Raw genomic sequence first — 57,671 nt, 5'->3', positions numbered from 1 at the left:
TCGATGACAAGCCGTGCATCGTCGGATCCTCGACTGTGCCATTCCGGCTCGTCATCACGATATGACCGCAATACAGGCGGACTCGCCACTGCATGATCTCGCAATCGCGGGTTTTGAAGCTCATGAGCGTCTTCCAGACGCTCAGGGAAGTCGCTGTTCGTTGTTCCCGGAGCTCGGGATCCGCGGCTTGTTCCGCTCTGAATTGCTTCATCTGTCGCGGACACCGCTGTGGATGGCCTCAGCCGTCCTCTGGCTGCGGTGGTCGGTTCGCGTCAGCTCATACGTCTCCAGCGGTACACCACGACGGCGGTGGGACGGCAGCGGGCGCAGCTGCCCAGGAGCCGGCGCAACCTCACTCTGCTCGACCAGAGGGCCCACGTATTCGTAGGGCCTGACAACCGTTGCGCCGCATCGTCGTCGAGCCGTCTCGACGTTCCCAACCCGCGGGCAACGTTTTGGCGTAGCGTGTCGGTGCGCATGGTGAGGTGAGGCGGCCGAGGGTCTCCGTCGGTCACAAACCGAAGGGACAGCAGGCGTGGCCAAACTGACCGAGGAACAACGGCAGCAGCGCGCACAGGCCAAAATTTGCGCGGCGGCGCAGGACGCCGAACGCCGAGCCGGGCGGCGCGCTGCCCGGGACCGCCTGTGGGAGAAGGCCGGAACGCGACTTTCGCGAGCTGAATTCGAAGAGGGAGTGCCATGTCGCGGATGCGGTCACCCGCTGCGTGGTAGCGGCAACGAACCGGCCGCGGCCCACGACGAGCAGAGGAAAGCGTTCCTCGAGCGACACCGTGAGTGCGGCGAAGGCTCTTGGAGCGTGGCAGGGTCCGAGGTCCTGCACTGCTCGTGGTGCTGTCCACCGCCACCGATGAGCCAAGAACAGCGGACCACGATTGCACGCCTCCTGTATGGGAACAAGACATCAGAACAGTCACGCCAGTACGACGAATGGGAACTCGGTCTCACCTGCGGTCATGCGATCCGGCGACGGTGGTACCAGGACCAGGAATGGTCGGATAAGGTTCAGCCCTGCCCGATCTGCCGTGTCCCACGGGGTGTTATATCGAGCCGAAACGTGGGTCTGGCTTCAGCATGGTGCGCGACCGGACCAAAGATTCCCGGCGCCGCCCAGTCGGCGACCAAAGCGTTGAAGGAATTCAACGACAGTCGGCAACAGGAGCGGAAGCGTGTTCCGTCCGAGCTACTGGAGCTCTGGGAGCTGAGGACGCCCACAGCTGACGATCTGTTTCGGTGGCGCGTTCGTCTGGACTGCGGCTGCGTCAAGGAGCTGCTGATCCACGGCGACATGGATTCGCCGGTGGATCGGGTGTGGCCGAGCAGTGGCTTGATCGATGGCGACCTTCTACCTGGCGAAGTCGAGCACGTGTGTACGGGCATGTCTGATAGCTACCGGGAGATTGTCGAATGGGGCGAGCGCCGCATCGTGGACCAGCCCGCCGACCCAGTAGAGCCACCCGACTATTTGTCCGACGAACCCGATCTCTGGGAGAAGATCCGTCACCCTGAACCTCGAACTCTCGCGCACTGGAGCACAACTCTGGCATGCGGGCACTACAAGGAGGTCACGGTGGAGGATCTCGATTGGCGGCCGAGCAACGGATCGGTCGTAACACTCACAGACGAGCAGCGGAAATCTCGACTGGCTGAACTTGATCGGGCGGCAACCGAGGAGTCCGACGAAGACCTGCGCGCCCGTCATGAGCACGTCAGGCGGATGGTTGCCGCCGGCCTACCGAAACCCGCTCCGGAACAGCGTTGTGGTATTTGCCGATACGCCCACCGGATCGTGTCGTGCGAACCGAACGGCTGGTTGGTGCCGGGCAGGCCCATCAAGAAGCCGAAGGCGAAGGCGCCCTCGCGCGCAGCACTGAAGAAGAAGCTGAAGGAAGCCGAGGCGGCTGCCAGCAACTTGCGTAGACAGCTGGCCGAAATGGACAACGAAGCGTAATGCGCACCAAACGTCCCCCGCATAGTGTAGGTACTCATTACAGCAGCACGGACAATGTCGTCGATTGGCCGATCTGGCGACCTCATGGCGACAGGTGTGCAGCGCTTCGGCTATTACGATCCGTCGTCCAACAACGGACTTCGTGCCATGCTGACAGAGTCGGAGGTCGGTCGTGAGTGGATCTACAGTCTGCGTGATTACTCGCCATCCGAGCGAGTGCGCGTCCTCGCGATCGAAGGGCGTGAGGGGAGTTCCGTTGGATAGTCGGGTTCTGTCTGCGCTGGTGTGGGCTTCAGGAATAGGTCGCGTGCCTTGATAGCCGCGCGTCCTTTGGAGGGCAGGGCTCGGTTGTGACCTCGTAGTGATCGGGTCGAAGCCCGTGAGTCCGGATCCGCGGCTATCGAGATGCAGGGCCGTTGCCGGAGGAGATGACTACCAACACCAACGCGAGGTCGATCTGACGTGATGTGTCGGTCGGTGTCCGACGGACGTAGTCGCGCCGGCTACCGCTGCCTGCCGGCTTGGACATGACGTAGCACGTGTGCTGGGTGATCTCCGCCTCGGCCTTGGCGGGGATATTTGTGGGCACGCCCGACTTGACGAACAACACCAGCGGGGCTTTGATATCGCGCCAGGTGACGTAGCGGGAGCAGTCGATCGATCGCTTCGCTGAAATTCTTGGCCCGTTCCAGATCTTGCACTCACCGATGAAGGCGTTGTCACCTTCCCATGTCAACAAAAAATCGGTCTTTCCGTTCTCGTTGAAGACCTCTCCGTGCACGTTGCCTTCGTAATTGGCCGTTGAGCACGAACAGAATGAGGTCACGTATTTCTTCCTCGCCTAAGCGGGCAGCTGTCGGCTTCCGTTCCATTGCCCGGGTCATCGGTTCAATGGTGTGCACGACGTCTTGGTAGACGTCGTCAGCGAGGAACTGCTCCGCCACCTGCACCGGCGGTGATGAGGAGATCCGCGGCCTCACCGGTCTGCGCTGAACCGGCAGCGGAACCTGCCGAGGGCGGGAATTCGGGCCGGACCCAGGACAGACCACGACCAGACCGATAGTTGCCGCAGTCCGCGTCAGGCGTGACGTAGCTGACGTCCTCTGTGGGATGGGTTGCAGTTGGTGGGCGCGCCAGCCGACGTTCGCGCGCATCATTCGGTCGACAATGGGGGAAGGCATGGTGAAGGCCGTGCAGTTAGTGGGTGTTTGGACGACCAGGCGAACAAGCTCGACGAGGGAAGAGGCGGCGTCCGATGGGTAGCTATTGCCGCGGCTGCGCGAAACCGTTGGGAGACGAAGTCCGTGCAGACGCACAGTACTGTTCGGCTGCATGCCGGAGTCGCCACTGGCGATGGCTTCGCAAGAGCCGGTCGAAGATCACGGCGCTTCGAAGCGCCGAGTCGCAACGCACCTGTGCGGTGTGCGGGAAGAAATGGGTCGCGGGGGCGGACCATCGTGCCGACGCGAAGTACTGCTCCCATCGGTGCCGCACCCGAGCTTGGCGCTGCCGTAGCCGTTCGAAGTAACTGTCACGGGTGACGGCTTCCTGCAACGCCTCAGGCATGGCGCGGAAATGTCCATTGATCTGGGAAAATGCAATGGAAAGCGGCCTTGTCTTCGGTGTTCGAACGGCGGAGAATCGCGGCCATGGGTCCGCAGATCCGTTCGTTAGCCGACACAGACGGACGCTCGAGACAGACGAAAGCCCCTGCGTTCAGCCGTCGACCTTCGGATCTCCGGCGGTGCCCATGGTGAACCGTTCGAGGAGCTTCTGATGACAACGAAAATCGGTAACGTTACGAAAACTCGGTACAACCAACTCGTTCGACGTGGTCGTGATCTGGTCGCGCAACAAACACGCTGCCAGTTCGAGCTCGGTGACAATGCGCTGGAGATCGAGCCCATGCACGTTCGCCATGGGGGGCCGGTCGATCCCGCGGAAGGTGTGTATACCGTTGCGTGGGGGATCCAGAGTTACGCCGAGGATATCGGCATTCCGACATCCACACTCGAAAATTATCGATGGGTTGCTTCCCGCTGGCCGGAGGACCACCGAGTGGAGGGCGTCTCATTCTATATTTACAAGATTTTCGCGGGCCGTGGCGGGGAGGACGGATTGGACGAGCGTTATGAACTGCTGACACATCCGCCGAAGAATAAGCGCACCAACGAATACCGGTGGGATACCGACAGTGCGGCGCGGGAAGCGGGGTGGCGACCGAAAACACCCACCTCGGATCAGGAGCGAATCGATCGGATCCACGACCTTGCCAAAGACGACTCGGTGGCTAGCCGGGTGATCACCGACTTCCTCCGTCGCCCAACAGTCGCATTCGATGCCATGGCAGACAAAACAGCTCGCCACGCCGTGAACGAGGCGCAATTCGACCACGCACGGTTGAATGTGGGTCGCGGAAATAAACAGCAGAAGCTGGCAAAACGGGTGGAGCATTCTATCGAGTACATCGACCTGATCACGGCGTGCACCCAGTTCGTCACCAACGCTGGACGCATCGTTCCGGATCTGCGTGGACACGACTTCACCGCAGAGGAAAGGGAACGCGTGCACACAAACCTCGCGAAGGTTCGTGCTACCGCGGACTGGATTGAGACGGCGGTCGATACCGGCAATGTCGGCGTCGATGAAGCATTGGAACGGTTGCTCCGGGGCGAATGACCATGGCAACCATCTCGATACCGCGGCACATCAAAGGTGAGCGGGTATGGAACGCGCTGATGCAGGCACGACCCGGCGGGTTGTCGACTTCGGAGCTGGCCACGGTTTGCGACTTGAGCCAAAGCCAGGTCCGAGCCGGATTGACCGAGATCCGGGAAGAGCGGGCGCAAGCTGAACGGACTCCTTTGACGTGGTCTCGAAGAACTGGCCATCAGCTATCCGAGCATCCGGAGGTTTGGCGCGAGTTCGAACTGTCGGTCGTGCACAGCATCCTCACACGCGTTATTCGCCTGCTGAAAGCGACCGTTGTTCCACATTCCGAACTCGTCCCTGACGACACCAAGATCGCGAAAGTGATCGCGCAGCTCAACGCGGCTGTCGCTTCCCTGGAAATGATCACCGACATGAGCACGACGGAGCCGAAACCGACCCGGAGGCGTCGCAAGGCGGAGGTTCGAAGCTGAAACCCTGTGGCGCGGAGTGCAAGTCGCAGTAACAACGCAGCATCGACTGCGGTAGCGAACCTTCGCGAGGCCGCGCCAGCAGTGCGACCTGCGGCATGCATCGTCGAACGGACCGGCGGGGGGCGCTATGGCTGAGTGATTGGTCGAAATCATCAGCCCGGCAGGGTGATGCCGTTCATGATGGGTAGATGGGTAACAACCCCGTACGGCTGACCCGGAAGCAGGTCGACGTCCTCGAATGGATCCTCAACGGATGCCAGGACGGCGTCTTCACCGGTTATGAGTATCGAGCAACTGCGCGAGCCTTGGAACGTCGTGGTCTCATCAGCATCAGTGGGAAAGGCAGCACCTGGGCAGCAACTATCACCGATGCCGGCCGAAAGTGGCACGAAGCGTCGCCGACTGAGGAACCTGCCGGCGAGTCGGACGCCGACCGATTGATCGCTCAGGTGCAGAAGGCAGGCGGCCGACTTGTTCTGGAGCCGGATCACGCGATCGAGGAATTCTATCGGCGCCTTGTCGCATTGAGTTTGAAATCTCCAGCGCGGCCCAAAGGTAAGAAGCTGGACATGATCTCCATCGGGAAGTGGGGCTCCGAGCCGAAAGCCATTGTGTTCACCGAACACTTCGATGATCTGGTCGACGCGCGTCCAGTTCCTATTCCCGAACACGTTCCGAAGTACCACCCAGCGGTGAAGGCGTATGTGGCAGACAAGGATTGGCACTTTGTCAGCAGCGATCAGGTTTCGCGTGCTGCACGGATCTTGCAGGCTATCGCTACCGAGGCCACCGTCCGCGGCATTGACGTCACCACAGTTGCGGCCGTGAAGGGCGCGGACGCATATGAGAAACGCGACCTGAAAGGCTGTCACCTTGCGGTACGGACACCCGCCGGACTCTACGGGCTACAGATCAAGGAGATCCCTGCCCGAGGCGCGCCGAAGATCGATCCGGGGCAGTGGCGGCAACGCCAGAAGTTGCCCGCATGGCTCAGAAACCGCGGCTGGGAGTTCATCAGCACCGGAAAGCTCGAACTCGTCGTTCATAGTCGAGGATCAAGCTACAACGGTGACCACTACCGTGACGCGAAGGCTGTGACGGTGGAGGACAAGCTTCCCGAGGTCTTCCGTTCTTTCGAGATCCACAAGCTTCGCGCCGACTGGGAGGAACAGAAGCGCGACCGCGAGAAGATCGAACGCCGACGTCGATGGGAAGCAGCGATGGCGGTCGCGAAAGAGCAATACTTCGAGAACGCTCGGTGGGAGCATTTCAAAAAATGCTCGCGCGAATGGCAGGCCGTCGGCCGGCACCGCAGCTTCGTTGCGGCGGCCAAAGACGCGGCTGAACATTACAGCGGGGACGACCGCGACGCCATCCTGCGACATCTCGACGAGGTCGAACGAAGCCTCGACGCGATGAACCCGATTCTGCAGCTGTCACGCGTTGTGCCCGACGTCCCGGAGCCGAAGCCTGAGGACCTCAAACCGTATCTCCAAGGCTGGAGCCCGCACGGCCCGGACGGCCGACTCTGGTAGCGCAACAATGGGATACACCTCGCTCTGGATTCTGGATGGCATCGGCATCGGCCATTGGGTCGCGCCACTCGCGGTCAGAACTTCTTCCGGATGCCCGCCGAAACGTCGGCTCGTGCTGCTCGGGAAGCGGTTAGCCGTCGTGATGGACGCCGGTTGCGGCCTCCTACCGCCTCGTGTGCTCGCGAAATTGACCCTTGATCGACAACGGGCAGGGATCGCTCGTTGATCGGGGACGGCTCTGCGGACCTTATGAGTACCGCTTGCTGACCTCGAAGACATGCTTCTTCGTATTCTCCTCGAACTTGCTGACGATGCCCTCCCCCTTTAGGCGAGCCAGGACAGGCGCTACACCATCGCCCACGGGAATCCTGGGACGCTCCCGTCCGGGCGTCGTTAGCTGGCTGTATGGCCTCCCGAGTGCATTGAGCGCAGCATTCAGCGATTCGAGGTCGATCGCGTTGCCCTGGGCGCCGAGCAGCTCAAGGATCGGTCGAGCGCTTTCCGAGCCTCCCTTGGTCGCCAACGTGACGATTGCGTCGGCGGTCGGCGTGCGACCTTGAGCGGCGGCCCAACGGGCGAGCGCGGTTGCAGCTCTCGGGCCGAGTTTAGGAGTGAACGCCTCGAGCTCAGTGAGTAGGACATCCTTGACGGCGTCGGGCACCGCTTCCGAAGCGATCCAGAACAGTTCGTTCGTGCTCAGCGGCAACGCGGTCATATAGGTCGGGAAGTCTTTGGAGACCGAAATCAACTTCTGTTTTATCGCCCATTCGTCGTCCCCCAAAATCGTGTAAGCGTCAGAATTGTCGAGGACCAATCGCTTTTGTACCAGGGCGGGCAAGACGGTGTGTGCCTCTTTCTGGAGGCTTGTTGCAGCGATTGATCCCGGCTCTAGTCCCAGTCCGTCAACGACTTCGAGCGTGGCGTCGTCATCGAGCGCGCCGGCGTTCAGAAGGTTGAGTGCCAGCGGTTCGAGTGGCGTCGTATCGTCCGCGGTGACCGTGATAGCTCCAGCCTTTTTGAGCCAGTTCGCCAAGTCTGAGTCGACATCGTGTTGAGCGATGTAGGCCGCGACATTTCGTGCAGTAAGAGCGAGGCGATGCGCGCGCGCGATGGCTGGCCAGAAGGACTCGTCGATCTGGTCGAGATCGCTCAGTATGCAATTGGCACTCGCTCCACGTGCTACCTCTTCCAGCGCGCCAGCGTGTGCTTCGCCGACGTCCGAGAGCACTGCTGCAAACTGATCGCGGTCAGTAACCGTGGGTATGCCCGCGGCTTGGTCGAGCGCACCGAGGTAGTCGCGCAGGTGAGCGAGTACATGTGCATAGACGTCCGACTCCCGGGCCATTTTGATGCTGTCCAGCGAGAGCTCGGCTCGGTCACCGAGGATCGCGAGCAGGTTCGCCAGTGTGACCGGATAGCTGCTCCCCTTCGAGAACTCTGTGCGTAGCGGCTCGGCAACCACGCTGAGGTCGTCGACCCGAATACCCATCTGCAGGATGGTCTCGGCAATGGCAACTGCTCGCTCAGCGCTCTGCGGCGCTGTGATTATCGGAAGCTGGGGGAGGGCCGTGGCGATCGCGCTGCACTGCCCTGCGCTCGTCGTGTAGGTCAGCTCTGGGCGCACGCCAGCCAACGCGGCGTCGAGTAATGCGTGACTGCGCACCTCCGGACTCTGCCCGATAAGATAGTCGAAGATGCCTGACCACATGCCGCTGAGGCGCTGAACCAGCGCGGGAGCGGCCTTGCCAGATGTCAGGTACGCATCGATGAAATTGCGGTCGTCAGCGGCATTGGCGGCGAGCCGCCGGATCGGTTCGTCGAGTTTGCTTGGGTCCTCCGCGAGGAGGTAGTCGAAAATTTCGATGTTGTAGATGCTTTGCCCGCCGAGCAGGCGCGACGCTTCGGCGTCGAGCACCGCCTTGATGTCTTCGGTGTCCACATCTTCGCCGGCGCCGAAGTGATACTCGATGTCCATGTCGTTCGGTTGCACTGCCTTGATGATGAAGTTCATCGCAGAAGCGCTAATCGCCTGCCCCGGGAACTGGGTGATGTAGAGAGTGAAATTTTCGTCGATCAGGCCCGTCCGCAGCAACTCCAGCACGAGATCAGCGCCGTCAAACAGTTCCTTCGCCACATCGGCGATCGAGCGATCCGCCTCGCGGTAGAAGAAGAGCCGGTCAGTCTCCCTGAGCGCGTCGGTCATCGAAGCATGCTGGAGGACCCGCTGATCCGCGACCGCTTTGGTGATCTGCCTGTCGGCCTCTGCCTTCGCCTCGTCAGTCCAGTCCTCCGGTAACAGCGGATACCCCATGAGGGTCTGTACTTTGTCGAACGACAACGTTTCCGGTTGTTGGTAGTTCCTGTAGTAGATCGTCAGGCCCCCTCTATTTTGGAGGTACGTGTGCCAGAAACCACCGGTCGCAATGTCGCTCCACTGGTAGGTAGTCTGGCCGGCAACGATTTGGGCGTTGCTGGTGTCTACGTCTTGTGCATATCGGGCCAGCAGGACATCCTGGAGTCTTTTACCGAGATCCGCACTGCGTGAGCCGATGGCATCGATCCGGCTCAAACGGCCTCTTGCGTCGCGTTCGGTGCTTCGGGCGGTAGCCGTTAGCTGCGTGACCCAGTCACGGTATGCACGGTAGAGCGTGTCCAGAAGGCTTGTGCCGTCGCGGATTTTCTCGTAATCGGCGAGATAGAGGTTCTTGTAAACGATCGAAGCGAACAGTCGATCGGCAGTCAGCTCTTTCAGACCGCCATCGGTCAAGATCCGGCGGCGGAATACCTCGTACTCGTTGCAGATGTTTTTGATCAGGCGCATGTCGGTGAGATGAGCACCCACAATATCCACGACCATGGTGCCTGGGCGCTGCTCCGGCACGATCATTTCCAGCTCTTGCCGGATCAGATCACGCGACGTGCGATGGGAGATGAACGGCACCATTGGGACGACCAGGTCAAAGAACTTGGTGCGGTTGGTGGACATCAGTCGTCGCGTTTCGCCCTGGCCGGTGCCATTGGATTCTTCGGTCTCGTCATCTCGGGCGGCTTCGATGTCGAGCTGTTCGAAGATGCTGTCCCGGATCGCATAGACAAACCGGATGGGCGTCGTGCCGGTCTGCTCCGCGTTGTTGAGCAGCAGGTTGAGCTCGCGAAGAGTCTCGAAGATGTGCGGATCTTTGAACCGGTCGAGGTCCTCGAAGATCACCACCGCTGTATGGGACGTCTGGAAGAAGTAGACGATCTCATCGAGGTACTCGTCGAAATACGAGGAGGACTTATCGGAGAGCGTTACCTTGGTCGGTCCGGCTGCCAATTCGGTGACTCGGATGCGTTGCTGCAGTAGGCGCTGGGCCCACATCGCGACCGACGCAGTGAGCACGAAGACGGCAAGCAGGCTCAGCCACTGGAGTAACCCCGCGAGGTGGCTCCACCAATGACCGTTGACCCAGGCCCAGGCTTTGGGTGGCAAGGCATCCTGCACCTTGTTCGGCACCTTTGCAAGTAGCGCGAATCCGGCCGCGGCCAGACCGGCCCCGGCGGCGACTCCGAGGGCTCGGCCCACCTGGAACGTGTCCAGGCGGCTGTAGCGCGAGGCCGGCATGTCCGACGGCTTTCGCCGATACAGCAGCTGCTTGACGATCTCCTTCTGGATCAGATTGGTCTTGTCCAGCGCCTTGTCGCCGTCCTTGCGGATCCGGCCGTCACCGATGCCTAGACTCGGAAGCGACAGGTTGATGACCTTGAGGTTGTCCTTTTCAAGCGCCCGTTGCGTCTCCACGAGCACACTGCTCTTGCCGCTGCCGTAGTGACCGGTGAGTGCAACATTGCGCGGCGCATCTAGACCAGACTTGGTAAGTTCAGCCTTCAGGATCTCGACATAGTCCTTGTGCTGGTCGGGAACGTAGGACGGACTCAGGGATCGAAGTCTTGGAGCGTCCGTCTGATGCTGCTTTCTCGCTTCGTGACGCTCCTCGGTTCCCATGGCGCTGACCATACTGCGCAACACCGACAGGCATGGAGCCCGTTACCGAAAACTGTTGCGCGAATGCCGGTTTTGACGGGACGATGCAGCCAATCGGCCTAATTCTCTGCTTGTCGGCGAGAATTCGTGAATCGGCTTCGTATCGGACGATTGTTCAGCTCCGTACGGCTCTCGTCCTGTGAGTGAGACGCAGTTGTGTTGCCGGGCAGATGGACTCCCCGTTCCAAGATGCCTGCCGCAGGGGGAGTCGATCAGTGCGCCTAACTCGCCTTGTTGTACGCCTCGACAATGTCCGCTTGAATTCGTCCGCGGCTGGACACGGTGTAGCCGTTGTCCCTGGCCCATTTGCGAATCGCTCCAGTCTTCTCCCTGTTGGCCACTGTGCGGCCAGTGGCCCTGCTCTTGCTCCGGGCGCCGCGGCCCATCCTGCGACCAGAGGCGGTCCATTGCTCGAAGACCACGCGCAACTTGCGTGCATTCTTAGCAGACAAGTCGATCTCGTACTCGACGCCGTCGAGGCTGAATCGCACTGTCTCCTCGGCCTTGGACTTGCCGTCGTAGTCGTCGATCAGTTCGACGATGACCTTCCTTGCCATCGGATTCCCTCCAAGATTGTCGAAGCGTTCGAGCGGCAAGCTTAAGCCGACGATGGGTGCGACCCACCGCTCGAGGTGAGTTTCGCCTGGCACACTGGAGTCCTACGGTAGTTGTAATCAGCACAGCAACTTCGAAGGTCGGGGGAGGCGCGGCTGGGGCTGGCGGTGCCAGTGCGGGTGCAGCGCAAGCTCTTTCCGCGTTCAGGCAACTTGTGCGCCTATCGGGGCTGCGGGGCGGCTACTTACTGCAGCTGCTACACGTGATGATCCGTTGGTGTCACTCGAGCTAACCCCGAACAGTAAGACCGGCGCGCGTTCGATCTTGACGACTCCGATGCGATGGACGGGCTCGCCTCGTGCCTACATCAGCGCGGTGACTCGGCGGGCGCGGAACGCCTTCTGCGCCGAGCGGCCAGGGTCGGCAACGGAGGTGCCATGTTGTCGCTCGACCGACTGCTGGATCACGATGGACGCTCAGGCGAGGCGCCTGCGTGGTAGATGCAAGCGAGTCCGAATCATCCCCAGGTGCAGAGGGCTTTCAGAACAAGGTGGTTTACCGCCCTGAACCCACAGCTTGCCGCGCGAGATCGAAACCGCCATCCATAGAGCCGGGCGGGTGCATTTACTCGGACTCGCAGATTAGGTCGATCGATTTGCACTGCGCAGGCTCGTCCAACCCCCTCACCGAACCGGACCGCACTGTATCGGGTTAGCTAGTGGCAAAAGCGACGTTAGCGGCGAACTCGTTGTCGAGCACGCCTTTGCGGAAGGCTCTCCACTCTGTCTCGTTGAACAGGAAGGTGGCGGTACCGTCAACCGCATCTACCCGCCATGTCCCTTCCGCTGCGGTGACGTTGACGCATCCGTTGGTATTGGTGAGCTCGTTCGATGCAACTTCGTCTTGCCATGCTGACCACTGCGCTGGTGTAAACAGGATGGCTGGGCTGTCGGTGAGTTTGGTGTCCGTGACTTCGATCAGCGCCGTGTGGGAGCCGGTCGAGTCGCTGAGGAAGTCGACTGCCACGCATCCGTTGCCGTGGTCGCTGTAGGTACTGGTCCTGCGGCCTGCACGTCGTGGGCCGGTAAACATCATCTCTCCCGGTGGTGCGTTACGCGTTGATGCGCTCTCTGATTGCTTCCGCTGTTGCCGTAGCGGAGAGTGCAACGTCGCGCAGTTGTTCGACAGTTTTAGCGTACCCGTCGACGACCCGCGACTCTTGCAGGTAGACGGCACCATGGCGCATCTCGACGTACGCGATCGAGCTCGCTTCGGCGAAGTCCAGCAGGACGAAACGCCCAGCGATGGCGTCATGGCGCCCGATGCTGATCGGCAGCAGACAGAGTGAGACATTCGGCAGATCCCCGAGCTCGAGCAAGTGTTGGTACTGCTCGGTCATCACCTCGGGCGGCCCCATGGGGCGGTCGAGTGCGGCTTCCTCGATGAAGACTTCGAGTTCGAGCGGGTCCTCGTTTTCGGTAACTCTTCGCTGTCGCTCCTGACGTAACGCGACGACGCGGTCGTTGTGATCGGCGCGCACCCGCATGTCGCCCTCGGTCGCTGCCAGGCTGTAGCCCGAGGTTTGCACCAGAGCTGGGAGTACTTGGGGTGCGTAGATGTGGGCGTGCGTTGCCAGCCCTTCCAATCCGACGAAGGTCTTCAGCCAATCGGGTACGACGTCCGACCAGGGCGCCCACCACGCCGCGCGGTCGTCAGCCGAGGCTGCAAGGGCGCACAACCTGTCGATATCCACCTGGCTCGACCCGTAGAACCGCACCAACGTCTCGACCTCGTCGGGTCGCTGTTGATTGCGTCCGGACTCCATGTTGTGGATCTTGGCGTTCGAGCAGCCGAGAGCTTTCGCCGCGTCGGCGATCGTTTTGTGGGCCTGGGCCCGCCTGGCCGAGAGTTCGGCGCCGACCAAGTACGCCACAGCCGCGGAGTCGCCCCGAATCGCCATGTGCCCTCCTAGTTTTTGGTCGTCGCCAGCCTGCTCAGCCTGCCCGATCGCGGATTCGGGGACGACGACCAGGTGATTCTGAACATGGTACGACACGTGAAAATTGCGGTATTGATTCACGTGAATTTTCATGTGACTATTCGATGTGTCAGGGATCACCACGCCGCGCAGGAAACGGCAGCCGCCGGGCCCGCTCACAACGCGTAGGTCACTGACTCCGGCCACGAGTGCCATGCCTGTGACCGGCGGGATGTCAGGCGGTCACAGCACGCAACCGGCGTGCCGGCCTGATGAAGCAAGCGAGACATGGAGGTGGGACCGATGTTTGCTGAGCGAATAAGTTCCCCAACGTCACACCAGCCGCTGATAACGCCCCGTTGCCGCGATATGCGCCTTCGCGTCGCACAAGCAGCGGTCGAAACGACCGTCGATGCCGTGCCGGGAGGTCGTTGATGACCAAACTGTTGCCCCTGGCATACGGGTATTTGCGGATGGATCTCGTTGATGACGGTGATCGCGCCGAGCAGCAGATCACCCAGGCGGCTCAGCATTTGGGTTTCCAGATGGCTGCCGTCTTCCGAGAGCATTCACCCGAAACGATCGTGCCGACCGCCTATCTGGACTTGGTGTGCGAGTGTTGCCGCGCGGACGCGCACACGGTGATCGCCGCCCCGGGCCACCTGTCCGGTATGACCGTCCCGCAGACCGTGCTGCTCGACATGCTGGCGACACGAGCCCGCGCGCATGTCCGCGAGGTGACGCTATGACACGCATACAGCTCACAAGACGGCGGCGTCGACCCAGCCGACAAACCCATCGAGGAATTGTCCACCTGCGCAGCGGATTTCACGCCGGGAATCTCTACGCATTCCGTTTCGGATCGGGAGGCCGAACCTGATGACGGCTGTACCGACATATGGATACATGCAGCTGGCATTGCTTCTGCGCCCGTCGAGCGAAGTCGAGGAGCGAATCGGCCGGGTAGCAGCGGAATCCGGCGGTCGTCTCCGGCGGGTGTTCGCGGAACCGATTCCCCCGGCTGATGCGTTGTGGTCGTTGATCATCGACGCAGACCGCTCAATGAGCGGACAGCTGATACCCGCGGTCTCCGCCACCGCCGAGCGGCGGGGAATGGATGTGGGCCGTCTGCTCGAGTCCGGGCGGCGCCGCACGCGCGCAGTGGCATGGCAGGCACTGCTGTCCGAACTACGCCCCCAGGGCGGCACCGTCATCATCCCGGGACCCGAGCATCTGGACGGGCTCGCCACGTCCAGAACTACTGCGTTGAAACAACTTTCACGGATACACGCGCAGACGCGCCTGCTGTATCTGCCCGAACCGGTGGCCAGGATTTCGCAGACCGATGCCGCTCCAGTCCTGGTCGGGCAATTCCCGGTGAAAGCGTTCGCGGCGGCGCTGGAAGTTACATCCCTGAAGGCGTGGTGGCATTTGTCGCAGGCCGGATTGAGCTACCTCCGCACCGACGTCGAGGCCGTACTGTGCGCACTCATCGAAGCTCGGATGCCGACCGAACCGGTCGAGGTACTGGACGAGATCAGAGTACGGCTCCATCGAACAACGCATGCCCTCCTTATCGAGGTGCACGAATCCGAGAACCACTCCCACGAGCCTATCCCTGATCTGGTCCGTCAACGATGCACACGTGTTTCACGTTGCACCGCGCCCACCGGCGGCACGATCACCCACGCCGAAATCCCACTCTCGGACACGACGCCGAGCCCGGCTCGCTGAGGCGGCGGCGGGACGGTACCAGACCCGCTGCGCGACCGGCTCCAACGCTGGACACCCCCCGACGGTCTCTCGCAGAGGCCCGACACCAGCGGATTCCGGCGACACGGCGTATTGGCCGATCCGTCGTCGAGTCCCGTGTGACGCACGCGAGCCTGGCGCGAGAGCGCCGACGCACCGCGCGGAAACGACAGCCACGCGTCCTGTCGAAATTCCACGACTTTGAAAGAAACAAAAAGTGACCGTTGTAGCCGTTCTAGAAGTTGGATGTCAAACTAAGTGCGAAAGCGAGGATAGATGCCGAGTCTACCGCTCAGAATTCGGGCTCGATGCGCACATTGCTCCCGAACAGGTGCCATTAATCTCTCGGCGATATCCGTGTCAGCAGTGTTGATTTACCCTGCGCTGGGCCGTGCAGTGGTCGCACTTGTCGACACGGTTCCAGCATTCTCGATCGGCGCGGACATCGTTTGTGGACGCTGCTGGGCGATGCGCCTGTCTCGCCAGACGATGCCGAACGCGCGACGCGTCTGTTGTTCAAAGTAGTTGCGATACCGGTGCTTTGGAACGCCACGGTCGTGCTCCCTACCCCCGGCAACCCGCATCGAGTCTGGCTGCACCCGCCACGCGGTCGGGCCCGGCCCGCGCTGGCCGCGATCGGCGAGGCTATCACCGCAGCCGCCTCCCGGGACGCCAGCTTGAACCCATAGGACGGTGCCTCTTCATGGCGCGCCGAGATATGAAAGGAGCCTGGTCGGTGAAGAAAGGAATTATGGAGTGCTACGGCAGGAATCGTGGATATGGGTTCATCGCCGGTGGTTCACGAGAGGGGAATATCTTTGTGCATTTCTCCGGTCTGTACGACAAAGGCGCCGACCCTCCTGCTGCCGGTGACACCGTCACCTACGACGTCGTCCCCAGTCGCAACGGCCGGAAAGCGGTCAACGTTCGCATCGTGCATCAACCAACTCCAGCATCCCATCAAGACCACAACACGGGCGGTTACCGCAATGACTGAACCATTGGACCCGCACATTTCCCCGGCCGGAGATGCCCACCCGCCGACCATCGTCTGCTCCCTCCCCTCGGCAACACCAGGGCCTGAGATTCTTCAGCAGCTCGATACGTCGTCTACACCCTGCGGCATCCCTACGCAGCGAGTCGCAGCAACCTCCCAGAGGCCCGCACCGATGACTGGCACGGTACTACCGACCAGCTGTCGGTTGATAGCCGCGATGGAGGGGGATGTGCCCTTCGAGCACCCTGCAGTCGTGATCCTGCGAGCAGCGTTTCTGTTGGCGACGGTGGATTACTGGATCGATCCCGACACTGCCGCTACGAGCACCTGCGAAACCGGGACAGTGCTGTTGTGGGAGATGGGCATTGACGATGTCAGCGCACTCGTGCGAGCACGGCTGATCGATGACATCAACCACGCCGTCTCATCCCGGGAGATCGGCGCCGCTGTCGATGCTGTTGCCCGCGCATGGTTCGAATACCGCCGTTGTGCCCGCTACCGCGGAGACTCCCGATTCGACGATGTGCTGTACCACCGAGCAGTTGTCACGCTAACAAGAGCTCGCGCTCGCTATACCCGCCTCCGTCGCAGTATCAAGAGACGGGAAACGACGCCGAATCACGCTGCCCAGCATAGAATTTTCCCGTAGTCCGTCTGATCTTGTGGATCCCGACCCAACGTTTGAATTCGAGGGCGACCGGGGGCACTACAGAGCTGCGGCGTTTATTCAGGCCACCGGCTCTGATCGATCACCGACTCCGAGCGTGGATGTACTAGATCGCTTCATCGTGCGCGTCCTTCTTGGCCCTGTTCTCACTCCATTGCGCTCTCATGAGGAGCGAGACGCCAGCGGAAGCAGATTGTTCTCGAAGCTTGTTGAATGGAGGCAGCTCCAGTCCATCAGGTCTCACGTGCACGGGACCAGCGACATCTGTAAGTGGTTCGCTGGCGTACGCCACGGGGTCGAGACAGTGAGGGTCATCGGTATGGTCTGCGTCGGCTGGTTCGGAACGGCGATAGTAACGCGCACCGGGAATAGCTGGCCTTCCATGCGCGCGGCCCACATTCGCGGAAACTCTGGTGCTTTGGACACTTCTGCAATCAGCCTTGCTCGCGTCTGCTCAGACACGATGCCGCGTGAAAGGTAGTGCAGCGCGTAGCTGCATACTGTCGCCACGAGGTGCCAAGTGTCTTCCGCGAACACCGTCCGCGCTATCGGATCGCAGAAGAGCCACCGGAGCAGGTTGCCGGCTTCATCGAGTCGCGGAAGCATTTGTGTCGCAGCCTCGTTGAGCACGTGGACGTCGAATAGTCCGGGCGCCAGCAATATCGCAGGGTACTGGATGGCAGTCACGGCATCCCGCATATGGGCAGGCGGCGGGCTTGCGTCGGGCGCGGGTCGTGCTGGATCCTCGTTGCGTAGGATCAGCTCACGGAGATGGTCGTACACCTCGGTGGGCAGCCCGAGTGGCGCGGCGAGGGCCCCCAGCGTTCGCACGTACACGGGCCGCTGCGCGCGCAGCATTTTGCCGATGTGGTCTTTGGACATTGACGTGTGTTCTGCCAGTTCCGATTGTGTGATCTGGCGTCCCAATGTCGCGAAGCCTTGATAGACCCTGTGTTCCTCGAGCTCCGCGGCGACGACCCGATCCAACGCGGCCTCGCCGAGCCGGCCGCTCGCAACGTCGAGCCGGTCGTCCTGCATTACCGGGCGACGGGGTGCGGAGGGCTCGAGTCCTGGGTTCTCCGGTGACAACTGCAGGCCGCTGCTGGTGAGATATGGCGTTATGCCCTCCCGTGTCGGTGGCTGGCCTCTGCCTCGCCATGGCCCATCCTCCGCCCACGGTGCCTGGTTCTGATCTCCCGTTCCAACCCGACGCACGTCATGGCCTGCCCGGAGCGGTTCGCTGCAAGCCTTCCTGTCCCCGCCTGGACCGATCGCCTCTGCCATTGCTCTGGACATGTGCCAGGCTCTCCTCTTGTTCCTGAATCGGCTCCAACGGCGGTGAATGACGGTGGTGAGCTGGAGCACACCCCGGGGTTCCCCTCCGTGACAACGGTGGGAGCCCTTCTTCGTACCTGTCTGATCTCGCTGTGAATCTCGTTGGCCCGCAGTAGTTCCAGGGCACCCACGGTGCGAGTCTCACAGCAACGCCTTGCGGGCGGGCCGGACCTTGCCGGCCGCTACCAGTACCTGGTAGGCGGCTGCTTTGCAGAAGCAGTCGTCGCAGCTGCAGGATCGGTGCAGGCGGAAGGCGGACCGTGCCTGTGCCGTCGTGAGTCTGTGCTTCGGGGCGGCATGGCTCAGAATGTGCGGCAAAACGGAGTGGTATGCAGTCGCTTTCGGCTTGATAGGTGCTCGGTACGATGTTTCGATTTCCGTGGTCGATGACCAAGCGAGGCCGAGGAACACCGGGCTGATCGTCGCGAGAATCGCGGCGACCACCGACACCACCTGCCATCCCGACATCGCGATCACCACCGTTCCACTGACCAGGTGCAGGCTCTGTGCCGTGGAGCTGAAGAACTGGATGCCGTCCCGGTGGCATCGGCCGTGCCGAAGACGGGGACGAAACCGGTGGTGCAGGGCCACACTTGCGCCGGGGACAAGGTGACGACTGCACACTCGCGGCGCACCGCCTCCAAGCCGTCGCGCTCCCGAAGATCACCGATTTGGAGGTGGAGACGGCATGGAACGATCACCGCATCGGCGCCCCGGCTGCGTACCTGGCCCAGCAGGCACTCGACGGGATCGGTGCTGTCGGTGTCGCCTCCCGGTTGGAGACGCAGCATGTCGGCTACCCGCCACTGGTACTGGTCCGCGGTCGCTTGGATGGCGTGAAGGTCGGCCGAGGTGACCGCGCTCGCGATCGCCTGGTTCCTGCATGCATGCAGATCCGGCCGAATCAGCCCGATCACGACTGGGTGCGGCCGTCGGGCTCTGAGGGCCCGCAGCGGCTGCGGGTGCGGCGGGGCGCACGACCGGATCAGGTCGGCCGTTTGTGCATCGGAGTAACCGTGTTCGATTGGCGTGGCAGGTGCGTCGGTTGCATCGATGTTGCGCGAGCCTCCGGGCGCGGGGGTGTAAGGCTCGACATGTGTGATCATGTCAGCATCGCCTCTTTGAGGGCGGTGGCGAGTAGGTCCTGGCGAGCGGGGAATCGCAGCGCGATATGGCCGTCCGGTCGGATCAGGCACAGCGTGTCGTCGGTGGGGTGGCCGTATTGGTCGTGTACTCGGGGGTCGTGCGCGACGAGGGCGCCGGCGGCGTCAGGCCGTAGTTCGGGTGCGGTGATCACTGTGGTTCGCAGCAGATGGCGATAGGGGGCGGTGGCCTCGGCGACATCGGTGGCGACCGTTGAGTTGCGGCGTCGATGGAGCACCAGGAGGGTGTAGTCGGGATGAGACAGCAGCTCGTGCACGCCGGTCGTCGGCGTCACGGGAATGTCCGGGGCGCGGTCGCCAGCGGTGAGACCGTCGAGTCGCGGCAGCCCCGGCGGCGGGGTGATCACGTCGCGGTAGTGGTGGGTCAACCCTGCGATTCGTTGAGCAGCTCGGTGGTGGAAGCCGGGCTGCTGCCGGATGACTTCGAGGCGTTCGGCGATCGAATTGCCGTGCGCCATCATGATTTGATGCAGCATGCTGCTGGCTTCTCCCACCTGCTCGGCGATCGGGAGCCGCTCGGCTTGGTAGGTGTCGAGCAGCGTTTCCGGTGCGCGTCCGCTGGCGACTGCCGCCAGTTTCCAGCCGAGGTTCTGTGCATCTTGAATGCAGTTGTTCATTCCCAGTCCGGCGGCGGGTGAGCCGATGTGTACAGCGTCGCCGGCGAGGATGAGACGTCCGCGCCGGTACTCCCGTGCTTGGCGTCGCCAGATGGGATATTCGGTGTTCCATGTCGGAATGCCGAGATGTGCGCCGGGGAGCCAGTCGTCGACGACGGGCTGAAACCCGACTTGCGCGGCAACAGGGTCGGGTGCCGGGTTGGCTACCGGGGTGGCGCGCATGTCGCTGATCAACGCGCGGTAGCCGGTGGGGAGCTTCGTGGTGAGCAGCATGTGGTCCGCGTCGACGAAGTAGTGGATCTCGTCGTCGCTGACCGGGTAGCGATCGATCTGCACGTCCATCATCCGGAACTGCAAGCCGACGTACTCATCGCCCTCGAACTCGATTCCCATGAGAGATCGGACGGTGCTGCGCAGCCCGTCGCATCCGACCAACCAGTCCGGATGCATCTCCATCCGGCAACGACCGCCGCCGACACGGTCGAAGACAGCGGTGATCCGGCCATCCCCGTTGGTCGTGACAGATTCCAGCTTGGTGTTCCACTCGATTGTGCCGCCCAGCGCTAGGAATTCTTCCCGCAGCGCCGCCTCGGTGTCCTGCTGCTCGATGATGAGGATCATCGGGTACGGGGTATCCAGCGCCGTGAAGTCCAGGCGCTCGACATCGGGCACGCCGCGAAAGTGGAAAGTCATCCCTCGGTGGCGGACGCCGCGCTCGAGGAAACGCTCGACGCATCGCGCCCGCCCGAAGCCTTCCAACGTCCTCGCATGAAGGGTGAACGCTCGGGAGGTATCGGAGGATCGGGGCCGCTTCTCGAAAAGCTTGCACTCGACCCCTCGAGACAACAATTCGATCCCGACTGTCAGACCGGTGGGACCGGCGCCCACAATGGCGATCGGATCACGCGAAACAGGTTTGGACATGAGAAACCCTTCGTGCAGTGCCAGAAATCCGGCAGCATGGCGAATAGGCAGGGACCGGACACCGCGCGGTGGCGATCCGAACATCTACATACAGCGGTGCTCGCACGGCTTTCTCCGGCGGAGAAAGCCTTGGAACTGGACAAGACGACTGTCACATATTCGCGCTGCATCCGAATCGGTGCATACCCATACGCTGACCTGAACAGTACTTACCCACGAGCCTTTCCGAGCGGGATAAAATAGGTCCTCACCTGGCAGTTGTTCTACCGCCGTGCTTGTTTCCTTCCATGTAAAAAAGGCGCTCAGGCATTCTGTCGGCCGCTAGTCCGTGTGAATTGGTTCGCGCGTGGGTACACACGTGTGGGTAGACATGAAAGTCATCCGCATAACTACGACAAGGGGTCACCTGCATATGGCAGTGCGCCCTGTGCAAATCGAACGAGGCCCGGCTGTTACCGGAGTCTGCGTTGTTGTGCCCGGAGATGATCCGGCACGAATTCGGCGATGTGGTGCCGGTTCGGAATGTCGAGTTTGTCCAGTACTGAGGATATTTGTCGGTCGACGGTCTTGACAGACGTTTGGCGGTGCCTGGCTATCTTGGCATTCGAATTTCCTGCCGCTGCAAGAACTGCGACCTCTTGCTCGGTGGCGCTGAGCTTCTCCCAGGGCGTTGCCACGTATTTGAGCGGGCTGTTCTGTGTGGTTCGTCCGCCGTGGCGGGCGACCTCGCGGGGGGACGGGTCGACGGTGAGGACAGGTTCGCCGAGCGCAAGCCGGTGCACGTCGTTGGTGTGGGGGTTGAGTTCCGCACCGCGGGCCATCTCGGCCGCGAACTTCTCGGCGCCGAGTACTTCGCGAGCTGATGTCTCGGCCTGGAGGCACATCTTGGCGAAGCATCCCATGCTTGTGATGTCGACGCCGAGGTAGCGGCGCAGCGTTTCGGTGCCGCCCAAGATGTGCGCGATCTCGTTGGCTAGCTTCCAATCTCGATCGGGATCCTCGCCGACGATCATGCGTTCCAGCGCCCAGGTGCGCAGCACGGCGCTCCACATCGCACCCCACTGGTCACCGAACGACAGCTGATAGGACAGCGTGTCGCGCAACACGGCGGCTGCCTCGTGGGGGTCGCCGTGTTTGGTCAACGTGACGGCCCAGGCCAGCTTCACCCACGAGGCCGCCCAGGTCGCTCCTGACGCTTCCGCGTGGTCGACGGCGCAGCGGGCGATCTGGTGAGCCTCGGCGGCCGATCCGAGCAGCGCGGCGGCCATGGCGCCGAACATCCCTGCGAACACCTCGACCGGGTCGCCGATGTCGTGGAACTTCGCACGCGCCCGTCGTGTGACGGGGATCGCTCGTTCGTCTTCATCGGAGAGAAAGAGCCTGGTGCCTTCTACGAGTTCGATGACGGGCGGCAGGCCGCGATCCTGTTCGGGGTGGTTCAACCAGTCGGTGCCGTCCGGGTCCGAGAGATGGTGCGGGATCACCTCATTGAGCAGGCGCGCAGCCTCGGGCCCCTGGCCTGACCGTATAGCCAGCCATGCCAGCGCGGCTTTCAGCTCGATCTGTAGGTCGGTAGGTTGCGGGGTCAGTGCTCGACTGGCTTCCAGACACCCTTCGGCCAGGCCACGGATGTCGCGGATCGACCCTCGCACGAAAGGAATGCGCAGGGTGATCAGGCCACGGCATATCTCCAGACCCGCGGCGGCCTCACCCTGCACGGTGATACTGGTCTCGATCGCCGCAACGATATTCCCCCACGCCGACCGTGCCCAACGGACCAGTTCGCGTTCGCGCGGGCTGAACCAGTTATCTGCGGCCGAGGCCACCTGGTCTCGGTAGTAGGCGAGGTGTCGTCGAGCCAACCGCGTCGGCTCGCCAGGACCGTCGTCGCGCAGCCGGTCCCACGCGTACACCCGCAACGTTTCGGGCATCGAGTACCGCTGTCCGCTCGCGGTGATATGGATTGTGACGAGCGACTTGTCGGCGAGGCTTTCCAGCAATCCCGCGATCTCCCGTGTGGACAGCCTCACCTGTTCCTCGTCACCGCTGTCCTCGGTCTGGTGCTCGTCGTCGCTGCACACGGCGATGATCGCGTCGAGGCCGGCGCCCGCATCCGCGGCGTCATCGGTGTCGTCGGGGTTGATGTCACCTGCTGGCGCGAACGCTGACAGCCGCGTGAACAGCAGTTTTTCCTTCTCGCTGCACAGCTGGTAGCTCCAGGCGATGACGTTGGTGATTCCGAGGTGCCGGGCATCGGCGCCAGCGCGGGCTCCGGTCGTCCACTCCAGCCGCTTGTCGTCCGCGCGTCCGGTGAGCTCATTGCAGAGATCGGTCAAAGCCTGATACCGCAGCCGGCCGACCGCCAGTCGGATGTACAAGGGGTGGTATTGGATGTGTTTGCAGATCTCGGCCGCAGTCGCGGTATTTTTCGCGCTCCACTCCACAGCCCGGCCGATCAGTTCGGTGCGTTGGCGAAACATCATCAGAGCCTCGGAGGCCGACAACTGCCGAACCACGTGCAGATATTCGTCGCGCCAGGCCACCGGGCTGCGACTGGTGGCCATGATGACCAGGTTCGGCAGCCGGTCGAGTAGCCGCTCGATCAGAGTGCGGAGAGCATCGAGGAGGTGCTCGCCGTTGTCGAGCACGAGCAGCACGCGGCCATTGTGCACGGCTCCGTCGACTCCGCGCAGCGATGCTTCCAGCGCGTCGAAGGTCGAGCGATTGGAGAAATCGGCCGAGATCACCGCAGAGGCAGTGGCCCGTTCCACCTGGACGTACTCTGCGTCCACTGGGAGTCGTGCGAGCGGTACCCAGTGCACCCGAAGCCCCTGAGCCTTGACTCGACGAGCCGCCTCGTCGGCGAGTCGCGTCTTCCCGATTCCCCCTGGCCCCGCCAAGGTGATCAGCCGATGCGGTCCTGAGGTCAGCAAAGTGCTGACGAGCTCGAGTTCATCTTCGCGGCCGACGAAGCCGTGCGTCGGTGCCGGTACCGAACCGAGTGCTTTCCCCCCAGGTTTGATCATGTCGGCAACTATATCGCGAAAAGGGGCGCACGGTCTTTACGCCAGGCTCCACCCGCCGTGGGTAGGTAGGTTTTTGGGTATATACCCATTGCGCCGCAAGCTCTAATGGGTATAGCGAAAAGTCGTCCACTCCCGACGCTCCATTCCGCCTCTCGTGGTTTTGATGCGGACGGCTCGAAAATGCTTGACACGCTGCAACTTCAGCGTCTCCTCCCGGTTCGACCGCCCCTTGTCGACGCGCCTCTATGGCGTATCCGCGGCATTGATTTCCGCCGTGGGTAGGTGGGTTTTTGGGTATGTGCAACCGGTTCCGGTGACGCCGTCGAATCTGGCACTCTTTTGATTGAATTCCAGGTAATTCCACTTTTGCGCAGACGACGCTACGAATGCCAGGCCCCCAGTTGTGCGTTTTGGGGCTCCGATAAATGGAGTGACGTTACATTGACATGCCCTATTGTCCATGGTTCGCCCGTCGATACCAGCGATGACCGCCGCGTCCCGATCCACGACGAACAGTTTCGCCGAGATCCGCACGCGGTCTACCGAGCACTGCGGCAGCAGTACGGCACGCTTGCGCCGGTGGAGCTGGCGCCGGGTGTCCCGGCGACCCTAGTTCTCGGCTACCACACGGCCGTGCGGATCCTCCACGATCCCGAGCACTTTCCGGCCGACCCAAGATACTGGCAGCAGGCCATTCCCGGGGACTGTTCCCTGCGGCCGATGATGGAGTGGCATCCAGCCGCGCGATACACCACCGGGCCCGAGCACACTCGTTATCGCCAACCATCCGTCGCGGCGATCGAACGTGTCGATCTGCATGCCATGCACGCACGAATCGAGCGCCTCGCCGGCCCACTGATCGCGACTTTCCGGCCAGTTGGCAATGCCGACTTGGTGTCTCAGTACGCCTACCCCCTGGTTTTCTCCGTGCTGACTGAACTCATTGCGGGCGCAGACGAGAGCCACTCGGGGAAAATCGACCATCAGGTCGCCGCGGGCACGGCAGCGCGGTTCGACAGTGACGCCACTGCGCAGATCGGTGTGAACACGCTCACCGAAGCGCTGGCCGAGCTTGTCTCACTCAAGCGTGACCAACTCGGCGACGACATCACCTCGTGGCTGATACAGCATCCGGCCCGGCTCGACGACCACGAGGTGATCGCCCAGCTGATGAGTTTCTACGGCGCTGGCCTGGAAGCGGTGCCGGATCTCATATGCAACGCCCTGCGGCTGATGTGTACCGACGACCGATTCGGTGGCAGCTTGCTCGGTGGCAGCCTGCAAACCCGCGACGCTCTCGACGAGGTCCTGTTCAAGGACCCGCCGATGGCCAACTTCTCCATCACCTACCCCCGGCAGCCGGTCTTCGTCGACTCCACATGGTTGCCCGCACACCAGCCGGTCGTCATCAGCATCGCCGCCTGCAACAACGACCCCGCCATCAGCACCGACGATGTCGACCTCTCGGGTAATCGTTCGCACCTGGCTTTCGGCACCGGCCCACACGCCTGCCCGGCCAGAAATGCGGCATACCTGATCGCGCAGGACGCAATCGACTACCTGCTCGATCTCATACCAGATATCCAGTTGGCGGTGCCCACTGAGGAGCTGCAGTACCGGCCGGGCCCGTTCCACCGATCCCTTGCCGCGCTACCAGTCGTGTTTCCACCCGACAACCGATACGCCCCGCCGCCACCGCAGAGAGCTGAATTCCCGACTTTCCCATGGACGAGAGGGTGATCATGCGGACCGGACGACCCAGCGAAACCGCCGCAGCCATGGCGCACATCAGAGCCAAGTACTCGAAACTGCACCCAGAGATCCTGACCGACCCACTCGCCGAGCGGATACTCTGCGCCCCTGTCCTCGACGAAACCGTGCTCGACCGCGGGCTTGCCACCGACGTAGCCGAGCGCCGTGGCCTGTACGTGCTCGCACGCTCCCGATTCGCCGACGACCGCATCACCGCCGCCATCGCCAAGGGAGTCGATCAGGTAGTGATCCTCGGCGCCGGCCTCGACACTACTGCCTACCGCGAAACACACGACGACGCACGATTCTTCGAGGTCGACCACCCCGATACTCAGCACTGGAAACGACAGCTACTCACCGAAGCCTCAATCCCCATCCCGGACAACTTCACCTTCGTACCGATCGACTTCGAACAGGCCACGCTGGCAGGCGAATTGGCCAAAGCAGGCTTGGACCGGACCCGCCCCGCTGTTTACATCGCGCTCGGCGTGACGCCGTACCTCTCCAGACCAGCGCTCGACGATGTGCTCGGCTACATCACCGACCACAGCGGCGGCGAAGCGGTTCTCGACTACTTCTACCCACCCGACGAGGCAACGGCCGACCAGCTGCAGACGCGTGCGGAAAGCACTGCGCGACTGGGGGAGCCGTGGCTGTCCTGTTTCATAGCCGACGAATTCCACGACATTCTCCGGTCTTACGGCTGTCACGTCGAAGATCACTCCGCATCAGACCTCGTCGCAACCTATGGTGCACGCAGAAAGGGTCGCTCAACAGCTGCGGGACCACACGTGGTCCATCTTCGGAAACGGACGGATCTGCTGCAAAACTAGACGGATTTACTGCAGCCGACCGCCCCCGCCCGGCGGCGGCTGCGCCACTTATCGAACGGAACTCAAGCCATGCTGTGCCGGAACTTGTGGAACCTCCAGGCATCACAGATGATCGTGGTCAGTTCCGGCCGCTGAGGTTTCCACCCCAACTCGCGGTGGGCTCGTTCGCTCGAGGCGATACAGATAGCCGGGTCTCCTGGGCGAGGTCCGGCGTAGGTGACGGGGAAGTCGACGCCGGTGACCTCTTTGACGGTGCGGAGGACTTCTGCGTTGGTATAGCCGTTGCCGTTTCCGAGGTTGTAGATGTCGTGGCGGCCGGGCTGTACGGTTTCCAGTGCCAGCAGGTGAGCGGAGGACAGGTCGCTGACGTGGATGTAATCACGGACCGCCGGACCGATTGGCTGTCACCGAAGAAGGGATCGCGACGTTCGAGTGTCGTGGCCTGAGTCCCGTTGCTCGTCACCTGCTCGCGGGTGCCGACCTCGAGCGCGCAGAGCACATACTCGGCGTAGAGCTGTTCAACGGCGCGGTCAGGATCGGCGAGGAAGTCCTTTTCCGCCATCGCCTCTAGTGTTCTGCGCCTGAAATCCGTTGTGTAATTGTAGGATTCGTCGGTGGCAAGGACGGGGCGGCCGAGGTCGGGGCCGGATTTGGTTGTGACCGAGGCTCAGCGTCGGGAGTTGGTGCGGGGTGCGCGGGCGGCGACCTCGACGCAGGCGTATGCGTTGCGGTGCCGGATCGTGCTGGCCTGCGCCGAGCCGGGTGCGTTCAACACCCATGTGGCGGCCCAGGTGGGTGTGTCGGCGATGACGGTGCGTAAGTGGCGGGGCCGTTTCATCGAGTACGGGTTGGCGGGGCTGGCCGATGAGCCGAGACCCGGCCGGCCGCCGTCGATCCTGCTGGACCAGGTGCAGCACGTGGTGGAGATGACCCTGGAACAGGTCCCGTCCGATGCCACGCACTGGTCACGGTCGTCGATGGCCGAGCGGACCGGGTTATCGAAATCGACGATCGGGCGGATCTGGCGGCGGTTCGAGCTGAAACCGCACCTGAGTGATGGTTTCAAGATCTCGACCGATCGGTTGTTCGTGGAGAAGGTCGTGGATGTTGTTGGCCTGTACCACAATCCGCCAGAACGAGCTGTCGTTCTCTGCGTCGATGAGAAGAGTCAGATGCAGACTCTGGACCGATCGCAGCCGGTGTTGCCGATGATGCCGGGCATGCCCGAACGCCGCACCCACGACTACGCCCGCCACGGCACTACCAGCCTGTTCGCCGCGTTCAACATCGCCGATGGCACCGTGATCGGTGAACTGCACCGGCGGCACCGGGCGACCGAGTTCCGCAAGTTCTTGACCAGCATCGACAAGGCCGTGCCCGCCGAGCTGGATGTGCACGTGGTGTGCGACAACTACGCCACCCACAAGACCCCGCTGGTCCAGCAATGGCTGGCCGGGCATCCACGATTCCACGTGCACTTCACCCCGACCGGATCTTCGTGGCTCAACCAGGTCGAGCGCTGGTTCGCCTTCCTCACCCAGCAACTCCTGCGGCGCAGCGTCCACAAAAGCGTTGCGGCACTGGAGAAAGACGTCCGCAACTGGGTCGACCAATGGAACACCAATCCACGCCCATTCGTCTGGCGCAAGACAGCCGAGGAGATCCTCGACTCCCTCGCACGATATCTGCAACGGATTTTAGGCGCAGAACACTAGCGCTGCGACGGCCTTGGCCTGCCGATCGTGTAGGTAGACCCGAAGCTCCCCGCCCCTTTGGATTTCTCGCCGCATTGCTACATCATGCTCGCAGGTCCCACACCCGCCTGCGCCGCGTCGGAGATGTTAGGGACATCGGCGACCGTCTCCGCGAGACCAGATTCGCGTTTCCTCACGACATCGCGCGGGTCCTGGTCGTCATCGACCTCCGGGTCGGCACCTTGGGGAAGATTCTCCCTGCGCCCGAACCCGCCGCGCACGACCGGACCGCCGATGCCGTCGCCGGGGTGTGGGCGGTCATATAGTCGATGGCTTTTGCACGGGCTGATCAGCGGGACCGACGGACACGTGCTGCCGGAACTACTTCCGTTCGCTGACGCACTAGTCGTTGGCGCAGTCCCCCTTCTGATCAACGAGGGAGCGAGGCGCCATCCGCGGGAACGAAACACTACCGGGATCAGACAGTTGCAATCGCCCGCCCGACCGCTGCGCTGTCGTTGCGCTGCGTCTACCCATCACCCGAGGGCTTTCAGCCCCGCCGCCCACGGCATCGGTCCGGTGTCTGCGTCATCAGTTATCCGGACGAAGCGCACCCCCCATTCTGTGAGCCGGTTGCGTGCCTCGCGTACGGCTGGGAAGTGCATCTGCTCTTGCTTGGCATGTGGGATCGCGACCACGGGGAGCCCGGCGCCGACCGCCTCGACCAGCAGCGCGAGTGGCAATGTGTCGCCGATTCCGGCCGCCCATTTGGCCAGCGAGTTCGAGGTCAATGGAGCGGCGATGATGGCATCCGGTGCGGGGAGCAAGTCGTCGGTTCCTGGTTGCTTGAATTCCGAGCGGACGGGGTGTCCGGTCTGTGTCGCCACTGCCTCGGTGTCGATAAAGCGGGCGCCGTTGGGAGAGGCGACGACGCACACGTCCCAGCCGTCTGCCTGTGCTAGCTTGACCAGCTCGCCGATCGTGGCTGCCGGTGGTGCACCGGTCACGATCGCGTACAACACCTGTGTTCGCTCAGTCATGAGCTCATCATGGCAGTCGGGACCATGTCTGTCCGAGCTAGATGACGGCGACCCTGGCTCGCTGGGCAAGCTTGCCCAGGTCGCCAGCGACGACGCCACGTGTGGCATTGCGCAGTAGGTCGCCGATCACCTGTTGCACGGTGTCCATGTTCCGGACTTGCTCTGGTGCAATGGTTTCGGCTCGCAGTAGTGCGTCGAGCGAAGTGGTGTAGTCGCGGCGTGAGGCGGCTGCGCGTCCGACTTCGACGAAGTACTGCGCGGCTCTGCCCGGAGTCGGCAGCGTCTCAGGACGCAGGTTTCGCGCGTGGGTGAGTACGGCTTCGGGCTCATGTCTTTCCATGGCCACCGACATCTTCCACAGCGCAACATTCGACGAGTCGAACGTCGTGTTTCCGATGATCGATGAACGATCGGTGGCGATACGGCCCTCAAGCCGAGCAGCGTACTCGCCGGCATGGTCCAAGTGATCGTGTGGATCGTGGCCGACTGCCGCAGTCGCCAATGCTGCCTGCAGGTGCAGCATCCCCACTGTTTGGAGATCACCCGCGGTCGTTGCCCGCGAGCCGACCGCCGTCGCGGTGCGCTCCGCCGAATCCAGGGCGGCGGTCAGAGAGCCGGGGCGAGCCAATTGGACTTGACTGCGGACGAATGCCGCTGCGGCAGCGCCCGATTGACTGTCGATCGTCTGCGCGGCGTGATCTGCTGCCTGTGCGGCCGTCCATGCCAGCGCGAGGTGTCCGCGTGCGCGCATGACCACGGACGTGTCGAAAGCTACTTGTGTCAGTGCGTCCCAGGCGATGCGTTGTTCCGCGGGGTCGTTTTCGTGTGTGTGTCGGTACAGATCGGTGATCAGTGGTGCGAGTATCACTGCGAGGGTCGAGTATTCGCCGACCATGTTGAGTCGAGTGACGGTCCGGCTTGCGGCGATGAGGGTGGAGAGGGGCCGCAGCGGCCCAGTGTGATCGACATTTCCGGCCGCCCAGAATGCCGTCTCGATGTCAGCAGCGAGGGCGGAGAAGTCCTCACCGTCGGCCGAGATTGTGTCGATGCCCGACCATCGTCGGCCTTGTGCCCCGCCGAGGGAACGTTCGGACTGACTGCGGCTGACGTCGTGAGTCGAAAGGGCAGCGTTGGCTCGGGAGGCGGTCGTTGGGGGGCGGCGCGTAGGAACTGAGTGTCGGCGTCTCCATGCGGCTTCCCCTTCTGTGACGATCTGCTCGAATCGTGCGCGGTCCTCCGGGGTTGAGCGTTGCGCGTATGTCGTATCCAGGATTTCTTGCGTCTGGGGGCGCGGTTTGACCGTGCTCAGGCCCGAACGCCAGTTGTTGATTGTGGTGGTTTCGACGCCCAGCAGAGCAGCGAACTGCCGAATCGATTTACGCATCGCCTCCTGAAGGGCAGCGGCCTCGAATCCGGTCCATTCCTGCCCTCGCACCATCTCCGCGTCCCTTTTTTTCAGCGTCTGATCGGGGAAATGCCTACGGTACGCCTACGGTACCTCACCGCTGCGCGGTCCTCCCGGCGCCGCTCCGGGGCCACGATTGGAACCGGAGTCGTTGCTGGGGCCAGTTCGTTGTGATTCAGCCTGGCCGGGAGGCCCTAACTGTTGATCGTGACTCAAAACTGTTTACTGGCAAGATAATTGGAGGTTGCATGGCTGTCGATGTGGCATCGCCGCGGCCGGAGTTCGTGGCGTGGCGGGGGAATCCGTCGAGCGAGTTGCAGCAGCGGACCGGGCGGTTGGAGTCCGGTGCGGTCGTGGTGCGCTGGTTCGATCCGGGTGTGGTGCCGGGGTTGTTGCAGACCCGCGACTACGCTCGCGCGGTCTTGGACATCTGTGTCGGTGACCAGGGCGATGTTCAGGCGGCGTTGGAGCAGCGGCTGGCGCGGCAGCGACGCTGGCGCGTGTCCGAGGGGCGTATGCATTTCGTGCTCGGTGAGCAGGCGCTGTACACGATCGTCGGTGCCGCGGAGACCACGCGCACGCAACTGGAGATGCTGCTGCGCCCGTTGCCGTCGAATTCGACTCTGGGCATCCTGCCCCGCAACACCCACTTCCACACCGCGTCAACAAATTTCATCATCTACGACCACGACCAGGCGGTTGTGGAGACGGTGACCGGCAGCCTGCGAATCACCGATCCTGCCGATATCGGTGATTACCTGGCGGTGTTCGACACCCTCACCGAACGCGCGGTCCAGGGCGCAGACGCCCACGCGCTCATCCGGCACGCCATCACCACCCACGAATAATCGCCTCGGCCCGATGCCGGTCGAAGTCCGTGCCTGCCTACTTCCGATCGAGGAATCTCATCATGTCCACCGTTCTCACCGACCCGAGCGCTCTGCCGGAGCAGCCTTCTCCCAGTGGTTTTCGAACGACGCGGGAAGACGAGAGATGCCTGTATGAGGGGTTGTTCGGTAGTTGCTTCTACGAGCCGCGTACTCGCGCCCTGACGATCCGTACCCACAGGGTGCGGGCGATCATGGCCCCGGAAGAAATGGCTGAGCCTGCGGTGGGGCGGCTGCACGGGTATCTGCCGATCGTCACTCTGGTCCACCGGTCCGGCCCCGGTGTGTGGGTGCTGCTCACGCGCCCGCCGGCCTCCGGAGACGACCTGCTCGCGTTGGCCAGGCGTGCCAAGACCAGGTCGATCGTCACGGTCGGGCCGGGAGCCGAGCTCGCGTTGCCGACCGCTGGAGTATCGCGGCGCCGGTGGCGCGGGCCCGTGCCGACCGCCGCCACCACGGTCGGTGATTTCCCTGCCTACGCCGAGGTGATCGGAGCGCTCACCCATGACGTGTAACACGACCCGGCCACGCACGCGCGGTGGAGCTGGCGCCCCCGGTGTCGAGCCGACCCTGGTGCAGCGCCGCACCTCTTCGATAGATCGTCAGTAGTGAATGAATGGGGAGCAGAGATGGCAGGTTGGAACCAGCTGTTCATCGCGCAGCGCGAGCTGCGACGAGGGCCTGGGTCGCCGATCTTGGTTTCGATCGGCCTGCCGTACAAGGTTGATTCATCCACCTGGCGCGCTCCGGTGCGGATCGAGGGCATACAAGACGACGATCCGTTCGATGAGGCCGCGTCGGGCAGTGATTCAGTCGAAGCTCTGATCAACAGCTTGAAATTGATTGCGGCAGTGACGGATTCATGGAACGTCGACAACTCGATCACGTGGAACGACAAGACCGACCTGGGATTCTCGCCGTCGTAACCGAACACCGTGACAACCACGCCCTCGCCCGCGCCGATCGCCCGTCGAAGAGTTCATCGGACGTCGCTGAACCCGCTCGCTTGCAAGTTGATTGGAGAGTCATGACTGTCAGTGCCACGTTGCCCAAGCGATCGCGTCGTACCGGTAATGTCCGATTCGCGCGCCTGATCGTCTCGTTGGGAGCCGTTGATGGATAACGTGCTGGATCGTTTGTGCAACGAGTCCGCGAGTTGATGCCGCATGGACGGCATCGACCCGGACAGTGTTCGCCACACCATTGTCGACGGAATCGAAGTGACATGGTATGTGCTCGACCATGCCGCACGGGTCGAGTCGATCCGCGAAGTGGACGGCCGGGTCCTGATGTCCTATCGAGGCCCCGGATACCCGGATGTGGCGCAAGCAGAAGAGCTTTGGCCGCGGTTCTCCGGGGTGTGGGCGGCGGTGCGAGACGAACAGCAGCAAGTGATTGCGGAAAGCCGCGACCGTTCCCGCGCTGACCGTTCGATCTGACCGACAGCCACTCAGGACTGCGAGTCCTCCAATCCAACGATCACCGGAGGTAAATGCCATATGAAACATGCCGCGCGCGTTAACGGCTGTCGGTTCGCTCCGATTGCGGTGTGGTTGGTGGCCCGTGACGTAGCGGGTCGGTGGCCGGGTTGCGCATTCGCTGTGGGGCTGCGGTGTCGGTCGGGAATTCGGCGCTGGTCTGTGGTCGTGAAATGGTCCGATGGGCCGACCGAGGAAATGGTGGGCAGGTATCTGGGCCGCTACGTGGCCGAACGACGTCGCTGCGGAGTCGCGGAGAGGTCGCGACCTGGTGGGTGGATGCCAGCGCTGTTCGCAGTCTCCGAAATCGACACACGACGAACGATCACAGCGGCCGGGTTCGATCCGATCGCGGCGGCCATTGAACGTGATTGCGGGGTGGAGGTGCCGCGCATCGACGGTGGCGTCGATTGGGAGCGAGCCGCCGAGGTGTGGATCATGGGCCCGATTCGGCTCAGCGGCGCCATGTTCGAGCGGCTGATAGACACGCACATGGCGACGATGCAGGGCCCCGTGCCTGTCGCGCTCGCGCTGCACATGGTGTCCGAAGCCGTCGACTTGACCCGAATCGCGCAGCCCGCATCGAAGGAGAACCCGCGACGTGTCAGCATGCAATGGCCGCGGCCTCGGCCATGCCGTAGACGGCGAGTAAATCGGTGCGGTCGCCGAACTCGGTGACTTGCAGGCCGATCGCGACGGGGGTCGAGGCGCAGGGTATATGCAGACGGATCGGTGTGGCGGCGCGGCGTCCGTAGGACACCTGGAGGTGGTTGCTCTCCCATACTCGCTGGAAGTCGTTGGAGGCTCGTAGCTTTCGTAACAGCTGTTGTGCTTGCGGGGTGTCGCGGTATCGGCCCAGCATCGCACGGATGACGGCGACCCAGCCGTGGGCCTCGTGGTCCCAATGGTCGATGACGCGGCGGGCGGTGGGGGTGAAGAACCAGAGCGCGAGATTGTGGTCGCAGTCATCCAAGCCGGGCACAGCTTGTCCGAAGGTTCGATTGTTTTGCAGCACAGTGGACAACGGGGTGAGGTAGGCGCTAGCGATGTATCGGGTATCGAGGTGGTCGAGGTGGGCCTGGACGGCGGGGCTGTCGACATGGCAGCGCAGGTCCGCGGTGGGCGGCAGTGTCGCGGAAGGCTCCCACAGATCGAAAGTGTGGCGCTTCTGCCACGGATTCAGCTGATAGGCCCGTGCCAGTCGTTCTACCACCTCGCGGGCCGGGTGGGCGTGGTCTCGCTCGATGCGGTTGACGTAGGAGGTGCTGATGCTGGCGCGTTTGGCGGCATCTTCGCGGGAGAGCCCGAGGTGCAGGCGCGCGCGTTGGAGCCAGTCGTAGAAGTCCGGCATGCGCGGCCCGGGAGCGGAGCCACCGTGGTGTTTCATGAGCCCCTCCGTAACTGGCGTCGATCACAATCCGCGCTGTCGGAACGCGGTTCGGTGACGGCGATGGAATTTCGGGTGAAATAAGGGCGGGCTCTCCCACGGCACTGTGAAGTCAGATCGATCCTCGTGAGCTACCTGCGATCAATCCCGCCCGGCTCGCTGTCATTGTCTTTTCACCTTCGCCCGGTGGTGAGTCGGGTGTCAACGGGGAACGGGTGCCCAATTAGGGCATCTATGGGGCGAGTAAATGCCCTGCGAGGGCACTTTCTCGTGTATTCGGTCCGCGCTGAACAACTCATGACCGGTTCGGGTGAGAACGGAAAGAGGTCAGTCGATGGCCCACAAGCGGTAGGGTCATTGGGTGCACCAGGGTCGGTAATTGCCCAGTGTGAACGATTAATCTCTGGCTTGTGCCCAGATTGGGCAATTTCTGGTTATTGACTCGGTAGGTATTCGGGCTGAATCCTCGTTTTCACGAGGCAGAGTTTCGTGTCGTGGTGGTATCGGCGGACTGATCATTTCTGCTGACCGGTGAAACTCGGCCATTCATCACTGCGTGCGCGCAGTGGATTCGCATACAGGCAAGTCATTCCCCGACGGCTTTGAAGGCCGCCGCTCTTTGATTCGAGGTTTCCGATGGCCGACACCACAGCCGACAATTACCGACGACGCACAGCGCCCCCTACAGGGGCTGGGCAGAACCCGCTGCCTGGAGCGAGGCGCGGGAACGAATCTGGTCGGACGGCCGGCCTCCGAGGCCGGCCTGTTGCCTCGGGGTCTGGGCGGGTTACAGAGGTCGTCATCGTCGGCGCCGGGTTCGGTGGGCTGACCATGGCCGCGGAACTGCTGTCGGTGGGCATCGATGATTTCCTCGTGCTGGAGAGCGGCGCCGATGTGGGAGGGGTCTGGCGTGAGAACACCTATCCGGGCTGTGCCTGCGACGTGCCCTCGCACCTGTACTCCTTCGCGTTCGCGCCCTACCGAGACACCGACATCCGGTTCCCAGGTCAAGCCGAAATCCTTCAGTACATGCGCCAGGTCGTCGAGCGCCACGGCCTGCGCGCGCATCTGCGCCACGGCACGCCGGTCACCGGCGCGGACTTCGACGCCGCGACCGGCATATGGACCCTGACCACCACCGCCGGCCAGACGCTCAGGGCGAGGACGGTGGTGTGGGCGGTCGGGCAGCTGCACCGCCCCGCGTACCCGGTATTTCCCGGCGCGCACACCTTCAGCGGCCGTGCCTTCCACTCCGCGCGGTGGAATCACGACGCCGATCTGACCGGCCACATCGCGGTCATCGGCAACGGATCCTCAGCGGTGCAGATAGTTCCGGAGCTGGCGCGCACTGCCGCCTCGGTGACGGTGTACCAGCGCACCCCGGCGTGGATTCTGCCCAAACCCCGGCAGCGATTCGGTCCAGTCTCGCGGTGGCTGCTCGGCCATGTCCCGGGCGCCCACCAGATCTATCGGGCGGGTGTTTCTCGCGGGGCCGACGCGGTCCTGGCGCCGATCATGCGCGGCGGCTGGTCGGCTCGGCCCGCGACGTGGATCGCTCGGGCGCATCTGAGGCGACAGGTCCCCGACCCGGTCCTGCGCGACGCGCTCACACCGCGATACCGGATCGGGGAGAAGAGAATCCTGCTGTCGAGCAGCTACTATCCCGCGCTGATGCGCCCCACCGTCGAGGTGGTGACCGACCCGATCGAGCGGATCACCGCCGACGGCATTTGCACGGCAGACGGCACTCACCGGCGCGCCGACGTGATCGTCTATGCCACCGGTTTCCGCGCGTCGGACTTGCTGGGAGGCGTGCACATACGGGGTCGCGGCGGCATGGACCTGCACGACCGATGGATCGCCGGACGCCCCGAGGCGTTTCTCGGGTTGGCGGTGCCGGGCTTCCCCAACATGTTCCTCATCGCCGGACCTCACAGCTTCACCCCGGCCAACTCCAATCCGTCTCTGAAGGCGGATCAAGCACGCTACATCGCCGCCTGTATCGCCCTCGCCGACCGGTGGGGCACACCGATCGAAGTTGCCACGACGGCGATGTCGGCCTATCGAGCCTGGCTCGACGCCCAGCTGGCCCGCACCGTGTGGCCCACCGGCGTGCCCTCTTGGTTCAAACGCGCTGATGGTGAGGTCACCAACGCATGGCCGGCCACCGCGCGGGCCTTTCACCGGATGACCAGCACGGACCCCGCGCGAGCCTTCCGGCCGATGCCCGATCAGGACAGCGCCGGTCCGGTGTAGGGCAACCGGTAGGCCAGACAAAGCCGCATGTCGCGGGAGCCGGCAACAGCGCCGAGCTGCACGCTCATCGAATAGGGCTCACCGGTGCCCGCGTCGCGCAGATGAATGTGCTCGTCGGGACTGCGGCCGTAGGCGACGGCCAGGCTGCTGGTCCAGGCGGCGGTGAACGTGGCAGTGGTGCGCAGGCGCCGCAGGAGGGCGAGGGCCTGCGGAGCGTCACGATGGCGACCGAGCGCACCGCGCAGCGTGGCGGTGAAGAACGCGGATGCCCGGTCTGCGAAGACGAAGATCGATGCTGAGGTGGCCGTGGAGGTGTCGCGGCGGAAATGCCACAGCGCCAGGTTGCCATCGAAGTCGTCCACGCCGGGGAATGCCTCGCTGAACGATTCATTGGCGGCGACCACATTCCACAAAGGATCGATGAACGCGCAGGCCAGGCCCTCGCGCCCCAAGCGCGACAGACGAGCCTGCTGTTCAGGTACGGCAAGCAGCTCACGCAACGCACCGACCGGCCGCAACGGTACAGCGGGCTGGGCAAGTTCGCGCGTGAAGCGTTGCTGCGCGGGCCCCAGGTCGTAACCGGCGGTGATCCGGTCCAGCGTCACCGCCGACGGGGCGGCGGCCGAGTTGCGCTCGATCGATTTGAGAGTGTCCACGCTGAGGTGGAGGCGGGCAGCCGCCGCAGGGCGGGAAAGCCCATGATGCGCTCTCAGCTGCCGCGCCCAACGCCCGAGGTCCGGCATTTCCACAGCGAGCTGACTGCCGCCGCGAACGCGCCGCCCCCGGCGCTGCGAGCCTGCCGTCGCGTCCGTAATCCCAGCCACGTCCTCCCCTTCGCTCAAGAATCGGCAGAATCCACTCACGGTGGTTGAACCTTTTATCTCCCCCGAGATAATTCTTTCTACCAAAGGTCGCCAGCAACCGCAAAGGCAATACATTGTGTCGCGGGAAGATAGCTGACCCGTTCGCTCCCGGGTGCCGTGTGGCGTGCGCCATGCGCGCCGACCGAAGGGCATCGAAAAATTCTTCGATGCACACAACTGCTACCCGTTTCACGATATCGGCGCTGGTCGCTGTGGTGATCCTATGAGGGGGGCGTTTGTGGTAACAATATTTTTCCCTGTCGAGAGTCTGGCGTGGGAGCCATTCTCGGGGTTGTGATGGGTAGGCACCTTCACTTCCATGGAAAGGGAAAATTATGGATCCATACGATGTAGTTACGTGGCTCAATGCCGGTGCCGCTCTCGTGTCGAATGTGTTGGCAATCGCCTCGCAGGCATTGAACCTGGCCCTGTTTTTCCTCTGACCTCGGGATATCGCGGCGAGCCTCCCGGACGCGCGTCGAAGCCGCCGGGAGGCCCGCGTTAATTCTGCGTTGTTCGAACGCATTACCTGATTCGGTATTTCCTTCCTTCAGAAGGGGGTTATTCGCATGCCCAGAAACAGACGCAATTCCTTCGAGCCAGCCCTGGCCTCGAAGCACGAGGTACGACCCGGCGGCTTCGGGCGCCGAGGCGTGCGCCGTCCGAAATTCGCGCGGGGCGGTCACGTCGTCCTCGTGGTTGGTGCGGCGCAGGCATTGGTGATCCTCGCCGGGGCCACCGACGCCAACGCCGCAACCATCGGGCCGATAGTCAATCAGCCCGGCGTGACGACCCCGGCGCAACCGGGCACCACCACCCCCGCGCCACCACCGCCACCGCCCACAGCTGCCGCCTACCCCGAGCAACCGCCGTCGGTGCGCAACGGACCCGCGCCCCGGCCCGCGCCCTCTCCGGACCCCGTGCCTCCGGTCCAAGTGGAAGATCTGCACCTGCCCGAACCCGTTGCCGCGGTCGCGCCGATCGCCCCGCCTCCCGACGAGATCCGCGTAGGCCAATTCTCCGTGCCCTCGCCACCATGGGTGCCCGATGAGGTCCGCGACGCGATCAACAACACGGCCGCCGGGGCCGAGGCGCAAGTCGCTACCGCGCTGGACTCGATCGGGATCCCGCCAGGACGTTCGGACCGGGTCAGCGGGGCCACCCTCGCCGGTGCCGGAATCGGCGGTGCGATCGGTGCCACGATCACCGCCGCCCCGGCCGCAGCAGCCGGAGCGGTGGTCGGCGGCCTCATCGGCGGAACGATCGGCGGGATCGCCGGAGCCGCTGTCGGCACCGTCGTCACGGTCCCCGTGATCGGCACCATCACCTCCGGCGTGGCCGGTACCGCGATCGGCGCGGCAGCCGGGGCGGCAGCGGGTGCGCTGATCGCCGGAGCCCCCGCCGCCGTCGCCGGCGCACTGGTCGGCGGTGCCGTCGGGATGGGATTCGGGGCCGCAGTCGGAGTTGACCAACGATGACCCGGACCTGCGGACGCACACGCACGGCCGCCGCAACGCTGCTGGTCTTCCTCGCCGCGATCGCGGTCGCGATGCCGGTGCCGGCCCTAGCCTCACCGGAACCGGATCCTGGGTGCCCGGCGTTGTGGGTGCTCGGGGTACAGGGCACCGGGCAGTCATCCCCGGAGGCGTCCCGTACCGACGACACGGGCATGCTCGGCGCTCTGATCGGTCCCGTGACCGCTGCGGCCCCAGGGCTGGTCGGGCACACATATGTGCCGTACGCGGCGGGATTCGGCGGCGCACCGGGAGCCGGGGGAGGCGCAGAGCCCTACGCCCGCTCGGTCGCGGACGTGATCGCAGACCTCGCCACCGAGGCGCAGCGCATCGTGAACCAGTGCCCGCAGACCGAGCTGGCATTGGTTGGCTATTCACAAGGCGCGCAAGCGGTCTCGCAGCTTGCTCGAGCGATCGGTGCCGGGAACGGCACGGTCCCGGCCGACAAGGTCGCGGCGGTCGCGCTCTACGCGAACCCGGAACGCCGTGCGGGCGGGCCGGTGTTGCCGGGACGGCCCGGTCAGGTCACGCCGGATCCAGCCCCGGGGACCAGCGGCGCGGCGGTGTCCACGGTGCAGCTCGGCGCGCCACCGGCGTCCGGGAGCGGCATAGCCGACGACGACGCCGAGTATGGGGCGTTGTCTGGGCGGGTCCTCGATATCTGTGCCGAGGGCGACCTGGCGTGCTCGGCACCCGAGCATGCGGCCTTGCTGCGGATCGGTGCCCTGATCGCCGCGCAAGCCGACCTGTCCAACCCGATCGGCGCTGTCGCCAGCCTGCATCAATTGCTGTCGCGGGCGTTGGGTTCCGCGTGGACCACGATCGTGCTCGATGACGTCGCCGTCAGTCCCGCCACGGTCGATTACATGCCTCGAAAGATGTTGGCGCAGAGGATGATAGAAGCGTCCGATCCGCGCGTTGCTGCGCCGTCGCCCGAGCGGGCGGCTGAGGCGGGGCAGCGCTGGACCGAGATCACCGCGACCGTTGCCGCCTATCCCGCTGAACTGGTGAAGCTGGCGGGACAGCTGGCCGGTGCGTGGGGGCAGCTGGTGGCCGACAACGGCGATCTGGCGAATCCGGCAGTGTGGGCGCGTTTGGCCGGCACGGTCGCCGCTCACGATGGCTACGCCGTCGCCGGTCAGCTCGGCTCCGGGATCGCGTGGCTGGTCGCGGTGGCCCACGACCTCGCCGGAGGCCATCAGTGACCGAGGCCACGAGTACCGATATCGATTTCTACACCCCGCCTGCCGTGGTGGAGCAGCAGCCAGGGGTCATCCTGCGCTTGCGTCCTGCCCCGCAGCTGACCGGTGCGGGCGAAGCGTGGCAGATCTTGTACGTCTCGCGTGATTCCTATGACCGGCCGATCCCGGTGTCTGGCACGGTGATCGCTCCCGAGAGTGCCGGTGATCTCGGTGGTGCGGTGTTGGTGTATCAGCCCAGCTTCCACGGCTTGGGAGGAGTGTGCGCGCCGTCTCAGCTGCTGGCCGCGGGCGCTGAACCTGACAGCGCTCAAATCCGGGCCGCGCTGGCACGCGGATTCATTGTCGCCGTGGCCGACGGAGAAGGGCTCGGGGTGCTCGGGCACGGCCCGCACACGTTCCTGGCCGGCCGCGCGGCGGGGCAGGTGATTCTCGACTTGGCTCGTGCTGCAACCCGTATCCCCGCGCTGGACGCCTCGGGGGCTCCGATCGTGTGGTGGGGCTACGGCGACGCGGGCCGCGCCGCTGTGTGGGCGGGCAGCCTGCAACCGAGCTGTGCGCCGGAGCTGGATGTGCGCGGGATCGCCGCCGGGGCGGTGGTCACCGATCCGGGACAGATCCTGCGGGTGGTCAATCAGGGCGCGTGGGCGGGTCTCGGGCTCGCGGCGCTGGTCGGGTTGTCGCACGCGCATCGGCATCTGCCCTTGCGTCACATCTTCACCGAGGACTCGCGCCGGGGCCTGGTGGTCGAGGCGGAGGCGTCGAACCGGGTGCGGTTCTGTGACACGTGGCGGCACCCGGTCGGGGTGTGGTGCGAGCGGCCCGACGTCTGGAACGACCCGGTCTGGCAGCACGTGTTCGCCCATGAACTCCTCAGCGCGAGCATGGTCCCGGCCGCACCGCTGCACCTGTATCACGGGGCGAGGGACGCGATCGTGCCGGTCGAGTTCGGCCGCCGCCTCGCTCGCGACTTCCGTTCCCGCGGCGGAAGGGTCGGGTGGCGCGAGTACGACGCCGATCACTTCCGAACCGCCCGCGCCGCGATCGGCGACGTGCTCGACCACCTCACCGAAGACCTCTCCCGCCCTCACCACCAACCAGCCTGAGATGCCCCGCCCCCATCGGGTGCCACCTCCGGCGGGCAGGGCAGGTGCCCGCCATAACTCCCGACAACCCCTGTGCCACAAATCAATCCACTCACAAATTGAGGTTCTGATGTCCGATTTCTACACTGCACCCGTTCTCGATCGGAACCATGTTCCCGGAGAACTTGTCCGGATGCGGCCGGCGTTCGTTGCGCAGTTGCCCGGCGCGGTGGCGGCCTGGCAGATCGTGTACGTCTCGCGTGATTCCCAGGGCGCGCTGATCCCCGCCTCGGGAATCGTGATCATTCCCGATACCGACACCGGCCCCGAGGCGATGCTGGTGTACTACCCGGCTTTCAAGGGTCTGGGTGGCCCGTGCGCGCCGTCTCGCTCGCTGGTCGTCGGGGCCGACCCGGACACCGCCGATATCGCGGTGCTCGCCGAGGCGCTGAGGCGGGGATGGGTGGTCGCGGTGCCCGACGGCGAATGTCTCGGCCTCACCGGCATGGGACCACACACCTTCCTAGCCGCTCGTGCCGGCGGGCAGATCGTGCTCGACCTGGCTCGCGCCGCGCGCCTGGTCCCCGACCTCGCCGGCGACGACGCCGGCGACAGTGAGAAGGCCCGGTTTCCGTTGCTGGCGTGGGGATACGCCGATGGGGGCCGCGCGGTCGCAGCAGCGGGCGAATTGCACGCCGAGTACGCCCCGGAGCTGGACTTGCGGGGATTGTGCGCGGGAGCGGTAGTTTCCGATCTCGCCGCGGTGGCCCACACGGTCGCCACGGGCGCGTACTCGGCGCTCGGAGTAGCCGGGGTGATCGGTCTGGCGCGCGCCTACCCACACCTGCCGTTGCTGGATGTGCTCACTGAGGAGGGACGGGAGCTGGTCGCCCACGCAGACTCTTTGACCGTCGAGCATTTGCTGGATTGGTATCGCCAGCCGTTGGCGCACTGGTGCCGCCGACCGGACCCGTGGAACGACGCGGTGTGGCGGTGGGTGCTGGCCGAAGAAACCCTCGCCCACACCGCCCCCACGGTGCCGATGCGGCTGTACCACGGCGTCGAGGACCAAATCGTTCCCGTGACCGCCGGACGGCGCACGATGATCGCCTACCTTCAACGCGGCGCGGACGTGAGCTGGCGCGAGTACAACTGCGGCCACCTCGCGACCGCGACCGAGGCCCACGCCGACGCCTTCGCCCACCTCGGCGAGACACTCTCTGCCCCGACCGGCGACGGCCACGAACCCATGCCCTGCGCAGATACTGCGCGCGCTTGACCCCTCCGGGGGGACACCTGCCCGCGCCCGGCGACCCCCTGCAACCGGACGCGGGCAGGCCCCGAAGCCGAACCGACGAAGGGGGTGAAATGCGTTGCTTCGCAACGACAGTAGCTCTGGCGAGGAGTGGGGTAAGTCGATCCCGCCGGACGACGAACTCGAGCTCGAACTCGACGGCCCGGCGTCAGCTGCTGCTTCTGTGGAGTCGGCTGTATCGGGCCAGCCCGACTGGTTCAGCCCACCGTCACCGGAGGCCAGCCTCGAACACCCGGCGATCGGTCGGCGCGGGCGCAGACTTCCGCCCCGGGGGTGGGCAGCGTTGGCCGCCCTCGCCGCGGTGATCGCCGGCGTGCTCGCCGCCACTCACGCCAGTCACGAGGACCGCCCCCACGTCAGCGGTGTGTCTGCGACCGCAGCAGGCCCACCGGCCTCCACCGCCACTGCGGCGAGCGGCCCCTGCGCGGGGTTGTCGGGAGCCGTGGTGACCACTCGTGCCGGGAAAACCGACACCATCGCGGGCCTCATCGCCACCTTCGAAGCCGACTACTACATCGAGCGGTCCGCCGCCAAGGCGATACAACTCGTCACCTCGGAGACCGGAATCACCGAGCAGGGACTGGCCGACGGCATCGCCTCGATCCCGATGGGCACCACCCACTGTGTCGCCATCACACCGCTCACCACGAACACGGCGACCGCGCACCTGGTCGAGCTGCACCCCGACGGCCGCCGTGTCGACTACCTCCAGGTGGTCAACACCATTCCCGGCCCCGGCGGCGGCCTGCTGATCAGCCACGTCCAGGAGCAAGGATGACTTCCACGCAGACCACTGGCCCGGCGATGAGCCTGCCCGCCGCAGCGCCGAACTCCGACGTTGTTTGTGTGTGGTGGTAATGAGTTCGCGCGCACCACATTCCGGTCATGACGAGGGTCGCGGATTGTTGATCGCTGTGGCGGGAGTGGCACCGGGATCAGGCGTCACAACCACCACGGTCGCGCTCGCACGTACCTGGCCCGGACCCGATCCTGCGGTAATCGTCGAAGCCGGCCCCGCGGGCGGGCGCCTCGCGAATGCGATCGGAGCCGACCCGTACCGGGGGCTGGCGAGCATGGCCCGCGCTGCAGCTGCCGGCACCCCGACGAGGGCACTGGAGTGGACCGAGCACGTTCAACTGCTGCCCGGTGGCGTGGCTTTTCTCGCCTCGCCACCCGGACCTGATCGGGGCCCCCGTTCCGCGTGGACCGCCGCGCTACTCACCGGCGACTACCACGGTCCGCCCACCAGAGATCTACCGAGCTGGAATCGTGCTGGTGCGATCGTGATTGCGGACTGTGGGGCCCCGGAGCCGGGCTCGGCCATCGCCTCGATCCTGGACCATGCCGACGCTCGCCTGCTCGTCGTGCACGCCGGCCGAGACAACCCGGCCCACGCCCGGCGTCGGATCCTCGAACTCACCGCCACTGGTGGTCGCCGCGCGGTCCTGCTCATCGACCCCGACTCCGGCGGGGACTACGTGACCGAGCTCGGGCTCCCGATCATGGCTTATCTGCCCGCCGATCCTGGGATTGGCGCCGCGCTGCTTCGCCGCTCCCTGCCCTGGACTCGCCGCAACCAACTCCTGCCCGTCACCCGCCTCATCGCCACCGCGATCGATACCCAGCTCCGCCCAACTCCGCCAACATCCATCGAGACCCGGAACGGCCGCCCCCCAGCACGACATCACCTCTTCGGCCGCCGCCCCGGGACCCGCCCCACGGTCTACCGGATCGACCTCCCCAACCACCCCGGCACCGGCCGCGCAGGCATCGGTCACCAGAACCGACACGACACCAATAGCGCCACAACCGCTGCGGCGCAGCCCCCTTCCCCATCAGCTCCCTCGCCCGCACACGATGTCCCGCCTGAGCTGCGGTCACCCTCGACCGATCATGGAGCCGACTCCTCCGCGACCGCCCCCACTGCTGCGCGCCACGCTCGGTTGGCGCCACTGCCGCGCGGCGAGCAGAGCGACACCACCTCGCGCCACGAGCCCGCTGTGGCGCCAGATCCCATGCTCGCCTCGCCTGCAACCGCTGGCGGGCATCTTCTCGTGGTGCAGCTGTTCGGGCCGACACAACTGTGGCTGGACGCGGCGGACGCCCCGCGCAATGAGATCACCGGCCGGCTGCAGCCCCAGAGCCTCGAATTGCTGGCGGTGCTGGGGCTGCATCCCGGCGGAATGACGCGCGACGAACTGCTCGAGGCGCTGTGGTCCGGGCATCTGCCCGCCAAACCGAACAACGCGCTCACCAACGCGATCAGCCGCCTGCGCATCGCCCTCGGCTCGGCCACCGGCACCGACGGCCACACCGCCGTGCAGGCCACCCAGGGCCGCGCCCGCTATCGCCTCGATCCCGCGCACGTGCGGGTGGACTATTGGGACTTCACTGGGGCCGTCGCCGCGCGGCGCCGCGCCGCCACCACCGAGGAGCGGGCGGCGGCATGCCAGCGGATCATCGACATCGCCACCGCGCCACTGGCCCTGGATCTGAGCCAGCCCTGGATCGAGCCGATGCGCGAAGCCGCGCGCCGCGACGCACTCAATGCTCTGGGATGGCTGGCCTCGCACACCGTGACCACCGACCCCCGCACCACCCTGAACATGCTCGAAACAGCCGCAGAAACCGATCCCTACAACGAAGCCCTCTGGCAAGACATCCTGCGCCTGCACGCCAAACTCGGCGAATACGACGCCCTCACCCGCACCTACACACTCCTCAGTAGAAAACTCACTGAAATCGACGCCACCCCCAGCCGCGAAACACAACAACTCCTCCACCACCTCCAGCACACAACGAGATGAACCATCCCGCCACCCAGTCGATACCTCGACAACCGCCCCCCGCCGGCGAGCAATCATACGACACCGCCCGCTCCGGCCGTTCGAGAACGCGGAATCGGAAGAGTTGAATACCACGCGAGAAGGCGCGACGAGGAGATCGTGTCAAATGGCGTAATTGACTGCGGCGCAAAATCGTGGCCTACAATATGAATGGGTCGATTTTTTCGGATTTCGAAGCGCGTTCTGCGGGCGTGTCGATGCGTGTGAAATCAAAAATCAATGCAAATTTCGAGTGCTTCGAGAATGGCATCGCGGCCTCGTTGATGCATTCGTACTTCTGCGTTGCTTGCGTCCCATTGCCTGCGAAGTTGGTCCGGGGGCTATGCGGGGGGCTATACGGGGGGTTGTTCGGTGGGTTGCTCAAGTCAGCCCACCTTGCTGCGGTAAACGTGCTGGTAGATGCGCACTCTGACGCGTCGGGGCGGCCCAGGATCATATACCCCAGAAACGTAGGTACATGATCCTCGGCGCTCCGGCGGCCGACATATCGCCCCGCATCCTCAACGCTTTATCCCTGGCGTATACCTCCTTTCGTTTTCTTTCTTGTCCGCTGCCAACTGCTTTTTAAATTGGCAGTTTCCTTCCTTTGTTGATGGGCATCGGCCGGCCGCGTGTGACGCGTTTCGTTCCCGAATTGCGCCGCCAATTCCGCCTGATTTCGGAAAAATTCTCGGAAATTGCGTGGCTTTGGGGTTGTGCGCGCACAGCGAGTCGAGTTAGCGTCGTTTCGTTCCCGGGAAATTCCGGGGATTCCGAGAATCCGAATGACGGTCTCGCCACCGCTATGTCAATAATCGCGGCGGCTGCGCGCATTCGAATAGGGTCCGAAATAGGAGACGAAATGACTTCCCCTACCGCTACCGCACCCGCGACGAGCACCCGTTTGGGTAATGGTGAATTGCGCCGCATGGTGGCGCGGGTGCTGGCAGATCACCCCGGCATCGAATACAGCCCCCGCGAGATCGCGAAACTGATCTCCCGCTCGTCCGGGGCGGTCGGTAACGCGCTGAAAACCCTCACCGCTGCCGGGCAGGCCGAACAAACCAGCGCAAAACCGCTGCGCTACCGCGCCACCGCCGACAGCGCAGCCGCTGCCGCCGGAGCCACCGCTCCCACTCCGGCCGCGCCCGCACCGAAACCGGCCACCCGCCCCCGTAAGGGCAAGCCCAGCGCCCCCGCGTCCGCCCCGGTATCGGGCAGGACCGTGCCTCGCCCGAACGGTCAGGACTACCACCTGCGCAAGCTCGCGGGCCGCACCGATGTGGATGTGCTGCGCACCATGCGCACCGCCGAGGTTCCGGTGCTGTTGTACGGGCCGCCCGGAACGGGCAAGACCTCGCTGATCGAGGCCGCCTACGGTGACCTGCTCACCGTGCAGGGCGACTCGGACACCACGGTCGCCGATTTCGTGGGCGAGTACACCCAAAATCCGGATGGCACTTTCGTTTTCGTGCACGGGCCCTTGGTCCGGGCGATGCGCGAGGGTCGGGTGCTGTTCGTCGACGACGCGACCCTCATCCCGCCGACCGTGCTCGCCTCCCTGTACCCGGCGATGGACGGCCGCAAGGAGATCGTGATCAAAGCCCACGGCGGCGAGGTCGTCAAAGCCGAGCCGGGGTTCTTCGTGGTGGCAGGGCACAACCCCGGCGTGCACGGGGCGATCTTGTCCGATGCGCTCTCGTCGCGGTTCGCGTTCCAGGTGCAGGTCGGCAGCGACTACGACCTCGCCGAACAACTCGGAGTCGAACCGAAAGCGGTCAAAGTCGCGCGCAACCTGGCCACCCGCAAGAGCGCGGGCGAGATCGGGTGGGCTCCGCAACTGCGAGAACTGCTGGCGTTCAAAAAGATTGCCGCCGCCACCGACCTCGCGACCGCTGCGGCGAACCTGGTCGGCACCGCGCCTGAGGACGACCGCGAGATCGTCGCCACCGTGGTGCGCTCGGTGTTCGGCACCGCCTACCAGCCGCTCGCGCTCGGCCCCCGCATCTGACCCTCACCACCGCCATTCCCGCCCGCCGAAAGGTACTGCCTGCCATGACTTCCCATGTGATCTCCGACCCGACCGCCACTCCCGCCACACCGCCGAGTACGGCGGGCTGGGAATCGCTGTCGGCCGCGATGACGGCCGAGGCCGCTCCGATCGCCGACCGCGACGACCTGATCGTGACCATCGCCCCCGGTGCCGCCCACGGGCACCCGGCGGTGTTCTTCCCCGCCCGCGCTGCGATCGAACTCGACGGTGACCTGCTGAAGGTCGACCCGCTCACCGTGCGCCCGGACCGCCTCGCCGACCGCGCCCGGTATGCGGCGGTGTGGGGCGCGTTCACTCACGAATGCGCCCACGCCCAGCACACCCGCTGGACTCCGCCGCCGGTGGCGAATCCGGCGGTGGTCGAGGCCGCGCTGCTGCTGGAAGAGTCTCGGATCGAGGCTGCCCAGGTGCGCCGCCGCCCTGATGACCGGCACTGGCTGCGCGCCTCGGCCACCGAGATCATCATCGGCGACACCGGCGGGCCGACCGCCGCCGCGTCCCTGCCCGCCACCGACTACGCCGCCGCCCACACCGCCGCCCTGCTGCTGGCCCGAGTCGACGGCGGGATCCTCGAACCCAGCGAGTGCGGTCCGGCCGCCGCCGCTGCCGAAAAGATCCTCGGTACCGCGAAACTCGACGCGCTGCGCGCGATCTGGCGCGAGGCACACGTCACCGCCGACGACGACGCCGCACGCATGCTCGAACTCGGGCAACGCTGGCTCGACATCGTCGGCCCCGACCCGCATGCCGACCCCGATCCGGAGTCGGTGCTGTCGGCCGCGATCGCCGAAACGGTCGCCAACATCGGCAAGGCCGTGGAGGCGGAACCGATTCCGGTCGACCCAGCCGACGCCGCGCGGGCTGCCGCGCGCGCCGAGGCCGCCGTGGAGGCTGCTGCTGAGAAGGTGGCGCGGCGCGTGTTCGGCCGGACACCCTCGCGGCGGCGCACCCGGGCACCGCAGCAGGATGAACGGTCGGCGGCGCGGGTGCTGGCTCGCGCGTTGAACAGCGCCAGCCAGCGCGAGCGTGCGGTGGTGAAAACGACCTCGGCGGTGCCGCCGGGCCGGTTGCGGATGCGGGGGGCGATGGCACGGGAGGCCCAGCGCGCGGCGGGGGCGATACCGACCGCCGAGCCGTTCACCCGCACCACGCGGCGCGCCACCCCGATCCCGCCCTTGCGGGTCGGCATCGCTTGCGACGTATCCGGGTCGATGACGGCCTACGCCGCACCGACCGCCTCGGCCGCCTGGATCATCGCCCAGGCCGCCGAACTCGCGACCATGCCCGCCGCGACCGCCACGGTCACCTTCGGCTCGAGGGTCTCGCCGATCACCTACCCGGGCACCGCACCCGCGAAGGTCACCGAGTTCACGTGCCCCGACGCCGAAGAGGCACTCGACGACGCGATCGACGCTCTCGACGGCGCGCTCGCGCTGTCTCGCCCGGAGAACACGAGGTTGCTGGTGATCATCTCCGACGGCTACTACGGCGGCGCCCGCCGCTCCCGTGCCCAACAGCGGATCGATCGGCTGCGCGCCACCGGGTGCGCGGTGTTGTGGCTGGCCCCCGACATCGAGTACCGCCGCCCGCTGGCCAACACCACGGTGCACGTGATCGGTGACCCGACCGCCACTGCCGCCGCGATCGCCAAGGCCGCCGTCACCGCTGTACGCAACGCCTGACCCCCTCCCTCCCGGGCGCGGTACAGCGCCGCGCCCGGGGGACACCGAGACACCCTCGATCACAAGGAGTTTCGCACCATGACCCGCGACAGGTTCGACCCCGACGACACCCTCGCCGAGTTCCGGGCCATCCGCCACACCGTCGCCGAGGCGATCGCCGCCTACAACCGCGACGAGCACCGCATCGAACGCGCCAGCGAGGCCGCCGACCATCACGACCGGCTCGAAGAGCTCTACCGCGACACCAGCGACCTCATGGCCGCCCTCGACGCCCACCTCACCACCGGCGGTCCGCTGCCCGTCGTCTGGGCCCGCACCACCCCCGCACCGCACACAGCAACGGAAACCAGCACCGCCACACACGAATCGAGGCACCCCGCCATGACCGAGCACCGCAATCACGACCTGCACGACTACGACCTCGACCCCGCTCACCTCGACGAGGTCGCGGTGAGCGAGCTGCGCGATGCCCGCGACCGGGCCGCCTCCGTCGGGGATCTGGTGTGCGCCCTGCGGGCGGACAACGCCCTCGAAGATCGCGACGCGCTGGGCCCGACCGGCCGCCGCCGCACCTGCCGCGCATGCCGCGACTGGGCCGACCACCTCCACGACCAGCTCACCGGCGAGATCATGCGTGTGGACCGCTGGGCCGCCGATGTCACCGGCGAGGATGTCGTCACGGCCGCGACGATCGCCGCTCAGGTGTTCGCGCTGGCCTCGGTGGCAGCGCCCGGCCAGTGGCAGGAGCTTCCCGAGGGCGAGTACCGGATCACGGTCGAGGTGAACACCACCGTCTACGACGTGATCGTGCCTGGCGACGAACCCGGATGGGACGGACAGCCCCGCTCGCCTTACATCGACTCCTTTCGGCCCGGACCGGCCGGGTGCCTGATCCTGCCGGTCATCCACGCCACCGCCCGCGCCACCGCCGCTCTGATCGAGGCCCGCCGCTATCTCACCGCCCGCTCGCATCGCTGACCCGCACGCCGTCCACCCTCGCCGCCCTGCCCAAAGGGGCGGCGGGGGACCGGCACCCACCACGCCAGACGAAACATCCCAGCACGGAAGGAACTCACCACCATGACCACGCACCCGCCCACCGATCCCCTCGCCGATCTCCACGCCCGCCTGGACGCCGCGCACGCGATGCCCGGCGGCCCGGCCCGCGAACGGGCCATCACCGAGGCCGCCCTCGCCGCGGTCGTCACCGAGATCGGCCGCCGCGCTCCGAGCGTGCACTATGTCGAGTTCGACTGGGCCCCCTACGGCGGGCTCGACGCGCACGCCTTCCTCGACAGCCGAGGCAATGAGATCGAGGTCCCTGGCCTCGCCGGCGACCTCGCCCAGTGGACCACGGATCTGCGCTCCCCGGACATGGCCGCCATGATTCCGATCTCCCCGCGCGGCCCGTTCCTGCTCGACCTCGAAGCCCCGCAACCCGTTCCGGCACCTGCCGGACATAGCTCCCCAGTACCGGCCGACTCGATAGCCGTTGCCGAATCCGAATCCACGGGCACGGTGCGCGGTGCCCACTGCCCGGTCCAGTTGGGGGACGAGGTCATCGACGTCGACGCACCCGATCTGCGGGCGGTGGTGACCACCTTGCGTTGTCGGCACGGCATCCTCCACGAGTGCGAGGTTGAATGCGCGCGGAGAGGACGCGTCTGGGTCCTGCCGTGGGAGTTGCTGCCAGCCGACGGCGCGAGTGAGCGATGGCATGAGCAGATGCGCACGCTCTACGCACTCCAGCGCGCCCACACCAGCGATCTCGTGCGACAAGACAGCCACGCGCTGGCCGACCGAGCCGAGGTCCTGTCACGCACCCTCGCCGCCATGGCCGTCACATTGCGGCTGCGGCAGCTCCCGGACTCTGACAGTGTGCGCGCCGAATTCGCTGCCCGCGACATCGACGAGGCACTGCAACGACTCAGCGAGCTGCACACCGAACTGGCGCGCCTCGACGAGTTCCGACTCGACTGACCATCCTCGGCAACACCGCCGCCAGTGCCGCCACCGCCTTACCGGCGGTGGCGGCTTCGCTCTGCTATCGCGGGAGAAATGGCGAGAAAGTCGAGACGAGTCGAATTCGACTCCAACAATGAAATTCCGGCCCGGAACCACGAGAAGAAATTCTGATCGCGTTATTTTCCTATGCACCGCTTGACATTGTCACCGGTATCGAGCGTTCATAGACGGGGAACACCACCGCATCGGCCCGGAATCGGGTGATACGGCGGGGTTTCTGTCCCGGCCGGGACATGATCCGCACACCCGCTAATTCCCTCGAATTCCCCAATTTTCAGGGAGGAACTGTCATGTCCGCACGAAAGAAGAACACCACGAAACGGGCGGCGAAAAACACCGCCCAAACCACGCCCGCACCGGCCACGAAACCGCCAGCCGATGCGCCGGTACTGCGCACCGACAGCGAGAAAGCGTTGTGGACCGCGCTGTGCGAATCCCCCGGAAACACCGCCACCGGACTGGCGGGCATCGCCGGAATCGCGGGCTCCACCGCCCGGCGCATCCTGTCCGGCTGGGCCGCCGCCGGTGCCGCGCGCCGCGACCGCGACCCCGACAACCCCCGCGCCGCCGAACACTGGTCGCCCACCGCCCCGGCCGAACCGGTCACCCCGGCCGAGACGACGAGCCCACCCGACACGGCGCAACCGGACGCGGCGACCGAGCCGAGAAGCGACACCGCCCCCACAGCAACCGAATCCGCCGACGACACCCCCACCGCTCCCGACCCCGCCACCGGCACGCAGGCACCGCCGGAACCCGCCGCAACAGCCCACACAGGGACCGTAACCGCCGCAGCCGCCGCCGATACCCCCATCGGTGACCCCGATGTGGCAGCGGCGCAGGAGGAGTCACCGCAGCGGCTGGCTCCGGGCGCGTTGCGCGGGGAAGTCGAGGACCACCTGCGCGATTCTCCCGGCACGGAATTCACGCCGCACGAGATCGGGAAAGTGTTGAGGCGCAGCAGCGGCGCGGTACACAACGCGCTGGTCAAACTCACCACGCTGGGCACCGCCCGCCAGACCTGCACCCGGCCCAAGAAGTTCGCGCTGGCTCCCGGCCAGTGACCTCGGTGGCGGTGCGCCGCACCCGCCACACGGCACCGGCGCACCGCCACCCACCAGACCGAACCGATTCCGTTCGCCTCACATTTCGAGAAAGGTTCTCACCGATCATGAACGCCCACACCCACACCGCCGCCAGCCAGGCCGCTCTCGCGGTCGCCTTGCACGAGGTGTTCGACACCTCCACCCACACCCCCGACAGTTTCGAACTGTGGGGAGCCATCGCTGAGGAAGCCGTACGCCACCTCACCGCAGCGGCGCCCACCTCGCTGCCGCAATCGCTGGCGGTGTTCACCGTGTACCGCAAACTGCGCACCGACGCCTGCTTCTACCCCGGCACCGGCCGGATCGAGGTCACCAGCGGGCCCCTGACGGGGACGTCGTATCCCGACTTCGACCACGCGGCCACAGCCGTGGCCAGCCACCATGCCGTCGCCGGGACCGTGTCCGGACCGGCGGTCGACCTGCCGACGTGGAGGCTCAACAGCGCCGCCCACCTGCCGGGCCCGTTCGCCCACGCCCTGCACACTGCCACCAGCTGACCGCAGCGAACCCAACCCGATGGCCGGTGGGGCCGAGAAGGACACCTTCTCGGCCCCACTGGCCATTTCGGTGCGCGCCACAATGCCCGGGATCGGCCGCGTCGCAACCGCATCCGATCCGGGCCGAACGCTGTTGCATTCGAACATGTGCGACAACAGGTTGGAACCAGACACGCGATAATCCACGAATCAGCCCGCGCCCGGGTCGGTCACCGGTCGGCACCGGAGCGGCCCCACCGTGCGGCGCCTCCGTCGGCAGTCCCGCCGGTGCAGCCCCACCACCGGCCGAATGACCCGCCTATTTGACCGATAGGAGGAAGGCATTCGTTTGATGCGATATTCGACGGACGACTTGCGTGGTGTGTGACTGGAGTTGCGTGTCGGTGAGGTCCGCTCTGTCCTCGATCAACCCTGTGCCTGCATTGTGACCGCGGTGTCGACCCCCGAGGGAGGCGCTTCCCCTGGCGTGCCGCACCCATCGATACTCGCCCCAGGCATCATCTAGCTAGCACAGCATTCGGTTACCGGTGCTGTTCGTATTGTCTGGCGGTGGAAAGATGGGGAGATTGGTTGCCGGTGACCTGGCAGAGGCTGGTCGCGCCCGAGGAGAGTTCATGGACGAGTACTACCGGAGCGAGATCCGTCAGAGTGAGATCAGCGGCTTGGAGGAGAAGGTCTCAAAGGGAAGTTACGGCAAGTATCTGAAGCGGGTCACCCTGCGTAAAGTGCGCGGATTCACCGATCGCACTGTGACTTTCGACTTTCCCGTCACCGCCGTCGTCGGTCCGAACGGCGGCGGCAAGAGCACTGTGCTCGGTGCTGCTGCTTTGGCATACAAGAGTGTTTCGCCTGGGCGCTTCTTCGCCAAAGGGGGCAAGCACGACGCGAGCATGCAGAACTGGTCGATCGAATACGAGGTGATCGATAAGGGGCTGAGCCCCCGAGGAACTGTTGCCCGTACGGCGCGTTTCAAGGAGTACCGGTGGAGTCGTGACTCCGTGCTCGACCGTGAGGTGAAGGTCTTCGGGGTGGATCGCACGCTCCCGGCGACAGAGCGTGCCCAGCTCAAGAAGGCTGCGAGGGCGGCATTTTCGGCACTCAAGCAGGAGCAGCTGCACCCGGAGGTAGCTGCGTACGTCGCGCGGATACTCGGCAAGCCGGTTCACGGCTTCGAACAGCTCTACGTTGACCAGGCTGGTAACGTCACGTTGTTCTCGGGTCGCACGCAAAATGACGTCGAGTACACCGAGTTCCATTTCGGGGCAGGCGAGGCCAGCGTCATCCGGATCGTCGCCGAGGTCGAGGCGGCCCAGGACGGTTCGATGATTCTGATCGAGGAGATCGAGAACGGCCTGCATCCGGTCGCGACACGACGCATGGTCGAGTACCTCATCGGTGTGGCCAAACGTAAAGGTTGCCAGGTCGTCTTCACGACCCATTCCAACGACGCGCTCGCCCCATTGCCACCGAAGGGTATCTGGGCGGCCTACGACGGCGAGGTTCTCCAGGGAAAACTCGACGTCCGAGCGCTGCGCACGATCACCGGTCAGATCGATGCCAAACTCGCGATCTTCGTAGAAGACAAGTTCGCCGAAACGATGGTCATCACGGCCTTGCGGGCTCATGGCGGGGTCGAGCTGGAGGCGGTGAAAGTGCACAGTATGGGCGGGGCCGATCCTGCAATCCAAGTCCACCAACAGCACAACCTCGACCCGACCAGGCAGTTCACATCGGTTTGCGTTCTCGACGGCGACCAAGCAGAGCGGGCGAGCAAGAGTGACCTCATTTTTTGTCTGCCAGGTGATGGCTTGCCAGAGGCACATGTACTCGATCGGGTCATGCAACGGCTGGAGGTGGTTTCACCCAAGCTTGCACTTCGATTGCAGCTGACCACGCATGACCAGGAGCGCGTCAAAAAGGTGGTACAAGAACGAGCCCTGACCAACTGGGACCGGCACGTCATATGGGAACAGATCGGCGATGAGCTCGATTTCCAGGCCGGCAGCATCGTTGCGGGCGCTTTTCTAGCCACATGGGCTGAGGAATTTCCGGACGAGGTCGCTCATCTGGTGGATGATCTCGGCGACCTCCTGCCGAAACGTGGATAGCGGGTCTGCGCGACCACGCCGCTTACTCCTGATCTGGGCATGACCTCGGTATCAGCGATTGTCGAATGTGAGTCCGGATAAAGCCTCTGCTCATTTGGTCGTGTCGATTTGGTTGATCAGCCAATCCAGCGCTTGCCCGAGGCCGGTGGTGTAGCCGTTCTGGTGCACGCCCGAGGTGGCGAATCGGGTCGCGTCGCCGCTTTGGCGAACGAGGTCGGCGAGGGCGGTGCTGGTGTCGGGGGTTGTGGTGGCGGTGAAGGTGTGCGCGAGCCCGGCCAGATGAGTGCCGGCGTTCCCGGTCAACGCGCTCGCCGCGGCGGCGGCGAGGTCGGCGGCGACCGGGACGAGCCCCGAAAGTGCGAGTGCGGCCCCGGCCGGGTTGCCGGTGACGAGTTTTTGTGCTGCGTTCCAGGCGATTTCCTGGGCTTGGCCTATGTCGGTGGCGAGGCGTGCGATGTCGAGGCCGGCCAGGATGTTCACGATCTGCGCCGCGACGTTGGTCCACCCGGAGGTGTCGAGCGGGGCGGCGAGGGCCAGGGCGCGGGCAACCAGGTGCAGGTCGATCCGGTCGGCCATCTGGACCAGCGGTGCGAACTGATTGTTCAGGTCTCCCGAGATCTGGTGCAGGCCGGGAAGGTTGCCGTTGGCGATCAACGCGGGCAGCTGAGCGAGGTCGTTGCCGATCGCGGGTAGGTCTGCGGCGAATCCGGACAGTCCGGAGAGGACGGTGACAACCTGCTCGATGATTTCGGACGGATCGAGCCCGGCGAAGGAACCCGCCGCGTCCAGGCCCGAGTCCGGGGCCGCTGGCGAGCTGGTCGCCGGGGCCGTTGTGGGAGTCGTGGTCTGGTCCGGGTTTTGGGTGGTGGCGGTGTCGTTGCTGGTGGGTGGAAGGTCGGTGCCGGTGAAGGCGTGGCCGAGGGCGGCGAGGGCGGGTGAGGCTTGCGGTGTGGTGGAGCAGTAGATGTCGCCGGTGGTGCAGAGGGTGCGGACTCGGTTGGTGAGTGTGCCGAAGTCGTGCTGGCGGGGGCCGGCGATGCCCTCGCCGGGTGATGGCGTCCCGAGCTGCGGGGTGTCGGAGTCGCGGCGTGGGTCGGAGATCAACGCGACCGCCCTGATCCGGGACGCGGCGATCGGGCCGCGGTTGTTGCCGATCTCGGTGGCGAGGTCCCCGGCGATGTCGGCGCCTTGAGAGTATCCGGCCAGCACTGCCCGCGTGGACGAGCACAACCCGCGCAGAAGCGTCGACAGGTTTTGTCTGCCTGCGGTTTCGGAGGTGCCGTACGGGACCGCCGAGGCCGGGTAGGAGAGCGTGCGCACCTCGATGTCGGAGCCGTAGTGCTGGCGAAGGCCCGCTCCGATCGGGGCGAGCATCCCCCCGAGCTCATCTGGGGCTTCCCCGGTGCCTGGGACGAGCACGGCTGTCCATCGGGGACAACTCGCTGGGCCCGATACCGGAGTAGCGGTGGCCGCCCCGCAGACCAGTACGGACACAGCGGTCACGACCGCCGCGACAACGGCGCAGATCAGAGTGGGGGCGGCGCAGCGGGTGCGAGCGCGTCGGTGCGTGGGGGCGGTAGTGGGTGTCATGGTGGACCTCCTGGTCTGTCGTTCTTGCGGGCGTGGGTGGGGCTGGAGTGACGTAGGGCCGAGGGGCGGGTGAGGTTGCTCACCCGGTGCGAAACGCGGTGTTAGAGTGGGCGATCGCGCGCAGAGCGTGGTGGGCTGTTGCGGTGTACCGGTCAGCTATCGGCACCACCTCGCGTTGCGGGTGTGGCAGCGATTCGCGCGGTGGGGCGGACGGCGCCGTAGTAGTCGTCGCCGTCGTATCTGTAGGCGCTGATCTGTACTGGCTGTCCGACGTCGGGTGCGTGGATCATGTGTCCTGCGCCGAGGTAGAGGCCGACGTGATGCACGTTGGCGGCGGTGCCGTAGAAGACGAGGTCTCCGGGTTGTAACTGGTTCTCCGGAATGCGGACTCCGATGTTGACTTGGTCGTAGGTGGTGCGGGGCAAGGTGATTCCGGCGGCGGCGTAGGCGGCTTTGGTGAGCCCGGAGCAGTCCCAGCCGCCGTCGGCGGGCCCGTTGCCGCCCCACACGTAGGGTTGCCCGAGCTGCGCGCAAGCGAACGAGATCGCCTGCGAGGCAGCGGTATCGGCCGCGCTTGCGGCGTGGCAATCGGCGTTGTCGGGTGTGGGTGTGGCGCGGTAGTGGGCGGCTTGGTCGAGGACTTGGGTGACGTAGGTGTCGGAGTGGTTGTAGGCGAAAATCGCTCGGTGTAGGTCGGCGGGTGCGCCGGAGTCGCACAGGTAGTAGGCGGCGGCGTGGATGGCGTCGCTGGGGTTGTAGCGCGAGTGCGGGCTCGCCCCGCCGGCGGGCAGCTGGTGGCGGGTAGTGACGGCGTCGAAGGTCGGGGCCAGAAATTGCATGAGTCCGCCCGCGCCGGCGAAGTTCTCGCCGTTTTGGGCGCCGGGGAGGGTGGAGCGGCCGTGGTCGGTTTCGACTTTCCCGATCGCTGCCAGCACCGACCAGTCCAGGCCGGGACAATCGGCGGCGGCCTGCTGGTAGAGCACCAGCAGATCCGAGGGGATATCGGCACGGGCGAGTGGGCTGGGCGTACTCTGCGCGCCCGGCGACGACCCGGCCCCGTGTACGGGCTGGCCGTAGATCACGACGGTGGTGACCACGGCGGCGATGACGACGACGAGGAACACGACCATTGCCGAGCCGGCCCCGAGTGTTTTGACCAGCATCGGATCAGCTCTGGTGCTCGAACAGCGGTGGTGGTGCGGGCAGCATGATCTGTCCGCCGAGGGTGATGGGTGAGTCCTGGTTCTCGTCGTGCGGCGAGGGTGTGCGGCGGGGCCAGGCGTCGGCGAGTTCGTGCAGGTGCAGGCGGTGGGTGTGGGTCGAGTCGATGGGGAGCCATATGCGGTCGGCGGGGCCTGTCTCTTATACACATCTGACGCTGCCGACGACTTA

Annotated in this window: 46 protein-coding genes; 29 read left to right on the top strand and 17 right to left on the bottom strand. The window is 64.8% G+C overall.

Annotation, left to right across the window (positions count from 1 at the left end; translation table 11 throughout):
• Window positions 1-535: 535 nt before the first annotated feature.
• Window positions 536-1,969, top strand: coding sequence for a hypothetical protein (locus C5E41_RS33300; protein WP_146097555.1), 1,434 nt, complete (start codon window positions 536-538; stop codon window positions 1,967-1,969).
• Window positions 1,970-2,366: 397 nt separating this feature from the next.
• Here the strand turns inward: C5E41_RS33300 and C5E41_RS14490 are convergent, their stop codons facing one another.
• Window positions 2,367-2,750: a hypothetical protein gene (locus C5E41_RS14490; RefSeq protein WP_104376365.1), complete on the bottom strand. Its 384-nt coding sequence runs from the start codon at window positions 2,748-2,750 to the stop codon at window positions 2,367-2,369.
• Window positions 2,751-3,745: 995 nt separating this feature from the next.
• On the opposite strand from C5E41_RS14490, the gene C5E41_RS14480 reads away from it, so the two are divergent.
• The 3 genes from C5E41_RS14480 to C5E41_RS14470 all read left to right on the top strand — a co-directional run bounded on the left by C5E41_RS14480 (window position 3,746) and on the right by C5E41_RS14470 (window position 6,647).
• Entirely contained in the window at window positions 3,746-4,648 is a 903-nt protein-coding gene (locus C5E41_RS14480; RefSeq protein WP_146097554.1) for a DUF6192 family protein, read from the top strand.
• The gene (locus tag C5E41_RS14475; protein WP_104376362.1) at window positions 4,645-5,112 is read left to right on the top strand and encodes a hypothetical protein; all 468 of its coding nucleotides are present in this window, start codon (window positions 4,645-4,647) and stop codon (window positions 5,110-5,112) included. The genes C5E41_RS14480 and C5E41_RS14475 overlap by 4 nt, the downstream gene beginning before the upstream one ends.
• 188 nt (window positions 5,113-5,300) lie before the next feature.
• Entirely contained in the window at window positions 5,301-6,647 is a 1,347-nt protein-coding gene (locus C5E41_RS14470) for a hypothetical protein (RefSeq protein ID WP_104376361.1), read from the top strand.
• A 247-nt stretch (window positions 6,648-6,894) separates the two neighbouring features.
• Here C5E41_RS14470 and C5E41_RS14465 read toward each other — a convergent pair whose 3' ends face one another.
• The 4 genes from C5E41_RS14465 to C5E41_RS14450 all read right to left on the bottom strand — a co-directional run bounded on the left by C5E41_RS14465 (window position 6,895) and on the right by C5E41_RS14450 (window position 13,318).
• Window positions 6,895-10,632, bottom strand: a complete 3,738-nt coding sequence (locus tag C5E41_RS14465) for a YobI family P-loop NTPase (protein WP_146097553.1) — start codon at window positions 10,630-10,632, stop codon at window positions 6,895-6,897.
• A gap of 260 nt (window positions 10,633-10,892) precedes the next feature.
• Window positions 10,893-11,321: a histone-like nucleoid-structuring protein Lsr2 gene (locus C5E41_RS14460; RefSeq protein WP_308706058.1), complete on the bottom strand. Its 429-nt coding sequence runs from the start codon at window positions 11,319-11,321 to the stop codon at window positions 10,893-10,895.
• A gap of 616 nt (window positions 11,322-11,937) precedes the next feature.
• Window positions 11,938-12,318: a DUF397 domain-containing protein gene (locus C5E41_RS14455; RefSeq protein WP_258080992.1), complete on the bottom strand. Its 381-nt coding sequence runs from the start codon at window positions 12,316-12,318 to the stop codon at window positions 11,938-11,940.
• A 19-nt stretch (window positions 12,319-12,337) separates the two neighbouring features.
• On the bottom strand, window positions 12,338-13,318 hold the full coding sequence (locus tag C5E41_RS14450; RefSeq protein ID WP_219823161.1) for a helix-turn-helix domain-containing protein: 981 nt from the start codon (window positions 13,316-13,318) through the stop codon (window positions 12,338-12,340).
• Window positions 13,319-13,638: 320 nt separating this feature from the next.
• On the opposite strand from C5E41_RS14450, the gene C5E41_RS14445 reads away from it, so the two are divergent.
• The 4 genes from C5E41_RS14445 (at window position 13,639) to C5E41_RS14430 (ending at window position 16,602) form a co-directional block, all read left to right on the top strand.
• Window positions 13,639-13,953 carry a hypothetical protein gene (locus C5E41_RS14445; RefSeq protein WP_104376357.1) on the top strand — a complete coding sequence of 105 codons (315 nt, stop codon included), beginning with the start codon at window positions 13,639-13,641 and terminating at the stop codon, window positions 13,951-13,953.
• A gap of 130 nt (window positions 13,954-14,083) precedes the next feature.
• Entirely contained in the window at window positions 14,084-14,938 is an 855-nt protein-coding gene (locus C5E41_RS14440; protein ID WP_146097552.1) for a hypothetical protein, read from the top strand.
• Window positions 14,939-15,692: 754 nt separating this feature from the next.
• The gene (locus C5E41_RS14435) at window positions 15,693-15,953 is read left to right on the top strand and encodes a cold shock domain-containing protein (RefSeq protein WP_181063245.1); all 261 of its coding nucleotides are present in this window, start codon (window positions 15,693-15,695) and stop codon (window positions 15,951-15,953) included.
• Window positions 15,954-16,182: 229 nt separating this feature from the next.
• Window positions 16,183-16,602: a hypothetical protein gene (locus C5E41_RS14430; RefSeq protein WP_146097551.1), complete on the top strand. Its 420-nt coding sequence runs from the start codon at window positions 16,183-16,185 to the stop codon at window positions 16,600-16,602.
• A 258-nt stretch (window positions 16,603-16,860) separates the two neighbouring features.
• Here C5E41_RS14430 and C5E41_RS14425 read toward each other — a convergent pair whose 3' ends face one another.
• From C5E41_RS14425 to C5E41_RS14405, 5 genes are all read right to left on the bottom strand, one after another.
• Window positions 16,861-17,658: a helix-turn-helix domain-containing protein gene (locus tag C5E41_RS14425; protein ID WP_104376353.1), complete on the bottom strand. Its 798-nt coding sequence runs from the start codon at window positions 17,656-17,658 to the stop codon at window positions 16,861-16,863.
• A 438-nt stretch (window positions 17,659-18,096) separates the two neighbouring features.
• Window positions 18,097-18,435, bottom strand: a complete 339-nt coding sequence (locus C5E41_RS14420) for a hypothetical protein (RefSeq protein WP_146097550.1) — start codon at window positions 18,433-18,435, stop codon at window positions 18,097-18,099.
• On the bottom strand, window positions 18,429-19,061 hold the full coding sequence (locus C5E41_RS14415) for a hypothetical protein (protein ID WP_104376351.1): 633 nt from the start codon (window positions 19,059-19,061) through the stop codon (window positions 18,429-18,431). Before C5E41_RS14415 ends, C5E41_RS14420 begins: the two co-directional genes overlap by 7 nt.
• Window positions 19,058-20,659, bottom strand: a complete 1,602-nt coding sequence (locus C5E41_RS14410) for an FAD-dependent monooxygenase (RefSeq protein ID WP_181063244.1) — start codon at window positions 20,657-20,659, stop codon at window positions 19,058-19,060. Before C5E41_RS14410 ends, C5E41_RS14415 begins: the two co-directional genes overlap by 4 nt.
• A 452-nt stretch (window positions 20,660-21,111) precedes the next feature.
• A complete protein-coding gene (locus C5E41_RS14405) occupies window positions 21,112-23,685 on the bottom strand; it encodes an AAA family ATPase (RefSeq protein WP_104376349.1) in 2,574 nt (857 codons plus the stop codon).
• 282 nt (window positions 23,686-23,967) lie between these two features.
• On the opposite strand from C5E41_RS14405, the gene C5E41_RS14400 reads away from it, so the two are divergent.
• Window positions 23,968-25,425 (top strand): cytochrome P450, encoded by a 1,458-nt coding sequence (locus C5E41_RS14400; RefSeq protein ID WP_308706059.1) that lies wholly within the window; start codon window positions 23,968-23,970, stop codon window positions 25,423-25,425.
• Window positions 25,410-26,270, top strand: coding sequence for a class I SAM-dependent methyltransferase (locus tag C5E41_RS14395; RefSeq protein WP_104376348.1), 861 nt, complete (start codon window positions 25,410-25,412; stop codon window positions 26,268-26,270). The genes C5E41_RS14400 and C5E41_RS14395 overlap by 16 nt, the downstream gene beginning before the upstream one ends.
• A gap of 62 nt (window positions 26,271-26,332) precedes the next feature.
• On the opposite strand, the gene C5E41_RS34465 is transcribed toward C5E41_RS14395, so the two are convergent.
• Window positions 26,333-26,668 (bottom strand): NAD-dependent epimerase/dehydratase family protein, encoded by a 336-nt coding sequence (locus C5E41_RS34465; RefSeq protein WP_146097565.1) that lies wholly within the window; start codon window positions 26,666-26,668, stop codon window positions 26,333-26,335.
• Between the two features lie 216 nt (window positions 26,669-26,884).
• Between C5E41_RS34465 and C5E41_RS14385 the strand changes: the two genes are divergently transcribed.
• Entirely contained in the window at window positions 26,885-27,985 is a 1,101-nt protein-coding gene (locus C5E41_RS14385; protein ID WP_104376347.1) for an IS630 family transposase, read from the top strand.
• A 515-nt stretch (window positions 27,986-28,500) separates the two neighbouring features.
• On the opposite strand, the gene C5E41_RS14375 is transcribed toward C5E41_RS14385, so the two are convergent.
• Window positions 28,501-29,004, bottom strand: coding sequence for a flavoprotein (locus C5E41_RS14375; RefSeq protein WP_104376345.1), 504 nt, complete (start codon window positions 29,002-29,004; stop codon window positions 28,501-28,503).
• A 37-nt stretch (window positions 29,005-29,041) separates the two neighbouring features.
• The gene (locus tag C5E41_RS14370; protein ID WP_104376344.1) at window positions 29,042-30,442 is read right to left on the bottom strand and encodes a hypothetical protein; all 1,401 of its coding nucleotides are present in this window, start codon (window positions 30,440-30,442) and stop codon (window positions 29,042-29,044) included.
• Window positions 30,443-30,657: 215 nt separating this feature from the next.
• Between C5E41_RS14370 and C5E41_RS14365 the strand changes: the two genes are divergently transcribed.
• From C5E41_RS14365 to C5E41_RS14350, 4 genes are all read left to right on the top strand, one after another.
• The gene (locus C5E41_RS14365) at window positions 30,658-31,257 is read left to right on the top strand and encodes a DUF5753 domain-containing protein (protein WP_146097549.1); all 600 of its coding nucleotides are present in this window, start codon (window positions 30,658-30,660) and stop codon (window positions 31,255-31,257) included.
• A 62-nt stretch (window positions 31,258-31,319) separates the two neighbouring features.
• Window positions 31,320-31,811, top strand: coding sequence for a hypothetical protein (locus C5E41_RS33855; protein WP_146099004.1), 492 nt, complete (start codon window positions 31,320-31,322; stop codon window positions 31,809-31,811).
• A gap of 114 nt (window positions 31,812-31,925) precedes the next feature.
• Complete coding sequence (locus tag C5E41_RS14355; RefSeq protein WP_104376341.1) at window positions 31,926-32,222, top strand: DUF6968 family protein; 297 nt, start codon at window positions 31,926-31,928, stop codon at window positions 32,220-32,222.
• Between the two features lie 240 nt (window positions 32,223-32,462).
• On the top strand, window positions 32,463-32,735 hold the full coding sequence (locus C5E41_RS14350; protein WP_104376340.1) for a hypothetical protein: 273 nt from the start codon (window positions 32,463-32,465) through the stop codon (window positions 32,733-32,735).
• A 643-nt stretch (window positions 32,736-33,378) separates the two neighbouring features.
• On the opposite strand, the gene C5E41_RS14345 is transcribed toward C5E41_RS14350, so the two are convergent.
• Entirely contained in the window at window positions 33,379-34,161 is a 783-nt protein-coding gene (locus C5E41_RS14345; protein WP_104376339.1) for an MmyB family transcriptional regulator, read from the bottom strand.
• 801 nt (window positions 34,162-34,962) lie between these two features.
• On the opposite strand from C5E41_RS14345, the gene C5E41_RS14340 reads away from it, so the two are divergent.
• A complete protein-coding gene (locus C5E41_RS14340) occupies window positions 34,963-36,417 on the top strand; it encodes a flavin-containing monooxygenase (RefSeq protein WP_258080990.1) in 1,455 nt (484 codons plus the stop codon).
• Here C5E41_RS14340 and C5E41_RS14335 read toward each other — a convergent pair.
• Entirely contained in the window at window positions 36,393-37,160 is a 768-nt protein-coding gene (locus tag C5E41_RS14335; RefSeq protein WP_258080989.1) for a helix-turn-helix transcriptional regulator, read from the bottom strand. The two genes, C5E41_RS14340 and C5E41_RS14335, sit on opposite strands and share 25 nt — an antisense overlap.
• A 689-nt stretch (window positions 37,161-37,849) precedes the next feature.
• On the opposite strand from C5E41_RS14335, the gene C5E41_RS14330 reads away from it, so the two are divergent.
• The 13 genes from C5E41_RS14330 (at window position 37,850) to C5E41_RS14270 (ending at window position 54,689) form a co-directional block, all read left to right on the top strand.
• Window positions 37,850-38,758 (top strand): hypothetical protein, encoded by a 909-nt coding sequence (locus tag C5E41_RS14330; RefSeq protein WP_146097547.1) that lies wholly within the window; start codon window positions 37,850-37,852, stop codon window positions 38,756-38,758.
• On the top strand, window positions 38,755-39,999 hold the full coding sequence (locus C5E41_RS14325) for a cutinase family protein (protein WP_258080974.1): 1,245 nt from the start codon (window positions 38,755-38,757) through the stop codon (window positions 39,997-39,999). The genes C5E41_RS14330 and C5E41_RS14325 overlap by 4 nt, the downstream gene beginning before the upstream one ends.
• Entirely contained in the window at window positions 39,996-41,099 is a 1,104-nt protein-coding gene (locus C5E41_RS14320) for a lipase family protein (protein ID WP_181063242.1), read from the top strand. The genes C5E41_RS14325 and C5E41_RS14320 overlap by 4 nt, the downstream gene beginning before the upstream one ends.
• A gap of 172 nt (window positions 41,100-41,271) precedes the next feature.
• A complete protein-coding gene (locus C5E41_RS14315) occupies window positions 41,272-42,357 on the top strand; it encodes a lipase family protein (RefSeq protein ID WP_181063241.1) in 1,086 nt (361 codons plus the stop codon).
• Window positions 42,358-42,451: 94 nt separating this feature from the next.
• Window positions 42,452-43,171, top strand: a complete 720-nt coding sequence (locus C5E41_RS14310; RefSeq protein ID WP_146097546.1) for a hypothetical protein — start codon at window positions 42,452-42,454, stop codon at window positions 43,169-43,171.
• 79 nt (window positions 43,172-43,250) lie between these two features.
• Entirely contained in the window at window positions 43,251-45,200 is a 1,950-nt protein-coding gene (locus C5E41_RS14305) for an AfsR/SARP family transcriptional regulator (protein ID WP_104376332.1), read from the top strand.
• A gap of 880 nt (window positions 45,201-46,080) precedes the next feature.
• Window positions 46,081-47,229: an ATP-binding protein gene (locus C5E41_RS35735; protein WP_104376331.1), complete on the top strand. Its 1,149-nt coding sequence runs from the start codon at window positions 46,081-46,083 to the stop codon at window positions 47,227-47,229.
• Between the two features lie 44 nt (window positions 47,230-47,273).
• Entirely contained in the window at window positions 47,274-48,953 is a 1,680-nt protein-coding gene (locus tag C5E41_RS14295; RefSeq protein ID WP_104376330.1) for a VWA domain-containing protein, read from the top strand.
• A 78-nt stretch (window positions 48,954-49,031) separates the two neighbouring features.
• Window positions 49,032-49,931, top strand: a complete 900-nt coding sequence (locus tag C5E41_RS14290) for a hypothetical protein (protein WP_104376329.1) — start codon at window positions 49,032-49,034, stop codon at window positions 49,929-49,931.
• A gap of 102 nt (window positions 49,932-50,033) precedes the next feature.
• Complete coding sequence (locus tag C5E41_RS14285; RefSeq protein ID WP_104376328.1) at window positions 50,034-50,933, top strand: hypothetical protein; 900 nt, start codon at window positions 50,034-50,036, stop codon at window positions 50,931-50,933.
• Window positions 50,934-51,268: 335 nt separating this feature from the next.
• Complete coding sequence (locus C5E41_RS14280) at window positions 51,269-52,042, top strand: hypothetical protein (RefSeq protein ID WP_104376327.1); 774 nt, start codon at window positions 51,269-51,271, stop codon at window positions 52,040-52,042.
• 107 nt (window positions 52,043-52,149) lie between these two features.
• Window positions 52,150-52,581, top strand: coding sequence for a hypothetical protein (locus tag C5E41_RS14275; protein ID WP_104376326.1), 432 nt, complete (start codon window positions 52,150-52,152; stop codon window positions 52,579-52,581).
• Between the two features lie 614 nt (window positions 52,582-53,195).
• A complete protein-coding gene (locus C5E41_RS14270) occupies window positions 53,196-54,689 on the top strand; it encodes an ATP-dependent nuclease (RefSeq protein ID WP_104376476.1) in 1,494 nt (497 codons plus the stop codon).
• 90 nt (window positions 54,690-54,779) lie between these two features.
• Here C5E41_RS14270 and C5E41_RS14265 read toward each other — a convergent pair whose 3' ends face one another.
• Together C5E41_RS14265 and C5E41_RS14260 are read right to left on the bottom strand one after the other, a co-directional pair.
• Window positions 54,780-56,279 carry a cutinase family protein gene (locus C5E41_RS14265; protein WP_104376325.1) on the bottom strand — a complete coding sequence of 500 codons (1,500 nt, stop codon included), beginning with the start codon at window positions 56,277-56,279 and terminating at the stop codon, window positions 54,780-54,782.
• A gap of 152 nt (window positions 56,280-56,431) precedes the next feature.
• Entirely contained in the window at window positions 56,432-57,442 is a 1,011-nt protein-coding gene (locus tag C5E41_RS14260) for a C40 family peptidase (protein ID WP_104376324.1), read from the bottom strand.
• Between the last annotated feature and the right edge of the window lie 229 nt (window positions 57,443-57,671).

It is taken from the genome of Nocardia nova, assembly GCF_002933465.1.
Taxonomy (GTDB): domain Bacteria; phylum Actinomycetota; class Actinomycetes; order Mycobacteriales; family Mycobacteriaceae; genus Nocardia; species Nocardia nova_B.
Note: the sequence above shows the minus strand (reverse complement) of the source record. Positions and strands in the feature narration are given on the sequence as shown.

Bases quoted from the DNA above. Each gene is read 5' to 3' on its own strand.
- C5E41_RS14480 (WP_146097554.1), top strand. From the start codon at position 3,746: ATGACAACGAAAATCGGTAACGTTACGAAAACTCGGTACAACCAACTC.
- C5E41_RS14475 (WP_104376362.1), top strand. From the start codon at position 4,645: ATGACCATGGCAACCATCTCGATACCGCGGCACATCAAAGGTGAGCGG.
- C5E41_RS14470 (WP_104376361.1), top strand. From the start codon at position 5,301: ATGGGTAACAACCCCGTACGGCTGACCCGGAAGCAGGTCGACGTCCTC.
- C5E41_RS14465 (WP_146097553.1), bottom strand. From the start codon at position 10,632: ATGGGAACCGAGGAGCGTCACGAAGCGAGAAAGCAGCATCAGACGGAC.
- C5E41_RS14455 (WP_258080992.1), bottom strand. From the start codon at position 12,318: ATGTTTACCGGCCCACGACGTGCAGGCCGCAGGACCAGTACCTACAGC.
- C5E41_RS14450 (WP_219823161.1), bottom strand. From the start codon at position 13,318: ATGAAAATTCACGTGAATCAATACCGCAATTTTCACGTGTCGTACCAT.
- C5E41_RS14445 (WP_104376357.1), top strand. From the start codon at position 13,639: ATGACCAAACTGTTGCCCCTGGCATACGGGTATTTGCGGATGGATCTC.
- C5E41_RS14440 (WP_146097552.1), top strand. From the start codon at position 14,084: ATGACGGCTGTACCGACATATGGATACATGCAGCTGGCATTGCTTCTG.
- C5E41_RS14425 (WP_104376353.1), bottom strand. From the start codon at position 17,658: ATGCAGGACGACCGGCTCGACGTTGCGAGCGGCCGGCTCGGCGAGGCC.
- C5E41_RS14415 (WP_104376351.1), bottom strand. From the start codon at position 19,061: ATGATCACACATGTCGAGCCTTACACCCCCGCGCCCGGAGGCTCGCGC.
- C5E41_RS14410 (WP_181063244.1), bottom strand. From the start codon at position 20,659: ATGTCCAAACCTGTTTCGCGTGATCCGATCGCCATTGTGGGCGCCGGT.
- C5E41_RS14405 (WP_104376349.1), bottom strand. From the start codon at position 23,685: ATGATCAAACCTGGGGGGAAAGCACTCGGTTCGGTACCGGCACCGACG.
- C5E41_RS14395 (WP_104376348.1), top strand. From the start codon at position 25,410: ATGGACGAGAGGGTGATCATGCGGACCGGACGACCCAGCGAAACCGCC.
- C5E41_RS14375 (WP_104376345.1), bottom strand. From the start codon at position 29,004: ATGACTGAGCGAACACAGGTGTTGTACGCGATCGTGACCGGTGCACCA.
- C5E41_RS14370 (WP_104376344.1), bottom strand. From the start codon at position 30,442: ATGGTGCGAGGGCAGGAATGGACCGGATTCGAGGCCGCTGCCCTTCAG.
- C5E41_RS14365 (WP_146097549.1), top strand. From the start codon at position 30,658: ATGGCTGTCGATGTGGCATCGCCGCGGCCGGAGTTCGTGGCGTGGCGG.
- C5E41_RS33855 (WP_146099004.1), top strand. From the start codon at position 31,320: ATGTCCACCGTTCTCACCGACCCGAGCGCTCTGCCGGAGCAGCCTTCT.
- C5E41_RS14355 (WP_104376341.1), top strand. From the start codon at position 31,926: ATGGCAGGTTGGAACCAGCTGTTCATCGCGCAGCGCGAGCTGCGACGA.
- C5E41_RS14350 (WP_104376340.1), top strand. From the start codon at position 32,463: ATGGACGGCATCGACCCGGACAGTGTTCGCCACACCATTGTCGACGGA.
- C5E41_RS14345 (WP_104376339.1), bottom strand. From the start codon at position 34,161: ATGAAACACCACGGTGGCTCCGCTCCCGGGCCGCGCATGCCGGACTTC.
- C5E41_RS14335 (WP_258080989.1), bottom strand. From the start codon at position 37,160: ATGCCGGACCTCGGGCGTTGGGCGCGGCAGCTGAGAGCGCATCATGGG.
- C5E41_RS14330 (WP_146097547.1), top strand. From the start codon at position 37,850: ATGCCCAGAAACAGACGCAATTCCTTCGAGCCAGCCCTGGCCTCGAAG.
- C5E41_RS14325 (WP_258080974.1), top strand. From the start codon at position 38,755: ATGACCCGGACCTGCGGACGCACACGCACGGCCGCCGCAACGCTGCTG.
- C5E41_RS14315 (WP_181063241.1), top strand. From the start codon at position 41,272: ATGCGGCCGGCGTTCGTTGCGCAGTTGCCCGGCGCGGTGGCGGCCTGG.
- C5E41_RS14305 (WP_104376332.1), top strand. From the start codon at position 43,251: ATGAGTTCGCGCGCACCACATTCCGGTCATGACGAGGGTCGCGGATTG.
- C5E41_RS35735 (WP_104376331.1), top strand. From the start codon at position 46,081: ATGACTTCCCCTACCGCTACCGCACCCGCGACGAGCACCCGTTTGGGT.
- C5E41_RS14295 (WP_104376330.1), top strand. From the start codon at position 47,274: ATGACTTCCCATGTGATCTCCGACCCGACCGCCACTCCCGCCACACCG.
- C5E41_RS14290 (WP_104376329.1), top strand. From the start codon at position 49,032: ATGACCCGCGACAGGTTCGACCCCGACGACACCCTCGCCGAGTTCCGG.
- C5E41_RS14285 (WP_104376328.1), top strand. From the start codon at position 50,034: ATGACCACGCACCCGCCCACCGATCCCCTCGCCGATCTCCACGCCCGC.
- C5E41_RS14280 (WP_104376327.1), top strand. From the start codon at position 51,269: ATGTCCGCACGAAAGAAGAACACCACGAAACGGGCGGCGAAAAACACC.
- C5E41_RS14275 (WP_104376326.1), top strand. From the start codon at position 52,150: ATGAACGCCCACACCCACACCGCCGCCAGCCAGGCCGCTCTCGCGGTC.
- C5E41_RS14270 (WP_104376476.1), top strand. From the start codon at position 53,196: ATGGACGAGTACTACCGGAGCGAGATCCGTCAGAGTGAGATCAGCGGC.
- C5E41_RS14265 (WP_104376325.1), bottom strand. From the start codon at position 56,279: ATGACACCCACTACCGCCCCCACGCACCGACGCGCTCGCACCCGCTGC.
- C5E41_RS14260 (WP_104376324.1), bottom strand. From the start codon at position 57,442: ATGCTGGTCAAAACACTCGGGGCCGGCTCGGCAATGGTCGTGTTCCTC.